The following is a 56,636-nucleotide window of genomic DNA, read 5'->3' as shown; positions in this document are numbered from 1 at the left end:
AATTGCATCTGCAGCGGGTGGTGACCATTTCCTGCGTGTTGCGGACCAGTGAAGGCCTCAGGGTCTGGTCTTTGTCCGAGCCGGATTTGAACGAGGGCGCCATCATCCAGCGCTTCTTCGACGGCATCGAGAAATTCACGCCGCAAATCGTGTCATGGAACGGCGGCGGTTTCGACCTGCCGGTGCTGCACTATCGCGGCATGTTGCACGGGGTGTCGGCACCGCGTTATTGGGACATGGGCGACGGCGATTATGCCGATTCCCGCGATTTCAAGTGGAACAACTACATCAGCCGCTACCACACCCGTCACCTCGATCTGATGGACCTGCTGGCGCTGTACAACGGCCGCGCCAACGCGCCGCTCGACGATTTGGCCAAGCTGTTCGGCTTCCCCGGCAAGCTCGGCATGGATGGCGGCAAGGTATGGGAGGCTTGGCAAGGTGGCCAGATCGCCGATATTCGTGATTACTGCGAAACCGATGTGATCAATACCTATCTGGTCTACAACCGTTTCCGTCGCCTGCGCGGCGAATTCACGGCCGAGGAAGAGATCGCCGAGGGCGAATTCGTCAAGGCCCAGCTGGCCCGCATCGGCGCGCCGCACTGGCAGGAGTTTCTCGCCGCCTGGGGCTGATGTCGGCCCGGGGCGGCGTTATAATCGCAAGTTCTCAAAACCTGAACGCAGAGAGATAAAACATGGCACTTAACAACGTTCCTTCCGGCAAATCCCTCCCCGACGATTTCAATGTCATTATCGAGATCTCCGCTCATTCCGAGCCGGTCAAGTACGAAGTTGACAAGGAAAGCGGTGCGATCTTCGTCGATCGCTTCATGTCCACCGCCATGCACTATCCGTGCAACTACGGCTACATTCCGCACACCATCGCCGGCGACGGTGACCCGGTTGACGTACTGGTCGTCGCTCCGTTCTCCCTGCCGCCGGGCGTTGTCGTGCGTTGCCGCCCCTTGGGCCAACTGTCGATGACCGATGAAGGCGGCAACGATGCCAAGCTGCTGGCCGTACCGGTCGACAAGCTGACCCCGCTGTACAAGGATGTAAAGACCGTCGAAGACATGCCGGAACTGCTGCGCAAGCAGATCGCCCATTTCTTTGAGCGTTACAAGGATCTGGAGCCGGGCAAGTGGGTCAAGGTCAACGGCTGGGAAGGCATTGATGCCGCCCGCAAGGAAATCCAGGAAGGTGTCCAGCGTTACAACGACGCCAAGGACAAGCCGGCTTACTGACTCTCATGCTGCGTATCGCCGTTGCCCAGTTCAACGCCACCGTCGGTGATCTGACGGGCAACGTCGAACGCATCATCCAGTGCGCCGCCGAGGCCAAGGCCTGCGGCGCTCATGTGCTGCTGACGCCGGAGCTGGCGTTGTGCGGCTATCCGCCGGAAGACCTGTTGTTGCGCCCGGATTTCTACCGGGCCTGCAACCGGGCTCTCGACGACCTGGCTTCCCGAGTCGACGGCATTGCCGTGATCGTCGGGTATCCGGAAGAGCACGACGGTGCCTGCCACAACTCGGCTACTGTCATCGAAAACGGCCAGCGCACCGCGACCTATCGCAAGATGCGCCTGCCAAACTACGAAGTCTTCGACGAGAAGCGCTACTTCGAGCAAGGCACCGAAGCCTGCGTCGTCACGCTGAATGGCGTGCGCTGCGGTATCAATATCTGTGCCGATATTTGGGAAGAAGGCGCTGCCGAACTTTCCCGCCAGGCTGGCGCCGAATTGCTGCTCGTTCTCAACGCCTCGCCCTGCCACCTCGACAAGACGCGCGAGCGGGTTCAGGTTCTGGCCGACCGGGTTGAGGCGACCGGCATTCCGGCCATCTACTGCAACCTCGTCGGTGGTCAGGATGAGCTCGTATTTGATGGCGACTCCTTTGCACTCAATCCCGACAAGACTGTCTGCATGCGCTTGCCGCAGTTCGAGGAAGCGCTCGGCATCGTCGATTTTGCGGCTGGCCGCCTGAAATCGGATGACCTGTGTGCCGAACTGCCGCTCGAGGCAGAAGCCTACAACGCGCTGGTCCTCGGTGTTCGCGACTACATAGGCAAAACCGGCTTCAAGGGAGCCATCATCGGTCTCTCCGGCGGCATCGATTCGGCCTTGACCCTGTGCATTGCCGTCGATGCGCTGGGGGCGGACAAGGTCCATGCCGTCATGATGCCGTCGCCCTATACGGCGCAGATGAGCCTCGATGATTCGCGCGAGATGATCCGCCAGTTGGGCTGTTCTTACGATGAAATCGCCATCGCGCCGGCGATGGAAACCTATGCGGCCATGCTCGACCCGCTATTTGCCGGGCTGCCTGCCGATACGACCGAAGAGAATATCCAGGCCCGCATTCGCGGCAACATCCTGATGGCGCTGTCGAACAAGACCGGCAAGCTGGTGCTGACCACTGGCAACAAGTCCGAGATGGCGGTCGGCTATTGCACGCTCTATGGTGACATGGCCGGTGGATTCGCAGTCATCAAGGATGTCTACAAGACCCTGGTCTACCGCCTGTCGCGCTACCGCAATACCTTGTGCCAAGGCGATCCGGTGATTCCGGAAAACATCATCGTCCGGCCGCCGTCGGCCGAGTTGAAGCCGGACCAGAAGGATCAGGATTCGCTGCCTGAATACGAGGTGCTGGATGCCATCGTCCGCGCCTACATGGAAGAGGATCGCAGTCCGCGCGAGATCATCGCCGCCGGGCTGCCTGAGGCCGATGTACGGCGTGTCGTGCGCCTGTTGCGCATCGCCGAATACAAACGCCGTCAGGCGCCGGTCGGCATCCGCATTACGCCGCGTGGATTTGGCAAGGATTGGCGGTATCCTATTACCAATCGCTACATTGACGAATTTTGAGAAGAGAGAGGGATCAATCCATGAAGAAGATCGAAGCCGTCATTAAGCCGTTCAAGCTGGACGAAGTGCGCGAGGCGTTGTCGGAAATCGGCATCAGCGGCCTGACCGTGACCGAGGTCAAGGGCTTTGGCCGCCAAAAGGGGCATACCGAGCTGTATCGCGGTGCCGAGTATGTTGTCGACTTCCTGCCCAAGATCAAGATCGAGATCGTCGTCAATTCCGACCATGTCGATTCCGCCATCGAAGCCATCATCAAGGCAGCGCGCACGGGCAAGATCGGCGACGGCAAGATTTTCGTGATGCCGGTAGAGCAGGTCGTGCGTATTCGCACCGGCGAAACCGACGAATCGGCTATCTGAACGAATTCGGATAGCAGCAGCCCGCTAAGGGGCCGTGCAGAGGGGCGACTTCCGTCGCCCTTTTTTATTTTCTGGCGGCGCGCAGCAGGACGATCAATGCGCCTTCGCCGCCATCGTGCGGTCGGGCCTGGCAATAGGCCAGGATTTCCTGGCGCTGGGCCAGCCAGCCGCGCACAAGCTGACGCAGGATGGAGAGCTTTTGTGGCGAACCATGGCCCTTGCCGTGGATGATCCGCACACAGCGCTGGCCGTGGTGCAGGCATTCCGCTAGAAAGCCGGAAAGGCTGTGCCGGGCTTCGTCCCGATTCATACCGTGCAGATCGAGTTCGGCCTGCACGACCCAGCGACCACGCCGTAGGTCGCGGAGAACACTGATCGCCAGACCGTGGCGCAAATGGTTCGCCTCGTCGCCGCCTTCCAGTCGATCCTGCAGGCCGATCTGACCGTGCAGGCTTTCGTGCAGCGCGGCGCGTTCGTCGGAGATCGATTGTTGCGGTCGCGGTGGCGGGAGTGGGCTACCCAGATGGACTCGATTCGGGGCGGTAATAGGTTCCACCCCCAGCATGGCAGCATGAAAGGCCCGTTGGTCGGGGTCGGTATGCTCCATATGGATCTGGGGCGCAGCATGCCAATGTGCGGGCAGTGCCGGCTCGGGTCGCTTGTTCCGTGGGCGGTTCGTAAGGTCCGTATCGCTTGTGCGCCGGGGTCTTTCGGGCGGCGTCCGCGGTTTGTTCAACTGGACGCGATTGCCGGGCGGCAGCGGCTCTACATCGGCCACTGCCGCCCGGAAAGCGGCAAGGTCATCCGCGTCACTCAACCCGATCAGGCGTGGCCGAGGTTGTCCAGGTAACGCTCGGCGTCGAGTGCAGCCATGCAGCCCGAGCCGGCCGAGGTACAGGCCTGCTTGTAGATCTGGTCTTGCACGTCGCCCGCGGCGAAAACGCCGGGAATGCTGGTTTGCGTAGCGTTGCCGTTACGCCCCGACTCGGTAATGATGTAGCCGTTATCCATCTCCAGCTGGCCGGCGAAAATGTCGGTGTTCGGTTTGTGACCGATGGCGATGAAAACGCCATGAACGTCGACCTTCTGCAGTGCACCGGTCTGGGTATTCTTGACATTCAGGCCGGTTACGCCGGAGTCGTCACCGAGTACTTCATCGAGCACGCTGTTCCACAGGATGGTGACCTTGCCTTCCTTTTCGCGCTGGAACAGCTTGTCCTGCATGATCTTCTCGGCCTTGAACTTCTCACGGCGATGAATGACGGTGACGTGGCTGGCAATATTGGCCAGGTAAAGTGCTTCCTCGACGGCGGTGTTACCGCCGCCAACCACGGCCACCGGCTTGTTGCGGTAGAAGAAACCGTCGCAGGTGGCGCAGGCGGAGACCCCCTTGCCCTGGAACTTGTCTTCGGAAGGCAGGCCCAGGTACATGGCCGAGGCGCCGGTGGCGATGATCAGGGCGTCGCACGTGTAGGTGCCGGCATCGCCAATCAGCGTGAAGGGCTTCTGCTGCAACTGGGTGGTGTGGATATGGTCGAAGATGATTTCGGTTTCGAAGCGGCGGGCATGGGCTTCGAAATTGGCCATCAGTTCCGGGCCCTGAATGCCGTCGGCGGCTGCCGGCCAGTTATCGACTTCGGTTGTCGTCATCAGCTGGCCACCCTGAGCCATGCCGGTGATCAGCACGGGCTTGAGGTTGGCGCGGGCGGCATAGACGGCGGCGGTGTAGCCGGCCGGGCCGGAACCGAGGATGATGAGCGGGGTATGGCGGGCATTCTGGGACATGATGATCCTCTTGGGTGGCTGATCGGAAAATTATAGCGTTGTCTGAGCTTCCAATTTTCCCGAAGTTCCTATGTAATTTGGGAATCAGGTTTATAATCGTCGCGTAACTCTATGAACGGAAACTGAATTATGGCAACTGCTCCTGTCGGTTTTAGTCTGGTTGTGTTGCGTAATGTCGCCTTGTTTTCGGGGCTGGACGATGGGGAGCTCGAGAAGCTTTCCAAGGTCTCCGGGCGGAAACGCGTCGAGCGCGGCGCATTCGTTGTCCGGGCCGGTGAAAGCACTGATTCGCTTTATGTATTGCTGGCCGGAAGGGCCAAGGTAACCAATACCGACGAGGAGGGGCGCGAGATCATTCTTGCCTGGCTCGGTCCGGGCGAGTTTTTTGGCGAGATGGGCCTGATCGATGGTAGTCCACGTTCGGCGAATGTCGTTGCCGCAGAGCCTTGCGAACTCCTGTTCCTGGGCAAGGATGCCTTCCAGCGCTGCCTGCAGGACAATTTCCAGGTGGCTCAGAAGCTGATGAAAACCTTGGTATTGCGCCTGCGCGAGGCAGATCGCAAGATTGAAAGCCTGGCCTTGCTGGATGTTTATGGCCGTGTCGCACGCCTGCTGCTGGACATGTCGGAAGTGATCGAGGGGCGGCGTTTGGTCAAGAAAAAGATGTCGAAACAGGATATGGCGAAAATGATTGGTGCGTCGCGCGAAATGGTCAGCAAGGTCATGCGAGATCTGGAATTGAGCGGTTATATCCGCTATGAGGATGACGTGCTGGTCATCCCGGGGGCTTGAGCATGGCGAGAATGGCGCGGGCGGCCTCGGCACCGAGTCCGCTCCCCGAAAAGATCGGTAATTTGTTGCAGGAGTCGCGCTGGCTGGGTGTCGGCGCCGTTGCCCTGTTTTTGACCATGGCCTTGTGGGGCTTTCATAAGGAAGATCCGGGCTGGTCGCATTCGGTCGTGTCGACGACCCTGCATAATCCGACCGGCCGCGCCGGAGCGTGGATAGCCGACCTAATGCTTTACCTGTTCGGACTCTCCGCGTGGTGGTGGATTGTTCTGCTCGGCATGTTCGTCTGGTGGGGCGTGCGCAAGTTCAATGCGCCCGAGGCGCACCGGCAGCATCCCCTGTTCATTGCGCTGGGAGGGTTCTTTTTTCTCCTGTTGGGCAGTTCGTCGCTCGAAGCCTTGCGCTTCTACTCGATGCATGCCCAGTTGCCGCTGGCGCCGGGGGGAATGCTGGGGATCGAGCTGGGGCGGGTGCTGTCCACCCAACTGGGCTACACCGGCTCGACGTTGTTCCTGCTGGCGACGATGGCTGCGGGGTGGAGCATCTTTTCCGGCATGTCCTGGTTGTGGGCCTTCGAGAAGCTGGGCTTGTTGCTGGAAGCCTTCGTCGGCTTCTTCTACGGGCGTGTCGATGCCTGGCGTGACCGCCAGATCGGCAAGGAGGTCGCCCAGAAGCGCGAGGTCGTGGTCGAGGAAGAAAAGCGCCGCGTCGAGCTGCACGAGCCGATCATCATCGAAACGCCGGCACCGCCGGCCGTGCCTGTGTCGAAGAAGGCCGAGGCGCGCGTCGAGCGCGAGAAACAGGCCATGCTCTTCCCGGAGGCCATCGTCGGCGGCCAGTTGCCGCCGCTGCACCTGCTCGATCCGGCGCCCCCAGCCACCGAGACGGTTAGCCCGGAAACCCTCGAATACACCTCGCGGCTGATCGAGCGCAAGCTGGCCGACTTCGGTGTGCAGGTCAAGGTGCTGGCAGCCATGCCGGGGCCAGTCATCACGCGCTACGAAATCGAGCCGGCGGTCGGCGTCAAGGGTGCGCAGATCGTCAATCTGGCGCGCGACCTGGCGCGGGCACTGGCCATGGTTTCCATCCGCGTGGTCGAGACGGTGCCCGGCAAGTCGTGCATGGCGCTCGAACTGCCGAACCCCAAGCGGCAGACAGTCAAGCTGTCGGAGATCATCTCCAGCAAGCCGTACAACGACATGCATAGCCCGTTGACCGTGTGCCTGGGCAAGGATATCGGCGGCCAGCCGATCGTCGCCGATCTGGCCAAGACGCCGCACCTGCTGGTGGCGGGTACGACCGGCTCCGGCAAGTCGGTCGGGGTCAATGCGATGATCCTTTCCATGCTCTACAAGTCCGAGCCGGATCAGGTGCGCCTGATCATGGTCGATCCGAAGATGCTGGAACTGTCCATCTACGAAGGCATCCCGCACCTGCTGGCGCCGGTGGTCACCGACATGAAGCAGGCAGCCAATGCGCTGCACTGGTGCGTGACGGAGATGGAAAAACGCTACAAGCTGATGTCGGCGATGGGGGTGCGTAACATCGCCGGCCTTAATACCAAGATCAAGGATGCCGAGAAGAAAGGGGAGAACATCCCCAATCCGCTGACCCTGACGCCGGAAACGCCGGAGCCGCTGAAGACCATGCCTTACATCGTGGTCATCATCGACGAGCTGGCCGACCTGATGATGGTGGTCGGCAAGAAGGTCGAGGAGCAGATCGCCCGCTTGGCGCAGAAGGCGCGAGCGGCCGGCATCCATCTGGTGCTCGCCACGCAGCGTCCGTCGGTCGATGTCATCACCGGCCTGATCAAGGCGAACATCCCGACCCGCATCGCCTTCCAGGTTTCCAGCAAGATCGATTCGCGCACCATCCTCGACCAGATGGGGGCCGAAGCGCTGCTCGGCATGGGCGACATGCTCTATCTGGCGCCCGGTACGGGTTATCCGACGCGGGTGCATGGTGCTTTTGTGTCCGATGATGAAGTGCATCGCGTCGTCGAACATCTCAAGGCCAGCGGTGCGCCGGAGTATGTCGAGGACATCCTTTCCGGCGCTGCCGGTGATGACGAGGAAGGTAGCGGTGAGGCCGGCGAGGGTGGGGATGCCGAAAGCGACCCGCTTTACGATCAGGCCGTCGATATTGTGCTCAAGAACCAGCGTGCCTCGATCTCGCTCGTCCAGCGTCACCTGCGCATCGGCTACAACCGCTCGGCACGTCTCATCGAAGCCATGGAGAAGGCTGGGCTGGTTTCTGCCATGGACGGCCGAGGCGGTCGCGAAGTCCTGATGAAGAAACCGGCCGAATAAACGGCTTGCAAACCGTTACACACTGAAACAGTGCGCCGGAAAACGGCGCGCTATGCTAGCCTATGAACAATTTCCAAAGAATCCTGTCGGCCGCCATCGTGGCCCTTGCTCCCGGTCTGGCTGCGGCCGGCGCGGTCGATCAGTTGCACGATTTTCTCAGGAACACGAAAACCCTGAGGGCCGAATTTGCACAAGCGGTGATCGCCAAGAGCGGCCGCAAGCCGCAGCAATCATCCGGCGTTGTCGCCATTTCGCGACCGGGGAAACTGCGCTGGGAAATCCAGAAGCCCTATCCGCAACTGGTGGTTGGTGATGGTGAGAAGGTCTGGATACACGATCCCGAGTTACAGCAAGTCACTGTGCGCAAAGCCGGGCAGGCGATTGGCGGTTCCCCGGCGGCCCTGCTGTCGGGTAGCAATGAGCTGGAAAAGAACTTCACCCTCAAGGAAGCCGGGGAAGCCGAAGGAATGGCCTGGGTCGAGGCAACCCCCAAGGCGAACGACAGCGGTTTTGAGCGCGTGCGACTCGGGTTTTCCGGTAACGATCTCAAGGCGATGGAATTGCTCGACAGCTTTGGCCAGACGACTCTGATCCGCTTCTCGCGAATCGAGAAGAACCTCGCGTTGCCGGCTTCAACCTTCCGGTTTACGCCACCGGCCGGTGCAGATGTCGTCGGCGAATAAGGCCGGATGCGCTGATTCGATAATAACGAGCCCTTGCCGTAGTCTATTCGGCAGCCATTGACGGTACGGCATGCGCTGCTGAGAATCTGACCATATAGCATGGCTGGCCGGGGTAGGTGCTCAGATTGGCAATTTGCCCAGGCTCCGCCATGCGCACCTCGCTGAAACCCTGCCGGGTCCAGAATTCTCGCGCATCCTGTACGCACACAAGTGCCGAAGCTCCCCATCGTGAGGCAGCGAGTGCGTGGCGTACCAGCGCTGCGCCGAGTCCCTTGCCATTGGCTGATGGACGAACCGCCAGATCGTGGATGTATAGGCAGTCCGGGGCGTCGGGAATGCGAAACTCCCCACCAAGCGGGGTAATCTTGCCAAGTTCAGATGGGTAGGTCATCAGGTAAGCGGCCGGTTCTCCTCGCAGCATGGCAATCCAGGCGTATTCCGGGGCCTCTGCCAGGCGTTCCAGGATTGTTGTTGCTGCTTCGTTCATGGAGGGCGGGTAACAGGCCTGCTGAATGCCTAACACGAATGCCAGATCGTCTGGGGTCATTGCCCGGAGGAGGGATTCTCCGCAGTCTGTCGAGGCAGGAACTCTCGGCGGCGAAAGGTGGGTCATCTCAAGTTTGGGCTAGTGCTGCGTTGCGGAATCTTCCTCGAGAGGGTGGTCAGGCTGCAATTGTATTTTCAGCTTCGCTCTTTGACGAAGTTCCTGAGGTTGAAGCATTTGAGCTGCCGGCACTGCCCGCATGCTCACGAACCAGCTTCGTCAGGGCCATGCAGTCGATCGGCTTGGCGAGATGGCCGACCATGCCGGCGGCCAGACATTTTTCCCGTTCCTCGTTGAAGGCATGGGCGGTCTGCGCAATGACCGGGAGATCGGGGGCGATGGCCCTGATCCGGCGCGTTGCCTCGTAACCATCCATGTCGGGCATCTGAACATCCATGAGTACGACATCGTAGGCAGAAGGACCATCCTGCTGCACACGTTCGACGGCTTCGCGACCGCTGCTCACCATGACGATCTGCGCACCGCTTGGTTGCAGGTGCTCTTGAAGTACGGCCTGATTGATTGCGTCATCCTCGGCGACGAGGATACGGGTTCCACGGAGCGGCTGCTCCCCACCGTGTAGGGGCGCGGTAGAGGTGGGCTCCTCGATTGCCATGCCTTTGCAAGGAATGCAGGGCAGGTCGATGCGAACAGTCGTTCCGATACCTTTCTGGCTCTCCACGCGAATGTCCCCATGCATCAATTCGGCGATTCTCTTGCTGATGGCCAGGCCTAGCCCGGTGCCGCCGAAGCGACGGGTGGCTGCGGCATCGGCTTGGTGGAAGGGCGAGAAAAGCTCGCTGAGCTGGCTTTCGTTCATGCCGATACCGGTATCGGTGACGGTAATCGACAAGCGGTCTCCGATGCGTTCGGCATGAAGCGCCACGCGGCCGCTTTCGGTGAATTTGACCGCGTTGGAAAGAATGTTGAGCAGTATCTGGTTGAGGCGCAGGGGGTCGCTCTGGCAGCGCTCCGGCAGATTGCCGGCGATTTGGACATCGAGTGCCAACTGCTTGGCCTTGGCGCGCTCGCGGATCAGTTCGACGGCATGATCGATGATTTCGGCGATGACGATGTCCGTTTGCTCGATGCGCATTTTCCCGGCTTCGATCTTGGAAAAATCGAGGACATCGTTGATCACGCCAAGCAGCCGGGTGCCGGACAGCTTGATCTTGGTAAAGGCATCGAGTGCCTTGGCGCTGTTCTGGTAATTCCTGAAACCGATTTCTGCAAAGCCCAGCACACCGTTCAGCGGGGTTCGAATTTCGTGACTCATGTTGGCCAGGAATTCGCTGCGCACCCTTGCCAGGTGCTCGGCTGCGGCGAGCGCCCTCTCCCTGGCCTCGGCTGCCGCGCGTTGCTGGCTGATATCGACAAAACTGGTCACCGCGCCTACGGTTCGGCCATCCTGGATCATGGGGTGTGTTGAATACATGACCGGGATGGGGTGGCCGTCGGCATGCCAGTAAACCTCGGTGTCTACGCGCGTCGTTTCACCTGACTGCATGGCCTGCATGCTGGGGCATTCGCAGAGGGGGTAGGGGCTGCCATCCACATGACTGTGGTGGAAGGTTTCGTGGCAATTCTTGCCGATCACCTGTTCGGCCGAGTAGCCCAGCAGGTCGCAGGCAGCCGGATTAATGAATATTATCCGCCCATCGTTATCGATGCCGTAGAGGCCGTCGGCGCTGGACTGGATGACGTGGCTGGCGCGGGCTTCGGTTTCAAGTAGCGCCGTCGTGCGTTTCTCCACCAGTTCCTCAAGGTGGCGGCGATGCATCTCCAGCTCTGCCTCGGCACGCTTGCGTTCGGAAATGTCCCGGGTTACCGCGAGAATGCCGGAAATTGTGCCGTCGTTATCGCGCATGGGAACAGCATGGGTTTCCATCCAGCGATGGGATCCCTTCAAGCCGATGATCTCGTAGGTCAGAGAGCACGATTCGCCTGCACTCACCCGGGTGTTGAGTTGCCTGAAGGCGTCCCGGTCGGCAGGGACAATCAGTTCATGGACATCACAGCCGTCAACCTGGGCAAAGGAGTCTGCTTCGATCATGCTGAGGCCCGCACGATTCATTTGCTGCAGCCTTCCGTCCAGTGCCATAACCTTGACACATTCCGGTTCGGTTTCGATGATGCTTTGCAAGTGACGGGTGCTGGCAGCGAGATCCTGCTGTGCCTTGTCTCGCTCGATGGCCGAACCCATCCAGCGAGCAAGGAGGCCCATGAATTCGCGGTCAGTGTCGTCGAACTGACGGTTGTAGGGGTTCGGAGAGCTGAAATTGACTGTTCCGAAGACTTCGCCATCCACGATTACTGTAGTGCCGATGTAGGCTTCCAGCTTGAAGGCTCTGTAGCAGGGGTGGCTTGCATATGGAGAGTCAGCCATCTTGGTGATGGCTACCACCTCCCTCCCTCGGAGGGTAATGTTGCAGTAGGTGACGCCGATATCGAATTCCTGCCCATCCTCCAGCATCCCTGGGGATACCTGGCTGACAACACGGTAAACATTGCCATTGACATGGCTGGCGATGCCGATTTCCAGTTCAAACAGCTTGCTTCCAACCGTCAGCGCTTGTTTCAGTTGTTGATCCAGGGGCAGGTGTGACAAGGCCGCAATTTCGTTCAGCCGTCTCAGGCTTTCGTGCTGACGCGCTTGGCGGTTGATGCTGTCGCTGAGTTTTGCTTCCCGAGTTTCTGCTTCCCGGAGTTGCCTGGAGAGGAAGACTCCAGCCACGACGGAGAGAAGCAGCATGACAGCCATGACGGACAAAGTTTGTGCTGCTTCGTCACGCCAACCAGCCAGATAGTCCTCGCTGGCGGTACCGGCAATCAGGAAGATGGATGCATTCTGGAGTCTACGGAAGGTTACGATGCGTTGGTAGCCGTCTGCGCTATGCGGGGTGAAATAGGTGGCCGAGAGGACTCCGGAATCCATGATGTTCTGGAGTTCGAGAGAGGCAACCTTGCTTCCCACTTGGCCGGATGGTTGGTCGGGGTAAGTAGGGTAGCGGGAAATCAAACCATGATTGGCATGACGCAAAGCGACCGTTCCATGCTGGCCGAGGTCGTAGTGCGAGGCGATATCGTTAAAGTGTGCGACCGAGACAGGTGCCGAGACGACACCGGCGAAACGTCCGTCAGGGTAGTTGTAGCGGCGTGAAATGCCGACGATGTACTGCTTTGCAACCTTTCCCATCCTTGCTTCGGCGACATGGAGCCTGGATGCGGCACTGTCGCGGTGGAAGGTGAAGTAATCGCGATCAGCCCACGAGACCCGATCCGCTATTACCAATCCCCTGCCAAAAATGACGAGTCCGTCAGCATTGGCAATCCGAATACCTTCGACTTCAGGCAAACGCTGCTGGTGCCTTTCCAGCATGCTTGTTACAACATGTTCGTCGAGGCCCTTGGTGGCAAGTTGCTGTTCCAACTCGTCGATAATTGCGCGCAGACTGAGATCGATCTTGTCGATGAGGCTGGAGATATTCTGGTCGAGGCCGTTGGCGACATTCTGGGTCAGCGATTCGGCTCGCTTGATGTATTGTTCCCTGCTTTGTTGCAGGGAAATGGCAACGAAAATGATGGCCAGCAAGTTGATGCTGGCGAGGATGGCTATCAGCCAAGTGCGGAGTTTCCGTTGCGGGGTTGTCGGCATTTCAGGGGCAGTTGTGCTTATGCGCAGTTACCTTGCTGTGGCTATCAGTATATGCAGATTTGTTGATTTATATTCTACGCCATTAGTCATACAAGAATTGTCGTTGGTAACAAAAAACCCGGCGTTCTGCCGGGTTTTGTTACTCATCCAACCGTTGATCAGGCTGCGTTGAGCGCTTGATCCAGATCGGCTATCAGGTCGTCGATGTGCTCGATACCAACCGACAGGCGGATCATGTCTTCGGAAACGCCGGCCTTGGCCAGTTCTTCCGGCGACAGTTGGCGGTGCGTAGTCGAGGCCGGGTGGCAGGCCAGGGTCTTGCAGTCGCCGATATTGACCAGGCGGGTGACCAGCTTGAGTGCGTCCTGGAACTTGCCGCCGCCTTCGCGGCCGCCCTTGACGCCGAAGTTGAGAATACCGGAGGCACGGCCGCCCATGTACTTCTGGACCAGCGCGTGATCCTTGTGGTCGGGGAGGCCGGCGTAATTGACCCAGCTGCATTTCGGGTGGTTTTGCAGGAACTGGGCGATCTTCAGCGCGTTGTCGCAGATACGGTCCATGCGCAGGGCCAGGGTTTCGACGCCCTGCAGGATCAGGAAGGCGTTGAACGGCGAGATGGCGGCCCCCATGTTGCGCAGCGGCACGACGCGGGCACGGCCGATGTAGGCGGCGGGGCCGAGGGCTTCGGTATAGACGACACCGTGGTAGGAAACGTCCGGTTCGTTCAGGCGCTTGAACTTCTGCTTGTGCTCGGCCCATGGGAACTTGCCGCTATCGACGATGATGCCGCCGATGGAATTGCCGTGGCCGCCGAGGTACTTGGTCAGCGCATGAACAACGATGTCGGCACCGTGCTCGAAGGGGCGGCACAGGTAGGGCGACGGCACGGTGTTGTCGACGATGACCGGCACGCCGTGCTTGTGGGCGACTTCAGCCAGCTTTTCGAAGTCGGTGATGTTGCCCAGCGGGTTGCCGACGGACTCACAGAAGACGGCCTTGGTCTTGCCGTCGATCAGCTTCTCGAAGGCAGCCGGGTCGCGGTAGTCGGCGAAGCGGACCTCGATGCCGTACTGCGGCAGGGTGTGGGCGAACAGGTTGTAGGTGCCGCCGTACAGGGTGCTGGAGGTGACGATGTTGTCGCCGGCTTCGGCGATGGTCTGGATCGCGGCAGTGATGGCGGCCATGCCGGAGGCCATGCACAGCGCGGCGATGCCGCCTTCCATCTCGGCGACGCGTTTTTCCAGCACGTCCTGGGTCGGGTTCATGATGCGGGTGTAGATGTTGCCCGCGACTTTCAGGTCGAACAGGTCGGCGCCGTGCTGGGTGCTGTCGAAAGCGTAGGAAGTCGTCTGGTAGATCGGGACGGCGACCGCCTTGGTGGTCGGGTCCGGCGAGTAGCCGCCGTGGACGGCAATGGTTTCGATCTTCATGCGTGCGCCTCTCTCTCTTTTATTGGATGAAGTGAAAACGCAAAGTGTATCAGGGCCACCTCCTTGTGGGCGGTGGCCCTGATGTTCGATCGTTGGACGAGATGGAGGGGTCAGACAGGCAGCAGGTTGCCGTTGCTCAGGCGGATGCGTTCGCCGCCTCGCCAGCGCGGCGCCGTTTCCTGGGTGTAGGTTCGGGTCGTCCCATCGTCCAGGCGTACGGTGATCTCGTAGCGCTTTTCGGCACGGTATTGCCTTTCCGCCTGGTTGCCCGCGTAGGCGCCACCCAGAGCACCGACGATGGCGGCGACGTTGCTGCCGTTGCCCTTGCCGACCTGTTTGCCGAGCAGGCCGCCGACGACACCCCCGGCGATGGCGCCCAGACCGCTGCCCTCGGCCGGCGTGCTGACTTCGCGGACCGATTCGACGATACCGCAATCGTTGCATACAGGAATCGTCGGGCGGGCGGGGATGACATCGATGCCGACCTCGTTGGCAGCAGGGTAGGAAGGGGGCGTGGTCCGCTCGCTGACGCGGCGCCAGTCGCCGCTATTTCGTGAGGCGGGGGCTGAGTCGTCAGCGCGCGGGTGCGGCCTGGGTGCCACGACCGGCCGTGGGTGGGGTGCCGGCTTCGTTTCGGGCGCTGCCACCGTGGTTGGTGCGATGACCTGGGCTGGCGCAGCAACCAGCGCCGATGGTGTTACCGGTTCGACCGCGGCTTTGGGCAACAGTCCTGCGTAATGGGCTGTAGCGGCAAGGCTGGCGATAGTGGCGGCGGTTGCCGCTACGATGATCATCGGGTGGGTGGTCTGGGTGGCGTGTTTCATCGGTTGTTCTCCTCGTGGGGCATGAACCGAATAACGCTGCGCGGCCGCGGGCGACGACCTCCGAAACAAAGCCTTACAAGTGATTACGAATTGTCGCCGGAGGCCAGGGGCGGCGCCGAGGGGCAAGAATGAAACGGCCGGGGTCGACGGCATCCACGAGGTCGTTCTCCAGCGGTAGCGGTTCGCCTTCGAGGCGGGAAACGAGCAGGTCGGCCATCAGCGCCGACCAGACGATGCCGCGCGCGCCATAGCCCTGTACGCACCATAGCCCCGGCTGGCGCGGCAGGCTGTGCAGGCGGGTATTCGGGCCTGTCGCCGAAGGATCGGGAACCGGGCCGACGATGGGCAGGCGGTCAGGCGACATCGGGCGGAAGCCGACGCGGCCGCCCAGGGTGGAGGGATCTATCCCCTGCGCAAAGCCGGGCAGGCTGAGGTTGAGCCGGGCCAGGTTTTCCTGATGATCGATGGTACGCAGGCTGCTGTCGGGGTCGCCGGACTGCAAGGTGGCACCGATCAGGCGCTGGCCGTCGATGGCCGGCATGGCGTAGCCCAGTTTGCAGACCACGTGCGGCAGATCGGGCGTGGCGTCGGCCGCCAGATGGCTGACCTGGCCGCGCGCGGCGCGCTGCGGCAGCCAGGCAAACTGGGCGAAACGTGGTGCCGCATGGCCGCTGGCCATGACCAGCACCGGTGCTTCGGCCATTACGCTGCCATCGGCCGCCAGGGCCTGCCAGTTGTCGGGCGTCCGGTTCAGGTGGTCGACGGCGCTGTCGTAGCGCACCGCAATGCGTTCGGGAAAGGCGGCCAAGGCGGCTTGGCACAGGCTCGAAGGGCGTACCCAGCCACCGTTGGGGAACCACCAGCCACCGGTATCGACCGGCCAGGCGAGGCGGCGGCTTGCCGCGTCGCGCTCGATGAACTGCAGCACCTCGGGCGGCCAGCCGAGTTGCTCGACGGCGCGCCGTTGCTGCGCCTCGTGGATCGGCTCGCGGCCGAGATGCATGACGCCGCAGGCGTTCCAGCGCACGCCCGGAAGACGCTGCAGCAGGCTGCGAGTCGCCAGGTAGCCGGCCCGGGTCAGACGCGACAGGCGGTTATCGTCGGCGGAAGGCAGCGGGCGCAGCACGCCGGCCAGGTTGGACGATGCGCCGGTGGCTGGCGCCCCGGCTTGCTCCAGTACCGTGACCTGCCAGCCGGCACTGGCCAGCGCATGGGCGGCAGTACTGCCGGCGATACCGGCGCCGATGACGATGGCGCAGCGGGTGGCGGGGGGCGCGTGGCGGTTCGGCCGTCGGGAACGGAAGCGGCCGGTCAGTATTGGTGTCTGATCGCCGATGCCCGCTTGCGCCTCGGTGTCGAACTCGGCTGCGCTCAACGCCGCGCGCAACTGCGTATCAGTATTGCCGCAGGCCAGGGTGGCACCGGGCGCCGCCAGGCGGGCGAGGGCGTGGCACAGCGCCGGGGCCCATGGTTCAGGGGCGCAGACAGGCGAGGGGGCGTCGAGGTAGAAGGCGTCCACGGCCGTGTCGATGGCGCGCAGTTGCGTGGCGATATCGCCAAAAACCATTGTCAGGGTGACTTGGCCGGCGTCGAGATGCAGGCGGTGGACGCCGGGCGTGAGCGGCGGCCAGTGGGCTTGCAGTTCGCCGGAGAGTGGCGCGAACTCGGGCCAGGCCGTGTGGGCTGTGGCGAGATCGGCCGCGCTGAAGGGATGTTTTTCGATGGCGACGAAATGCAGGCGCCGGCAGCGTAGCGGGTCGTCGCGCCAGGCTTGCCAGGTGCTCAGGAAATTGAGTCCAAGACCAAAGCCGGTTGCGAGAATGACGAAGCGCTCGCGGTTTTGCCAGCGTTGGGGCAGGTCGTTGCCGCTCAGGAGTGCGTGGCTTGCCTGCGCGGGCTGGTGAGCGGAATTGCCGTCGGTGGCAGAGAAGGGGATGCCGTCCGGGGTGAATGCGAGACGGGCGGGCTGCAGCTTGTCCACTTAGTGAAGGTGGGCGGCGACCTTGCCGATGGCGGCAGGTGCTTGATCGGCCGAGGCATACGCCAGGTCGAGGCCCCATTGGGCCTGTTCGGCAGCTGCCCGCAGCATGGCGCACAAGGCCTGCAGCAGATCGGGCGTCAGGCCGAGATCGAAGCTGCGCTCGCGGCCTTCACGGAAAGTCAGGTGAAAACTGCCGTCGGCCAGCGTATCGACCTTGATTTCACTGGTCAACAAAGGGTTCGAGCCGAGTGGGTAGGTCGCCTTGTCATCCTGGAAAGCCTGCTCGAAGCTGGGCGGAGCCTGAATGGCATCAACCCCGGCGATCAGTGGAGCGCTGTTGCTCGCATGCGTCAGCAACGTGGCCAGATGCGGCCACAGTTCGCGCAGGAAGCGCCGGGTCAGCCAGACCCGGAACTCCTCGTCAGCCTGCGTCGCAACGCGCAGGACCAGGCGGTCCTGCAAGGCGTCGTGGGCGATTTGCACTTGGCGAACCTGCATTGAAATTACCGAAAGCCAATCAATTACCGAAACCCAATGGCCGAGCGAGCGCCGGCGAGACAAGGCGCGCGGGGCCGCCGCATAGCAGCGCTACGGGGTGGCCCGTAGAGGCCATGCAAGGTGCCGCGCAACGCCGTATCGCCAAGCACAGCCGGCCATTCATTACTCGGGGCGCATGGAGGGGAACAGGATCACGTCGCGGATGGCCGGGCTATCCGTCAGCAACATGATCAGGCGGTCGATGCCGATGCCGCAGCCGCCGGTCGGCGGCAGGCCATATTCGAGCGCGCGGATGAAATCGGCGTCGTAATACATCGCTTCTTCGTCGCCGGCATCCTTGGCCTTGGCCTGTTCCTGGAAGCGGGCGGCCTGGTCCTCGGCGTCGTTGAGCTCCGAGAAGCCGTTGGCGATTTCGCGGCCGACGATGAACAGTTCGAAGCGCTCGGTGATTTCCGGGTTGCTGTCGGAGGCACGGGCCAGCGGCGACACTTCGACCGGGTAGTCGATGATGAAGGTGGGTTCCCAGCACTGGGCTTCGGCACAGGCTTCGAACAGTTGCAGTTGCAGGCTGCCGAGGCCGCCCGGCTTGACCGGCTCGCCGAAGTGCTTGATCTTGGCCTTCAGGAAGTCGGCATCAGCCAGTTCGGCATCCGAGAATTCCGGGTGCTGGCGTTGAATGGCCTGGTTGATGGTCAGTCGATGGAAAGGCTTGGAGAGATCAAGATCGCGTCCTTGGTAGACGAAGACTTCCTTGCCCAGTGCCTCGCGGGCGGCGTGGCGGAGCAGGCCTTCGGTGAAATCCATCAGCGTGTGGTAGTTCGCGTACGCCTCGTAGAACTCCATCATCGTGAATTCAGGGTTGTGGCGCGGCGAGAGGCCTTCGTTGCGGAAGTTGCGGTTGATTTCGAAGACCTTCTCGAAGCCGCCGACGACCAGACGCTTGAGATAGAGCTCGGGCGCGATGCGCAGGAACTGCTGCATGTCGAGCGCGTTGTGGTGCGTGACGAAGGGCTTGGCCGAGGCGCCGCCGGGAATCGGGTGCATCATCGGCGTTTCCACTTCCATGAAGCCGTGGCCGGTCATGTAGTTGCGGATCGACTGGACGATGGCCGAACGGGCTCGGAAGGTGAAGCGCGTTTCCTCGTTCATGATCAGGTCGACGTAGCGCTGGCGGTACTTCAGTTCCTGGTCGGACAGACCATGGAACTTGTCAGGCAGCGGGCGAATGGATTTGGTCAGCAGGCGGATTTCCGTGACCTGGATGGTCAGTTCGTTGGTGCGGGTCTTCATCAGCGTGCCGACGACGCCGAGGATGTCGCCGAGATCCCAGCCCTTGAAGGCGGCGTACACGTCTTCGCCGACCTTGTCGCGGGCGACATAGATCTGGATGCGGTCGGAGACATCCTGCAGCGTCGCGAAGGAAGCCTTGCCCATGACACGCTTGAGCATCATGCGGCCGGCGACCTTGACTTCGATCGGCAGTCCTTCCAGTTCCTCGGCGGATTTCTCGTCGTAGCCCTCGTGCAACTTGGCAGCGGTGTTTTCACGCTGGAAGTCGTTCGGGAAGGCCTGGCCCGTCTTGCGCCACTCGGCGAGCTTGGCACGGCGCTCGGCGATGATGTGGTTCTCGTCCTGCTGGACGGGCTGTTCGGCGTTGTCGTTTTGGGACATGGGAAATCCTTGAAAATTGGGTTTGCTGCGGGCTACCGCTAAAACCCTGAATTTTCGCCGATTTCACCCCCTTACGACAAGGCCGGTGGCACTGGGTATTGCGTTTTCGAGGACTCTCCCGGCGCTTGAGGGGAGGCGCTGCAAGAGCGGGTGCGCTCTCTCCAAAACGCGGTTTTGAAAAACCGGCATTCGGTTAGCATGAAACACTGTCATTAATTGTGGCAAGTGGTATTATTCTTGTTGTTATTGCCACAATAGGTGTTTTCGTGCGAGTCCTCATCGTCGAGAGTTCCCCGCTGTATCGGGAGATTCTTCAGCAGAGCTTCAACCGGTTTCGTGGCGTGGACTTCGTCCTGTCGGCCACGCGGATGGAGGCGCTTGCAGAGGCGGCGGCACAAACGGTGGATTTCGTGGTGATTTCCGGTCAATTGAGCGATTGCGACGGGCTGTCGCTTGGCCGGCAGTTGCGATGCGATGGCTTGGTGCCGATCGCACCGATCGTTCTGCTGACCAGCAGCCCCAGCGCCGAAATGGCCATGGATGCCGAGCGCGCGGGCATTACGGAGATTTTTCGCAAGCAGGATCTGGAGGAACTGGTGGTTTTTGCTCGCCATTTTCTCGATGCCCAGCAGCCGTTGCGTTGCCGGATTCTTTATGTCGAGGATGCGCCGGAGCAGCGTTTGGCGCTTACGGCGCAGTTGCGCGAATGGGGCGCGGAGGTGGATGCCTTTGCTTCCGCCGATGAAGCCTGGCCGGTATTCCTGGGTGGTGATCACGATCTGGTGGTGACCGATATCGTGCTTGGCGGGCACATGACCGGCTCGCGACTGATCAACCGGATAAGGCGACAGGTCGCGCCCAAAGGGGAAATTCCGATTGTCGCGCTGACAGCTTTCGACTCGCCGCAACGGCGCGTTGAATTGTTTCATCTGGGTATCGACGATTACGTGGCGAAGCCGGTTTTTCCGGTGGAGTTACGCGCCCGGATTCGCAATCTTGTTGCCAGGGAGCGCGCCGAGGAGCGTAGCCACAAGCTTCTGGAAGCCACCGAGCTTGGTGTGACGGTGGTCGACGAGGAGGGCTTCGTATTGTCCATGGATCACAATGCCAAGCGCATGTTCGGCATTGTCGGTGATACCGTATGCCGGAATTTTGCCCACTTCCTCGTGAATGAACAGGATGGCGGCAAATGCATGGAGTCCCTGTGTTGGCTGATCGGTGAGCAGGATATTCAGCGTTTGCGTTTTACTGGGCGGCAAGTAGACGGACATGTTTTCCCGCTGCAATTGTCGTCTCTCGAAATCGAGCCGGCTGATGGCGGACGCCGCTTTGCGCTGCTGACGCGGGATGTCAGCGACGAGCAGGCATTGGCCGATCAACTGGAGGCGGTAAGGGACTCGGCCGCCCGGCTTGGTCGAATGAAATCTGAATTCCTCTCCAATGTCAGCCATGAAATCCTGACCCCGCTCAACGCGATCGTCGGGATGTCCTTCTTGCTCAAGCAGAGGGGGCTGCCCGGCGATGCGCGCGAACAGGTCGAGCATATCGATGCGGCGGGACACAGGTTGCTTGGATTGATCGACGAAATCCTGGATTTTTCGCAGCTCGAATCCGGCAAACTGGAACTGGAATCGGTGCCCGTTTCCATCGACGGCATTCTGGCCGGGGTTGCCGAAGCGGTCGAGCTCCGTGCTGCTAGCAAAGGTATCGGCTTCGAGATCAAGGCAGCTTTCATGCCGTCCGATTTGCTCGGCGATTCGGTTCGTCTGAGCCAAGCCTTGCTCAATTACGCGTCGAATGCCGTGAAGTTTACCGAGCGCGGAAGCGTCACGCTGAGCGCTTCGGTGATCGAGGACTCCAATGCTCGCTGCAAGCTGCGCTTCGAGGTACGTGATACCGGGATCGGTATTGCTCCGGAGCATCTCGGCACCGTCTTTGACTCATTCTGCCAGGCCGATGGTTCGAGTACCCGCCGCTATGGCGGTACCGGACTTGGCTTGGCCATCACGCGCGAACTGGTCGAATTGATGGGGGGCGAGGTCGGCGTGACCAGCGTTCCCGGTATGGGTAGCACCTTCTGGTTTGTTGTCGAACTGGCGAGGGCTGCCGCACCGTTGGCCGTACTCCAGGGGCAAGACGAATCGCCGCTGGATGATATCGCCCGGCACTATGCCGGCAAGCGGATACTGCTGGTCGATGATGATCTGGTCAATCGGGAGGTGGCTCTGGCGATGCTGTCGGTCACCGGCTTACAGGTCGACATGGCGGAGAATGGCCTCGAGGCTGTGCGGGCCGTTCGTGAGCATGACTACGCTGCCGTCCTGATGGATGTTCAGATGCCGTATATGGATGGCATGCAGGCTGCCCGCTTGATTCGGACCATGCCAGACCGGGCGGGGCTTCCCGTTATCGCCGTGACCGCCAATGCGTTCGAGGGTGACCGGCAACGTTGTTTCGACGCAGGCATGAACGACTTCATTCCGAAGCCGATTCAGGCTCCCTTGCTGTATTCGGTGCTCTTGCGGTGGCTACGGGGCGCTCGGGGAGCGACGGGTAATTCTGCGGCTCGGATTTTTCTTTCCGAGGCCTGACAGCATCGACTGGGCTGCCGCTTTCCTGAGCTCAGGGGGCGAAATGAATGGCGAGCCAGACAGTCGCCTGGCCCGGATGGGTCCATTCCACCCGATGTCGCCGATGCGGTGCGATCTCCAGGAAATCGCCGGGCGTCAATGCAAGTGGCTCCGGTGCGTCCTCGAAACGGATTCCTGCCTCGCCCTGCAGTAGCAGCACCCATTCCCCCTCCGGCTGGTCGTACCAGAATCCAGGCGGGCTGGCCTGGCCGGTGGAAACGATCCGTTCGATGCGTACTCCGGGGCGCTTGAGCAGTTCCGAAAACAGCTCGTCCGGCAGGGGCGAGGCGGGAAGGTCGGCGAAAAGGTTGTCGGTCATGGTTGCTGCGGCTCGTAGAGAGGCATGCTGTCAAGGCGCCGCTCGATCTCGGCGGTCAGTTGGCGATAGGCGGGGCTCGCGGTGCTTCCGAAGTGGCGCTGGAATTCGGTCGCACCGATGGATTCCGGCAGGTCGCCCAATGGTGGTACCAGGTCGCGGTCGTGGATATTCCGGTTCAAAACGGTATCCAGCCGCCGGTCTTCACGGTTGAGCAGTTCTCCGAAGCGTGTTCCGGCGCGGTCGGCTGCCAGGTCGGCAAAGGAAAAACCGCTACCGTGGCGGGCATCGGCCAGTTCCTTGTAGAGGCCGATGGCATCGGCGACGGGTTCGCCGGCCCAGGCGGCCAGCATGGCGGAAACCGCGAAATGCTGCGCACTGTCGTTGCGCCCGGAGAGCATCATCGTGACCGGGCGCAGTTGTGACCAACCGCGAGCTTCCGGTATCAACGACGCAATATTTTTTCCACCAAGATAGACGCCGAGGACGAGCATGGCAGCCCGTCGGTTTTTCCGCTGGTCGCTGCCCTCTACATCCAGCGTGGCCTGCAGGACGTTGGCGAGCGGTATGCGCCGTTCCGGCGCATGGTGATCGAGCAAGGCCGCCAGCGACTCCTGGGCCGAGCGAATGCGTACCAGATCGTCGGGTGAGAAGGCGATTGTGCGCGCCCGATCAAGCAGGGCGGGTTCCCAGGTATAGCCGACGATGACCAGCCGGCGCCGTGGATCGAACGCCAGTTCATGGATGGCCTGGCGGGCCAGTTGCCATTCAGTGCCGTAACCGCCGGCGCGGCTGGCGATAGCGAGGAATGCTTCCAGAATGAAGGGGGGAATCGGGATTGGACCGATGGCGGCGGTGCTGATCTTCGGCCCGCCGTCGCCCTGGCGAATGCGGGCTTGCAGATTGAGAAAGGCGGCGCCGGAAATCAGCGGGACGCGGCGGGTGAGCCGAATTTCGGCCGCATCCTCGGTCAGGATGAAGGCGCCGCGCGCTTTCAGGGCACGGCCGGCCAGGGCGTTGATACCCTCGTCGATCAGCGTGGCGGGGATGACCGTGCGGCGTGATTCCCCTTCCCGCAGGCGCCGGGGATCGTTGGCGTGGAACAGCCGACGCGCCTGATTGATGGTGGCCGGCGAGATGCTTTCGCTGCGCTCTACCAGCGGCTTGCTTTCCAGTGCCGCAGCCATCAGGCCGCCGGCGGCCAGCACGAGCAGGAGCAGCGCGCCGGCCAGCCAGGCGAAGAGGCGAGTCACGGCTGACTCACCTCCGGCCTCAGACGCCCTGTTTCAGGCTGGCCTCGATGAAGGGATCGAGATCGCCGTCGAGCACGGCCTGCGTGTTGCCAGTTTCGTGATTGGTGCGCAGATCCTTGATGCGTGATTGGTCGAGCACGTAGGAGCGGATCTGGTGGCCCCAGCCGATGTCGGACTTGGCGTCTTCCAGCTTCTGCTGTTCGGCCTGCTGCTTGCGCAGTTCGAACTCGTAGAGGCGGGCGCGCAGCATTTGCCAGGCTTCGTCGCGGTTGCGGTGCTGAGAACGGTCGTTCTGGCACTGCACGACAATGCCGGTCGGCACGTGGGTCAGACGGACGGCGGAGTCGGTCTTGTTGATGTGCTGGCCGCCGGCGCCGGAGGCGCGGTAGGTGTCGGTACGCACGTCGGCCGGATTGATGGCGATTTCGATCGACTCATCCACCTCCGGGAAGACGAAGACCGAGGTGAAACTGGTGTGGCGGCGGGCGTTGGAGTCGAACGGCGACTTGCGAACCAGGCGGTGGATGCCGGTCTCGGTGCGCAGCGTGCCGTAGGCGTAGTCGCCGGAGAACTTGACGGTGGCGCTCTTGATGCCGGCGACGTCGCCTTCGGACTCTTCCATGACCTCGACCGAGAAGCCCTTCTTTTCGCCGTATTTCAGGTACATGCGCAGCAGCATCGACGCCCAGTCCTGGGCTTCCGTGCCGCCGGCGCCGGCCTGGATTTCCAGGAAGCAGGGCATCGGGTCGGACGGATTGTTGAACATGCGGCGGAATTCGAGGGCGGCGAGCTTGGTTTCCAACTCTGCGTTGTCGGCCTCGACGGCGAGCAGCGTGTCGTCGTCGTTGTCTTCCTTGCCCATGGCGAACAGCTCGCGACCGTCGGCGACGCCGCTATCGACGGCTTCGAGGACGAGCACGATGTCTTCCAGCGATTTCTTTTCCTTGCCCAGTTCCTGGGCGCGCTTCGGATCGTCCCAGATCTTGGGATCTTCCATCTCCTTGTTCAGGAGGGTCAGGCGTTCGCGCTTGTGATCGTAGTCAAAGATACCTCCGCAGCTCGGCGGCGCGCTGCGCCAGATCGTCGAGCTTGTTGGAGATGCTGTTGAGCTGTTCTGCTTCCATGATGTTCTTCTCGTTGCGTGGCAAAACCACCATTATAGCTGCTGGCGAAGGTGGCATCCGGAAGCACTTTTCGCATGCGTTACCGTTTCATGGCCGGTTGTAACTGCCGTCGGATGTTGTACGGCCGCGGCAAGCAACGTCCCCCCCCACCCTTTTTTTTCATGGTTGCCGCTGGCAGCCGTGCAGCGACGGCCGGTCAGCGTGTTCTGGCGGGCTTCAGGCCGCGCTCGACGGAGTGCCAGACTTGTTCAAGCAAGGCCTGCATTGCCGGCGTATGCGCCTGTGGATAGCTGGCAAAGCTGGCGATGACGAGTCGCTTGTCGAAATCCAGATAGAGGCTGGTGCCGTGCGTGCCGATGAGGGCGACGCGATTGGGCGTGCCACCGAGATGCACGAAGCCGTAGCGCAGCTCGCTGCCCTTGGCCAGTCCCTTGATGTCGCCCGCACGAATCCCGGACGAGGCAAGCAGGGTCTCGATGAACCAGGTGGGAATCCGGGTTCGCTTGCGGTTGCCGCGTGCCTCCACGAGCAGTTGCCCGAGCTTGGCGAAATCGCGTGGCGAGAGGGCGAGGCCGTTAGCCAGCTCGACGCCCTCGGCGTCGCTCAGCCACAGTGCCTCGTGTTCCGGCCGCGCCGGGAGCAGCAGTTGCTCGCAGAAGAGCCGGGCCAGCGGCCGGCCGTTGCTTTCGGTCAGGACCCAGGCCAGCAGGTCGTCTTCGGGTGTTGCCTCGGCGCCGGTATCTGGCCCGGCCAGCGGCTTGTCCCAGCGATTCGGCTGGGCGATCCAGGTCCGGACGCCCTTGTCGCCCCACCCCTCGGTCCAGCCGCCGGCTTGGCGCCAGGTGGCGATCTCTTCCGGACTCCAGGCGCGGTGTTCATTGTCGTCGAGCAGGCGCTGGATGGATATCTTGCGCAGGCTGGCCGACGCGGCGAAGGTGGGGATGTAGCGGGAAACTGATTTGTCTGCGGCAAGCTTCCCCTGGCTGATGCTTATCGCCCCGAGCAGGTTGAGCAGCGGACGCGTGGCCTCGAACAGCGGTCGCGGACGGTCGTGCAGCAGCCCGTTGCGGTAGCGTTCGGCGACGATTTGACCATTGCGCAGGACGACGATACCGTCGGCGGCCAGTCGACTGTCGAGCAGGAAACCCAGATTTCGTGCTTTGCCGTCGAGCGGATCGACTGCCGGCAGGTCTTCCAGTGATCGGCTAGCCAGTGGTGCACTCGTCCGGTCGGTGGCTGGCGCGATGCGCCAGGCCGGCATGAAGGTGGTGGCGGACTGTAGCGTCAGACGCTGGTTTTCGATGTCCAGCCAGTTGCGTTTGTCGATCCAGGGGCCGAGTTTCTGCTCGCCAACCGGCAGTTTGTCTAACTGACAGCTTGGCGCGACTGCTGGCGCTGCCGGCGGCAGCAATAGCAGGAACAGGGAAACTGGCCAGCGGCGATTCATTTTCATTCTCCATTTTGGGTTGTTCAGCGCATCAGCCGTTCGCTGGCTTCGCGTACCACATCGTTCAGGTTGCCATGCTGGCGAAATCGCTCGCGCAGCCAGGCAGCATCGCCGGCCCCTTCTGCCAGCAGGTTCTTTAGCGGATTCAGCCAGTGCAGGCAGCCGAGTTCGCGGGCGTCTTCGGAAATCGTGTCGAGCAGCAGCGCCAGGGTCTGCCGCAGCGGTTGCCGACAGAGGCCGGCCGGATCTGAAATTTCAGCTTCCAGGCCGTAGCGGCAAGCTTGAAACTTGTTGAAGCGGGCGACATGGGCCTGCTTTTCGGTTTGTAGCGGTGGCCGGGTACGTAACAGCCAGCGTGACAGCGTCTGGGCGAAGGCGGCCAAGGCAATCGCTTGCTCGATACTGAGCGGGGTGTCGCAGACGCGAATCTCGACCGTGCCGAATTCCGGCTTGGGGCGCACATCCCAGTACAAGTCCTTGATCCCTTGCGCAATGCCGCAGACCTGCAGGAATTCGAAATGCTGGCAAAAATCCGGCCAGTCGTTCAGTGGCGGGCACTGTCCGCTGAGCGGGAAGGCCGATACCGCGTTGAGCCGGGCCGACTGGTAGAGGCTGTCCACCCCGTCGACAAAGGGCGACGAGGCCGACAGGGCGATGAAGGCCGGCACGTGGACGCCGAGTGCCTGGGTCAGCCAGATGGCCTCGTCGGCGGAAGTGCAGCCGACATGGATGTGCTGGCCGAAGACGGTGAATTGCTTGGCCAGGTAGCCGTAGCGCTGATACAGCCCGTTGAAGCGCTCGCCCGGGCAAATGCGCCGTTCCGGCCAGCGATGGAAGGGGTGGGTGCCGCCGCCGCAGATGCCGATGTTGTTACGTTCGCCATGCCGGCGCAGTGTGTCGCGCAGGCCGGCGAGGTCAGCCGCGATGCCGTCGACGGTCGATTGTGCCTGGGTGCTGATCTCGATCATGCTTTCGGTGATTTCCAGCTTGATCTCGCCGAAGCGCCCATCGTATTCGAGGCTGCCGAGCAGGTCGGTGGCACCGCGCGTCAGGTCGAAATCGCGCCGGGAAACCAGCTGCAGTTCGAGTTCGACGCCGAGCGATAGCGGCGCGCTCTCCTTGAAGTTTTCCAGTCCTTCGCCGCTCATGCGATACCTCCCTTGTTCCCGGCCTCGCACTCGCCGGAGCGGCTCAATGCCAGGCGGCAGAGTGCTGGTCCGAGCAATTCCATCATCGCTGCAGCGAACAGCGACAGGGCCAGCGCGGATCGCCCGACCTCAGGATAAAGCCCGGCGATTTCATAAGCCATGAAAACCGCCGTGGCCGATAGCGGCTGGATGCCGAGGCCGACCAGCAGCCGTTTGTGCAGTGGCTGGCTGCCGCCCGACCAGGCGAGGGCGGCGGTCTTGGCAGCGGCGCGTACGAGCAGCAGGCCGAGTGCCTGCAGGCCGGCCAGCCAGGTGAATTCCTGCCATGGCAAGGATGCGCCCACGATGACGAAAAGCACGATGGCGAGCAACCAGTGACCCTCAGGCAAGTCGGTGTAGCGCAGTGTCTGCCGCTTGTCGCATGCAGCGAGGAATACACCCATCAGGAACAAGGTCAGGAAGACCGGTACGGCCAGCATGCGAGCAATACCGACGGCGAGCAGGGCGCAGGCGACGAGTACGAAGACCTGGGCCAATGAACGCTTGGGCAGGGCGCTGGCGATGCGCAGCGCCAGCCAGGCGCCGAGGCCGCCGACGAGCAGCGCGCCGGCGACTACCCAGAGCGGATGCAGGATGGCGTTCAGCCAGTCCTCGCTCAATTCGGCATGCACGACACCGAGTACGATGGCAAAGGCAACAAAGGATGCGGCGGAACCGATTGCAGTATGCAGGATGATGCGCTCGGTTACCTGCCCCTGGGCGCGCGACTCCTCGATGGTCAGGAGGACGACGGCGGGCGCCGAGGCCATGGTGACGGCCGCGGTGGCTGCAGCCCAGGCAGGCGACAGGCCGACCAGCCAAAATGCGAAGGCAAAGATCAGCGCGAAAGAGAGCGAAATGTCGGCCAGCGTGCCGCGCAGCAAGATCGGGTTGCTGCGCAACCATTTCAGTTCGAGGCGCCGGCCGACCTCCAGCATCAATAGGCCGAGCGCCGCATCGGCAATCGGCCGTGCCTGGGCTAGCGCCTCGATGCTGATCCAGCCCAGGGCCGACGGTCCGAACAGGGTGCCGGCCAGCACGTAGCCGGTGACCTTCGGCCAGCGGGCATGGGCATGCAGCCACTCGCCGATCAGCAGGCCGACAACCAACAGCAGGCTGAACAGGGCCAGCGAGTCGATGCTTTCCGGAAAAGGCGGCAGGAAGATCAGGCGTTCGATCAGGCTTTCCCAGATACTGCGCAGCGGAGCAAGGATGCGTTCGATCATGCCCGGCTCCCGTCCACGCTCCGTACCATGGGTAATCCTGACCTTACCATCGCCGGCCCCGTGCCGCGTTGAGGAATTCGTCGAGGATGGGTGTGCAGTTCAACAGGTCCGGGTTGCCCGGCGGATGAAATTCCGGGTGCCACTGCAGGCCGAGTACATAGGATTTTCCTTCAAGGCGAACAGCCTCGATCAGCCCGTCCTCGTCGCTGCGTGCTTCGATCCGCAAGCCCTTGCCCACGCTCTTGATCGCCTGGTGGTGGATGGAAACCACGTGTCCGCCAGCTTGTTCCGGGTAGAGTTTGCCCAGGCTGCCGCCCGCTTCCCAGGTAACGGCATGGGTGTGCTTGTCGTAATCGTCATGAACATGGATGTCTGGCCGTTCGTACTGGGTGGCGATATCCTGGTACAGTGTGCCGCCGAGCGCGACGTTGATCAGTTGGGCACCGCGGCAGATACCGAGTACCGGCTTGCCGGCTTCCATGAACTCGTGCAGCAATTCCATCTCGTAGGTGTCGCGCAGGCGGTCGCCAGCCCATTCAGGCTGCACGGGTTCCTCGCCATAGGATTGCGGGCTGATGTCGGCGCCACCCTGCAGGACGAGGCCGTCGAGATGCTGCGGATAGTCGGAAAGACGGATGCTGCTCCGGTGAACCAGGCCATCGCCGCTTACCGAGGGAATCATGAAGACCATGACTTCGCGCGACATGACCCAATGGGCGACCGACTGTTCGAGGTAGTGCAGCGACTTGGACTGCAAGCCAGTCGCGCCGGGCTGCGGGTGGTAGATACGGGCCGAAAGCCCGATGCGTAGCGGACGTCTTGCCATCATGAGACTCCTTGTCGATGGGTTGCCGGCAGTTCGACCGGGGGCTGCAACCGTGTCGCCTCCCCGAAGCCGAGGATGGCCGTCTGGGTGGCCAGTGGGCCGAGCAGTTGCATGAGCAGGATGGTCGCCATCAGCATGCCGACCAGGTCCGGACTCATCTGGTTGTACAGCGTCTGCATGTTGACCAGCAATACCAGCGCGACACTCGACATCGGCTGCAGGCCGAGGCTGAACAGCAGGCATTCGCGCGGACCCAGGGCGATGTTTTTGCGGCATAACCCGAGAGCAGCCAGTTGCCCGACAAAGCGCAGCAACACGATCAGCAGTGCTTCGCGCCAATAGGAAAGCAGGTGGCCGATGTCGAGCGCCGCCCCGGCGAGTACAAAGGTGATGACCATGAAGACGCGGGCATCGCTGGCGATGCGGATGGCGACTACCTTGCGGTCGTGATCGATCGCCCTGACCATGGCGCCGAAGACGAGCATGGGCAAAAAGACCGAGATATCGAGATAGATGGCGGTGCCGATGCCGAGCACGATGGTGCCGAGAATCAGCAGGTGCTGGTGCTCGGCCTGGCGCTCAAGGCGCTCGGCTCCGAACAGGACGATTCCGGCGCATGCCCCGCCGAGCAGGAAAGAGCCGACGATGCCGCCGAATGCCGTGGTCAGGCGCCCAAAAGTGCTGAGGGTCTGGTTCTCGTCGAGAAAAGGCAGGGTCAGCATGACGATGGCGAATGCAATCACGCCGTTGATGGCGACGAGGGTGTAGAGCAGGCCCGTGCGCTCGCCCTTGGCCCCGACATCGCTGCAGGTGGCGATGGTGATGGCCGGTGAGGTGGCCAAGCAGAGCGCTGCCGCGAAAAGCGCCACGCCGATTGGTACTGTGTTGATGACGAAACCTGCGAAGACCAGTCCTCCTGAAGCGAGGGCGACGATCGCACCGGTCCGCAGGCGGGACAGGCGTTCCGTGCGGCTCACGGCGGGCACCAGGTAGCCGAGCTCGAACAGGATCAGGCCGAGGGCCAGGTCGATGAACAGCTGGGCCGACTCGACATGCAGTGGCGTCACCCAGTTGCTGCCGCTTTGTCCGACCAGCAGACCGAACAGCACATACCCGGTCGTCCTCGGCAACCTGACCAGCCGGCGCGCGGTTTCACCGGCGAGCAGGCCGCCAAGCAGAACGAAACCGAAAAGCTGGATGGAATTCAACATGAGGGTAAAAGCCGCTCGCAGCGGGAAACCTAAATTGAGTAAGGCAATCGATGCTTGTAAACTACATTGGTTATAAATATAATTCCCCCACTCGTTTCGTGCAATTTTTATGAAAACTCCGCCATCCGCTCTGCCGCTCGAAGTGCTGCAGCAATTTCGTATCATTTACGGCACCATGCGCCAGTACTTCCGCCTCATCGAGCAGTGTTGCGGGCTGCCGGGCAGCCAGATGTGGATTCTCCAGGAGGTCGAGCGCGCCCCAAGCATCGGTGTCACAGAACTTGCACAGCGCCTGGGAATACATCAGTCGACCTGCAGTCAACTGGTCGAAAGGCTGGTCGGTCAGGGTTACCTGGAAAAGCAGAAGGCGGCAACCGACAGGCGTCGGGTCGGCCTGATCCTGGCTCCATCCGGCCGGGCAGTCATCGCGCGTTTGCCTGGCCCGGCCGAAGGGGTGCTGCCTGCGGCGCTTGCCGGCTTGCCTGAGGTGGCCCTCAAAACGTTGAATATCAATCTAGCAGAGCTGATCGTCCATCTGCAGGACAGGGATGAGCAGTTTGCACGAATTCCGTTGTCAGACATGGTACGCGATGCGGAGTAAGGGGGTGGTTCTGCGCGTAGCCACGCTGCTTCTGGTTACGCTACTCGCCGCTTGTGCGGTTAGTCCTCGACCGGAAGCACCGGCCGCCACACGCAGCTCATCCGGAGCGACAGCACCTCAGGTTGAGGCTCCGGCCGTCTCCGGAGGACTGGGCAAGCCGCCAATGGCGGAAAAAAGCGAAAGCTTGCCGGCCAATATGGAGGAGAGCATTTTCTTTTCCCCGGGCTCCAGCGCCCTTGTTCCATCCGAACGAAACAAGCTCAAGCTATTGGCCACTCGTTTGTTGACCGATCGGCGCCAGTCCGTGACCCTGATCGGGTACGCCGCCGATCAGGGGAGTCGTTCCTTCAATCTGGCGATTGTCGATGCGCGTATCGGTGCTGTTGCCAAGGCACTGAAAAAACAGGGCGTGAATGCTTTCCAGATCAGGAAGCGGGTTGGCGGCAGTGAGGTAAGGCCAGCCAATTGCCGCTCGCCGGAATGCTGGCGCTTGATGCGCCGCGTCGATTTCGTGTTTCCCGAATCCGTCGCCGACGACTGATCTGGCGAGCAGCGATCGGGGTTGCGCAACCGAGGGTGGGGCAACCTCCCGGCTGGCTTTATTCCAGGTATTCAACCATCAGCTGCGGGCTTTCCACGCCCATGTATTCGTTGATCGCCAAGCGGTAGGCGGCGCGGGTACGGCCACCTGGCTGGGTGCTGAAATTGAACTGAATGGCGTCGATGCGGCTGTTACCCTTGCGCAGGCGTAGCTTGAGGTGTTTTTCCTTGAGCACGCGTTGCTGCTCGACGTCGAATTCGTCGACGAATAACGGCGCCGGAAAGCCCTGGCCCCAGATTTCGTTTTCCAGCAGGCGGGCGGCTTCCAGCGACAGGTAGCCGCCTTCGAGGTTGCCGTCGGTTTCCAGCGTGCGGGTCAGGTCGGCCGGGTCGAGCAGTTCCTTGGCGACGGTGGCGAAGGTTTGGCTAAAGCGTTCGAAATCGCCTTCGCGCAGGGTGGCACCAGCAGCCATGGCGTGGCCGCCGAAGCGTACCAGCAGGCCGGGTTGGCGCTTGGCGACGAGGTCCAGCGCATCGCGCAGGTGCAGGCCGGGAATGGAGCGGCCTGAACCCTTGATGATGCCGCCTTCACCGGGTGCGAAGGCGAATACCGGGCGGTGTAGCTTGTCCTTGATGCGCGAGGCGAGGATGCCGACGACACCTTCGTGCCACTCCGGGTCGAAGAGTGCGATGCCGGCGGCGGCGTCGTCGACGACCATCGATTTGAGCAGTTCCAGAGCTTGCTCCTGCATGCCGGCCTCGATTTCGCGTCGTTCGCGATTGAAGTTGTCGAGTTGCTGGGCGATGGTCAGGGCGCGAGCCGGGTCGTCGGTGAGCAGGCATTCGACGCCGAGGCGCATGTCGGCCAGGCGGCCGGCGGCGTTGAGGCGCGGGCCGAGCAGGAAGCCGAGGTCGAAGGCGGTGGCGCGCTTCGGATCGCGGCCGGCAGCCTTGAACAGCGCGGCGATGCCGGCCTGCATCTGGCCGGCGCGCATGCGCTTCAGGCCCTGGCTGACCAGGATGCGGTTGTTGCGGTCGAGCTTGACGACGTCGGCGACGGTGCCCAGCGCGACGAGGTCGAGCAGGTTGGCGAAATTGGGCTCCGGGCGTTCGGAAAAGTAGCCGCGGTCGCGCAGTTCGGCGCGTAGGGCGAGCATGACGTAGAACATGACGCCGACGCCGGCGATGCACTTGGACGGGAAGTCGCAGCCGGGCTGGTTTGGGTTCACGATGCACTCGGCATCGGGCAGCGTCTCGCCGGGCAGGTGGTGGTCGGTGATCAGCGTGGCGATGCCATGCTGCTGGGCGCGGGCGACGCCTTCAAGGCTGGCGATGCCGTTGTCGACGGTGATGATCAGGTCGGGCGACTGTTGGGCGGCGACGTCGACGATTTCCGGCGACAGGCCGTAGCCGAGCTTGAAGCGGTCGGGGAGCAGAAAGTCGACATCGGCGCCGAGCGCTTTCAGGGCGCGCATGCCGACGGCGGTGGCGGTGGCGCCATCGCAGTCGTAGTCGCCGATGATCAGCAATTTGGCATCGGCCTCGATGGCGTCGGCCAGCAATTGCGCGGCGTCGCTGGCGTGGGTCAGGGCGGTAGGCGGAATCAGCGATTTCAGTTCGTAGTCGAGCTCGGCCTTGTCCTTGATGCCGCGCGAAGCGTAGAGGCGGGCGAGCAACGGGTGCAATCCCTGCTGTTCGAGTTGCCAAACGGTGTGGGGCGAGGCGCTGCGGGTGGTGATTCGGGTCACGATGCGTTTCCTTCGGCCAGTTCCTTGGCGAGGGCGGCGAGCGGGCGGTTCTGGCGCCAGAATTTCCAGCGGTCCTTGCCGTGTACGGTCCAGGTCAGCAGGCCGTAGATGGTCGGGGCAACGATAGTCAGCGCTTCGATGCGGCGGCCGGCGGTACCCTGCAGCGGTGCAAACCAGTCGCGATCCAGATTCTGCCAGGCGTTTTTCCAGCCTTCGCTATCCTCGTACAGTACGGGGGGGAGCAGGGCGTCGAGAACGACCAATTGGCGGTCGCCCTTGGCATGCTCAAGCAGTTCTGCCAGGTTGGCCGGCAGCGGTTCGGCCGGAATGCCAGAGGCCAGAGCCAGCCCTGCGGCCAGCGGATTGTCGGTGGATACGGCTGACCAGGCAGCCGGTTGCAAGGCGGGCAGGGCGCCGCCGCCCCACAGCCACAGGCTGTTGATGACCGGCTTGCCTTGGGCCTGGCGTTTTTCGTTGATGGGATGGCCGTGCAGGAACATCTGCACTTCGTTGAGCCAGCGGGTCAGGCGGCTTTCCTTGCCGGACAGTTCGCCATCCATGCGCCGGCCGGCGATGGTCGACAGCGGCTCGACCGCATGGTCGACGGCTTCATTGAGGCGCAGATACCAGCGGCGGGCTGTGGCGACATGAAAGTGGCCGACATCGCCAAAGGTGGCATTCAGGGCGGCGGCAAGGGCGTGCGCTTCATCGTCGTCCACGTCGAAGGCGCCGGCGTCGGCAAGCACGATGCGCTCATGGTGGAAGCGCAGGTGCACCGGGTCGGCGCACAGCCAGTGGCCACTGCGGGCCTCGTCGCCCAGCGCTTCGCCGAGCAGGCGCAGGGCGCCGAAAGGGGCGTCAGCAATGCCGAACTGCCGGGCGAGCGCGTTCTCGAAAGCCTGACGCGACCGGCGTTCCAGTGTGGCGCGGGCGGCCAGCCATTCGAAACCGGGGGCCGAAAGCTTGCCCAGGGTCAGTTGGTCGTTCGGTTCGGGCCAGATCAGTTCGGGAACAAGCAGGGTGAGGCGCACGGCAAGGCAGTCACGGTGGAATGAAGGGGAAAAGTGTACCATGGCGACTTTCCTCGTCTGCCCGGTAAGCGAATGGCATTGCCTTACGAATTGCTGATTGGTTTGCGCTATACGCGTGCCAAACGGCGTAACCATTTCATTTCATTCATTTCGTTGATTTCGATGCTCGGCATCGGCCTCGGTGTCGCCGCCCTGATCGTCGTCCTCTCGGTGATGAATGGTTTTCAGAAGGAGTTGCGCACGCGCATTCTCGGCGTCGCTTCGCATATCCAGATCACCGGAATCAACGGCGAACTGACCGGCTGGCCGGCGATTGCCGAGCAGGCCATGAAGCATCCGGAGGTCCGTGCCACGGCGCCCTTCGTGCAATCGCAAGGCATGTTCAGTGTCGATGGCGGGGTCAAAGGCACCATCGTGCGCGGCATCCTGCCCGACCAGGAAGACAAGGTCGCCGACTTCCGCAAGACCATCCAGAGCGGCAGCCTCGACGACCTGCGGCCGGGTGAGTTCGGGGTCGTGCTCGGCGCCGATCTGGCGCGCTCGCTGCGTGTCTTCACCGGCGACAAGGTGACGCTTATCGCGCCTCAGGGGACGGTGACGCCGGCCGGCGTGGTGCCGCGCCTCAAGTCCTTCCGGGTGGTTGGTATTTTCGAGGTCGGCATGTATGAATACGACTCCGGGCTGGCGCTGATCAACCTGGAGGATGCGCAGAAGCTGTACCAGATGGACGACCGGGTAACCGGCGTGCGGCTCAAGGTTGACGACCTCTTCCAGGCGCCGCGCATCGCCCGCGAACTGGTCCGCTACATCGACGCCGATGCCTACCTGCATGACTGGACTAAGAGCCACGCCAATTTCTTCCGTGCCGTGCAGATCGAGAAGAACATGATGTTCATCATCCTGTCGCTGATCGTCGCCGTTGCCGCTTTCAATCTGGTGTCCACACTGGTCATGGCGGTGACCGACAAGCAGGCCGATATCGCCATCCTGCGCACGCTGGGCGCGCGACCCTTGTCGATCATGGCGGTGTTCGTCATCCAGGGGGCGCTCGTCGGCTTCATCGGATTGGGCCTTGGGATCGCCGGTGGCGTGGCGCTGGCGCTGAATATCGACGTGGTGGTGCCCTTCATCGAGCGCCTGCTCGGTGTGCATTTCCTGTCCAAGGAGGTTTATTACATTTCCGACTTGCCGTCCGACTTGCAGTGGGGCGATGTCTGGGGTGTCACGCTGATCGCTTTCGTACTCGCCCTGCTGGCGACTTTGTACCCCAGCTGGCGGGCTTCCCGTGTTAACCCGGCGGAGGCGCTACGCTATGAGTGAGCCGATTCTGATCGCCCGTGGCGTTACCAAGGTGTTTCGCGGCGGCGGACTGGAAGTGCCCGTTCTCTCCGCCATCGACCTGAGCGTGATGCCGGGTGAAACCATCGCCATCGTAGGCGCTTCCGGGTCTGGCAAGAGCACCTTGCTACATTTGTTGGGCGGCCTGGACAGGCCGACGGCGGGCGAAGTTTCCTTGATGGGCCGGGAATTTTCTTCGCTCAACGAGGTGCAGCGCGGCGACTGGCGCAACCGGCACCTTGGTTTCGTCTATCAATTTCATCACCTGTTGCCGGAGTTCTCCGCACTGGAGAACGTCGCCATGCCGCTACTGATTCGTCGCGAAAAGCGAGCGGACGCGCTGGCACAAGCTGCTGAAACCCTTGCTGCCGTTGGGCTCGGACATCGCCTGGAGCACCGGCCGGGTGAGCTCTCCGGCGGCGAACGCCAGCGGGCGGCAATCGCCCGAGCGCTGGTCAGCCAACCTTCCTGCCTGCTGGCCGATGAACCGACGGGCAACCTGGATAGTCATACGGCATCAGTAGTATTCGGTTTATTGATTGAGCGGGTGCGTTCGCAAAAGGCAAGCCTGATTCTGGTGACTCATGATCAGCAGCTTGCGACACGAGCCGATCGGGTTGTCAGGTTGGATGACGGCGTACTGATCAGTTAGTTGTTTTGTTGCAAAGTTGTTTCAATGTGGGATAATTGTCTCATCTGGCAAAATCACCGGCTGGGCCGCGGTTTGGAGTAAATATATGCAAACATTGTTTTCACCGGCGATTAGCTTGATGAACAATCTTCGGTACCGCAGCAAATTCATGCTGCTTGGTGCGGCAGTGGGTATCGTTGTTTCGGTGTTGCTGTTCTCGGTGTTCTCCACACTCAATCGGGATATCGTCACGGCTAATCACGAACTTGAGGGTTTGAGCATGATCAAGCCCTTGAACCGGATGACGCAGGTCATGCAGCAGCACAGGGGTTTGTCGTCGGGCGTTCTTAGCGGTAACGAGGCGATGAAGGAAAAGCGGGCAGCCAAGGAGAAGGAGGTTGCCGAAGCGGTGTCCGCTGTCGAGACGGTGCTCTCCGCGACGCTGCGCGAGAGTCAGGGATGGAAATCCATACGGCAGGATTGGGATGAAATCCGTTCGCAAGGCTTGACCTGGTCTGCTCCCGATAACATCAAGCGCCATTCGCAAATGGTCGCCAAGGTTCTGCGCTTCATGAGCGATGTCGCCGACGAAACGGAACTGACGCTTGATCCTGTCATGGATACGTATTACTTCATGGATACCATCGTCTCCAAGATGCCTGCAGTCCTGGAGCAACTCGGTATCACGCGGGCGCGCGGCACGGGCGTGCTGAGCAAGAAGGAGCTGTCGCCGCAGATGCGTATCGATCTGTCTTCGCAGGTCGCGCAGATGACCGGAACGCTGCATGCGCAAAATATCAATGTGGAAAAGGTGTTGCGCTTTGCACCGACGTTGCAGGGCGCGCTGGCAGCGCCTGCCAAGGAATTCTCCGATGGCGCGGAGCGGATTTTCACGCTGGTGCGCAACGATATCGTTGGTGAGAAATTCGAAACGCCCCCGCAGGTCTACTACGATCAGGTGACTCAGGTTCTCGATCTCGGTTACAAGGTGATGTACGACACCTTGATTCCTCAATTCGAACAGCAACTCCAGAAACGTATCGAAGAAGCCAAGCGGGTAATCGCCTTCAACTTCGCCATTGCCATCGTGGTGGTGGTGATCGTCGGCTATCTGGCCGTCGGCACCTACTATTCCGTTATCAATAGCGTCCACAACTTCTCGCAGGGTGCGCGCCGTTTGGCGGATGGCGATCTGACGGTCGATTTCGACAACCACGGGACCGACGAATTGCATGCTGCCGGCAAGGATTTCAATGACATGGCCGCTTCGTTCCGGGCCTTGTTGGGCGGTGTGCAAGGCGATGTTCGGCGCATCAACGACGCCTCGGAGCAAGTCGCAGCGTCAAGCCAGCAAATTTCCGCGAGCAGTTCGGCGCAGAGCGATTCGGCGTCGAGCATGGCTGCCGCTGTCGAGGAAACGACAGTGGGTATCGACCATATCGCCAAGAATGCCTTGGATGCTCAGGAATACTCGCGTCGTTCAGATGAGGTGGCGGCGGATGGCGGTCGGATCGTGCATGCCGTGGTCGCCGAAATCCAGGCCATCGCTCACACCGTCAACCAGTCGGCGGCGGCGGTCGAGGCGCTCGGGCAGCAGTCGGGGCAGATTTCTGCCATTGTCGATACCATCAAGGACATCGCCGATCAGACCAACCTGTTGGCGCTCAATGCGGCCATCGAAGCAGCCCGCGCCGGTGAGTCCGGTCGCGGTTTCGCAGTCGTCGCCGACGAAGTGCGCAAGCTGGCCGAGCGGACAGCCAAGTCCACGCAAGAAATTTCGGGCATGATCGGTGCGATCCAGTCCGGTACGGCAACGGCTGTATCGAGCATGAAGGAAGGCGTGGGACGTGTTGCCGCAGGTGTGCATCAGGCGCAGCTGGCAGGAGATGCGATCAGCCAGGTGCAGCAGCAGTCGCGCCAGGTGCTGGAGGCTGTCTCGGAAATTTCAGTCGCCCTGCGCGAACAGACCTCGGCGAGTACCGAAATTGCCCAGAGCGTCGAACGGATTGCCCAGATGGCCGAGGAAAACAATGTTGCGGTTGCCGGTAACGCTCAGACAGCCGAGACGCTGCGCAACCTGGCTCATGCGCTGACCAGCGCAATCGCCCGCTTCAAGACCTGATCGATTTGCGCCGCCGCCAGGCGGCGATCAGCCATACCCGCCACGCTGCCTGCGTGGCGAAGTAGCCTATCAAGGCCAGTCCGCTGGCCAGCAGGAGCAGGCCAATGCCGAGCGGCTTGGCTGCGGCCAGCATCCACTGCTGCATGGCTTCAGTCCAGCCGACGAAATTCGTTGCGTCGAAATGGGGCGGAGCGATGAAACCGTTGCTTTCTCCGATGCTCATCCGGCCGATCTGGTAGGCCGCAAGGTAAAGCGGCACGATGGTGAATGGATTGGTGTACAGCGTGACCAGCAGGGCGAGCGGCAAGTTAACCCGAAAGACCAGGGCGCATACCGCCGCGCCGATCATCTGCAGCGGCCCGGGAATCAGGCCGCAGAACAACCCGGCGGCGACTGCGCCGGCCGCCGAATGGCGATTCAGGTGCCACAGTCGCGGATGCAGCAGCGACGAAGCGAAAGGCCGCAACCATGGGTTGTTGCGGATTGTTTCGTGGTCCGGGAGGTATTTTTTCAGATAGCGGCGCATGGCTTCATTATCCCGGATAAGCCGGCCTGACAGTATCGGCTGCTGCGCTCCATCGGTTGGTGCTCGGGGTATGACTGGCGAATAATCCGGGTTTCCCTGAATATTCCGCCATGCGCCTGAACATTCTCGCCTTTGCCGCCGGTATTCTCTGCCTCCAGTTGCAGCCGACGCTGCCGGCATGGGCGCCGTGGCTGGCGCTCGGGCTACTGTTGGTGCTGCCCGGTCTGTTCTGGCGAAACCGACCCTTGCGGATACTGGCTATCGCCGGTTGCATTGCCATCGGCTTTTCCTGGGCGGCTTGGCGGGCCGAAACGCGTCTCGCCGATCGGCTGGGGGCGGAATGGGAAGGGCGCGATATCGAACTGGTTGGCGTCGTTGCCGGATTGCCGCAGGAGTTCGCGGGCGGCACGCGCTTCGAGTTCGATGTTTCCCGCGTTCAGGGTGGCGCGATGGTTCCGGGAAGGATCATGTTGTCCTGGTATCAGGGGCGGCGCGAGGGTGAGGCGAGTGCGCCGCCGGCCTTGCGTGCCGGCGAACGCTGGCAGTTCACTGTGCGTCTCAAACGTCCGCACGGCAACGCCAATCCCGGCGTGTTCGACTATGAGGCCTGGCTGCTCGAACGAAATATTCGCGCCACCGGTTATGTCCGCGCCAATCCGCCGCAGCGCCTGGGTGACATGGTGTGGTTGCCCGGCTATGTCGTCGAGCGTTTTCGTCAGCGTGTGCGCGATTCGTTCGGGCGCATGCTTCCCGAGGCGGAATACCCCTTCGCAGGCGTTCTGGTCGCCTTGGCCGTCGGTGATCAGAAGGCCATCCAGGGCGATTTGTGGACGATGTTCAATCGGACGGGAACGACGCACCTGATGTCGATCTAGTAGCTATTAAAACGTAAATCTTCGTATACTGGCGGCACGCTATTTCAACAAGGCTGTGCCGCCATGCCCAAGGCTTACTCCTACATCCGGTTTTCAAGTGTCCGGCAGCAACGCGGCGATTCCGTAGCCCGTCAGACGAAGCTTTCCGTAGAGTACGCGGCAAAGCATGGCCTAGACCTCGATACCGACTTGGACCTGAGCGACCTCGGGATTTCCGCGTTTGACCGATCCAATCTCAATAAGGGTGCTTTAGGCCAATTCCTGCGGCTGGTCGAAGAGGACCGCATTCCTCACGGGTCGTACCTCCTTGTGGAGAGCTTGGACCGGTTGTCACGGGACAAAGTGATGGATGCCTTGCATATTTTCATGGGCATTCTCAAGGCTGGAATTACCGTCGTGACACTGGCTGACGAGCAGGTCTATAGCTACGAAAAGGTAAATGAAAACTGGTCGAGTCTGATCATGTCTATCGTGATCATGAGCCGGGCCAACGAAGAGTCCGCGATGAAAAGTCATCGCATCCGGTCTTCGTGGGATGCCAAGCGAAAAAACATCGAAAACAAACGGCTGACGAAGCGCTGTCCGTATTGGTTGAGGCCAACCGCTGATGAAAAGGGTTTTGAGTTCATCCCTGAGCGGGTGGAAGTTGTAAGGCGCATCTTCAAGATGTCGATGGAAGGCGTCGGCGGCGCAACCATCGTCAAGATGTTTAACAAGGAAGGTGTGCCGGTTTTTTCGCCCAAATCGAATGGCTGGCAGAACTCTTATATTGAGAAGGTGTTCAACAGCGTTTCCGTCTATGGCTCGTTGCAGTTGAAGCTACAGCGCGACGGGGAACTGACAGAACTCGAAGAAATACCGGATTACTACCCGGCAATCATGTCGAAAGAAGAATGGTTGCTGGCAGCGGCGGCAAGGAAATCGAGGCGTACCCCCGGTGGTGCAAGAAAAGGCAATCAACTGAGCAATCTGTTTTCCGGCTTGCTGCGCTGTGGATATTGCGGTGGGCCTATGAATATGGGTGGCTACGCGAAAAAGCGAGCCACTGGCCTCCCAAAATCTAGAAGATACGTGGCATGCAGTAACGCTCGAAGGGGGATCAAGTGCAACTATCTCCAGTGGGGATACCCCGATTTCGAGCAGTTGGTCTTGAAATTCTGTAAGGCCGTCGATCTTTCTCAAGTGCTTGGCGTAGATCGGCGCGGTGAGATTGAAATCAACGCTGAAATGCAGCGTCATGAGCGGATCAAGCAGGAAATCATTGATGTGAATAACCGCAATCAATCCCTGCTGGACGTATTGGAAAGTGCTTCTCTGGCTGAGCCTTCACAATTGATCCTCGACCGGATGAAAGCGAACGAAGCCAAGCTCAGCAGTTTGAAAGAGGAACAGAAGGAATCGGAAGAAAAAATCCTGCGCCTGACGAATTCCCGAGTGGATGCATCTGTCCAGCAAAACCTGATCGTGGCTTTGCTAGAGCAACTTGAAACCTTGAAGGGCGATGAGTTGCATCTGCTGCGCATTCGGTTGTCCGATGCCATCAAGCGAGTCATCAAGCGGATCGTGACCTATCCCGGTGGCCGCTGGTATTCCGAAGAAGAAATCGAGACCTATCGGCGAGACTTGATCGCCTCCGACGAGTTCGACGAAGAGACTATCGCGGCAATGTGCGCCAAGCTCGACGCGAAGCCCAACAAGGCGAACAAGATGTTCATGCTGGAATTCCACAACGGCGAGCATCGAACGGTCCTGTCGTCGGGTAAGGTCCTCGACCAGAAAACGTCTCCGCCCACCGAATGGGATATTCCCACGCTGTTCGAGAGCTTGGCCTTCAAGGTTTTCAAACCCTCAGAGGCCTTGGTGGGTTAAATCAGCCCAACCTCACGTAACTCCCTCAACATTCTGTAGCGGGTGCTTTTGGATAGTGGCACAAGGGTGTCGTCCGGTGTGCCGGATCGAATGCAGCGCAGCAGATCGGCAAGGCTCCGTGCTTTGCTGTAGCCGAATGTCTCGCGCAGTTTATCCAGTTCGGGGTACCGCTCGGCAAGCCGAGCGCGTTGCTCAGTTTCGTAGGCTTTCTGCGCGTCGATTTCCCTTTGCCGCTCGGCGTCGATAGCGAGAATATCGTCCAAGAAATGCACGATGTCGTATATCTCTCGGCCGCCAACGGTCTTGGATACATAGACCAAGGTATGACGTTGTTGCTTGTGTTTGCGTTGTCTGGACTCGATATGTGCGACGGCGGCATCGTAGTCTTTGAATGACAGCAGAGGCTTGCTCCCAAAGCGCAGACACAGACGACCACGGGCGTTGTCTCCGATTGCCCAACCGCTGTGCCACCATTCTTGGCTCCCTCGCTCCAAATCTTCGGCAGGCATCGCTTTGTCGGGTACCAAGTAGTGCTTGCCGTCTTGGGAAATGCCGTGCCAGAGATTCTTGTGGTACATCTTGTAGCCATCAACGTAGATGACCAAGTGGCCTACCAGCGGAGCGTCTTTTTGTTGTGTCATGGCAGTGAGTGCATATTGGGATGTCTGAATTATGCCGATTATTCCCAACGCTATCGAGAATTTGGGGATCACCTCCCTTTCATGGCAGGCCAAGAGTTTTTGCAAGGTCACGGGCATTTGCAAGGTGGCACCCATCCCCATTATCGCTACTGTCCCTCCTGTAATAATTACGGGCAACGGTTTTGGGGACCGGTAACTGTTGTTTTTTTAGGGTACCCAGAGTCCGAAATTGGCCCTATATCCTGCGTTGTCAAACTCCTACTGTTGCTAGATTATGGGGAGGCTGGAGAACCTGTCTGTGTCGATTAGCCCGGTGTAGGTCGGGTGATGGGGTATGAAGCACCCACGAGGCGCCGACCGATCTCAAAAATCCCTGCCATTGCCAAAGATCGGACAGGTTCGATGATTTCGCCGTTATCGACCCTGATCCAGTTTTCGCCGTCGCTATAGACGGCCATCAGCAAGTCCTTGGCGTTGAGCGATTCCGAAACCTGAAGGATTCCGCCGTGCGTCACGATTGCCACCATTGCAGTATGGTTTCCGTTGTCGATCCACGCTAACGGCCACGGTTGCCAAACGACGGCGTGTGTATTTTCGGTTTGACGCCATTTGCCATATTTGCCGGTGGGACCGAGGTTTTGAAACGCACGAGCCAATCGCCAGCGCTCCCACGGCTGCGGAATAATCGCTGAATGAGCTAAATCGAGCGACACCTCACCAGATTGTTGACGCTCGTTGAAAACTGACCAGAAAAGTGGGGGTGTGCGCGCTGAAAATTGACCAGGGTGATTAACTCGTCCGCTCATTTTTTGAGCAGGATTTTAGGAGATGATCACCATGAAGGATCTGGGAAGGATTCGGCGGTTGTTTTATCGGGATGGCCTATCGCTGTCCGAGATTTCGCGGAAGACGGGGTATAGCCGGAACACCGTCAAACGTTGGTTACGGACACCGGAAGGGGCGGAGCCGAAGTACGAACGGCAGAACCCGAACATCAAGATTGCCCCGTATGCGGCGCGCCTGATCAAGGCACTGGAGGCGGATGCCCGCCGTCCGAAACGGGATCGGCGCACAGCACTGAAACTGTTTGGCGAATTGCAGGCCGCCGGATTCACCGGTACCTACTGCCGGGTCACCGAATTCATCCGGCGCTGGCGGGCCGATGGCGGTGCAGCCGTCAGTAAAGCCTTCGTTCCGCTCCACTTCGAGTTGGGCGAAGCCTTCCAGTTCGACTGGAGCGAAGAGCATCTGGTCATTGGCGGGGTCTGGCGCAAGATTCTCGCCTCACATCTGAAACTCTGCGCCAGTCGGGCCTTTGTCGTTCAAGCCTATCCGACGCAAGGTCACGAGATGCTGTTCGATGCCCATACCCGCTCGTTTGCGGCGCTGGGTGGCATTCCCCGGCGCGGCATCTACGACAATATGAAGACGGCCGTGGATAAGGTGCAGAAAGGCAAATCCCGCATCGTCAATTCGCGCTTCTCGGCGATGGCCTCCCACTACCTGTTTGATCCGGATTTCTGCAATGTCGCCAGCGGCTGGGAGAAAGGCGTCGTCGAGAAGAACGTCCAGGATAGTCGGCTCCGTCTCTGGCAGGATGCCGGCAAGGAGCGATTCAGTTCATTCACCGAACTGAACGTCTGGCTGCTCGAGCGCTGCCGGGGGCTGTGGCAGGAATTGCGTCATCCCGAGTACGCTGACCTGACAGTGGCCGAGATGCTCGAACACGAACAACCGAGCCTGATGCCGATGGTCGCATCCTTCGATGGCTACGTCGAAACCTTGGGCAAGGTATCGAGCACCTGCCTGGTGACGCTGGATCGCAACCGCTACTCGGTACCGTGCGAACTGGTGGGCCAAGCCGTCAGCCTGCGTCTTTATCCGGAACGGATCGACATTGTGGCGCACGATACTCGGGTGGCCAGTCATCCCCGCAACTTCAGTCGGCAGCAAACCCTCTACGACTGGCAGCACTACATCCCGCTGATCGAACGCAAGCCAGGGGCCTTGAGAAATGGCGCGCCGTTTGCCGACATGCCGGAGCCATTGCAACGATTACGCAGCTTGCTCCTGCGCCGGGAAGGTGGTGATCGGGTGATGGCCAAAGTGCTATCGGCAATTTCGCAGTTTGATCTGGAAGCGGTGCTGGTTGCCGTCGATCTGGTGCTGGAGTCCGGCCTACCCAGTGCCGAGCACATCGAGAACATGCTCAACCGCCTGAAGTCGGGTCCCATGCCGCCACCGGTGGAAACGCCACTCACCCTCAGCGAAGTACCGATTGCCGATACCGGCCGCTATGACCGCTTGCGTACCGAGGTGACTGATCATGCGTGAGCTGATGAGCGAGTTCAAGGAACTGCGTTTGCACGGCATGGCCGGTGCCTGGGAGGAGCTGACAGCCAACGGTAGCAGCCGTGTCGAAGCCTCACGTTGGCTGATCGAACATCTACTGCAAGCCGAGCATACTGATCGAGTGATGCGTTCGATTGGCTATCAGATGCATGCGGCCCGCTTCCCGGTACATCGTGATCTGGCCGGATTCGACTTCGAACAATCGAAGGTGGATCAGAAGCTGATCCGGCAACTGGCCGACCTCTCCTTTGCCGAGGAAGCCCAGAACGTCGTGTTCATTGGTGGCACGGGCACTGGCAAGACCCACCTCGCGACGGCGCTGGGTGTCTCGGGCATTACCCATCACAGCAAGCGGGTGCGTTTCTTCTCGACGGTTGATCTGGTCAATGCGCTGGAACAGGAGAAGGCTGCTGGCAAAGCCGGGCGGATTGCCTTGGGGCTGCTGCGCATGGATCTGGTCATCCTCGATGAGTTGGGCTATTTGCCGTTCAGTCAGGCCGGTGGCGCCTTGCTGTTCCACTTGCTGTCGAAACTCTACGAGCACACCAGTGTGATGATCACGACCAATCTGACCTTCGCCGAATGGCCGAGCGTCTTTGGCGATGCCAAGATGACCACTGCCTTGCTCGACCGGCTGACGCATCACTGCCATATCGTCGAGACCGGGAATGAGTCGTTTCGCTTCCGGCACAGCACGGCAACGGCCAAGTCGAGGATCAAGGCGCGGGAGCAGAGCAAGCGGGGAAATCCACCCGAAGCAGATCCGTTCTGATCGAGGCCGCGTTGGGAAATCCGTTCCGGACTCCGTCCTCCACGGCTTTCCCAACGCATTCGTCGTGGCTCGGAAATCAGTTGTTCTGAGCTACACTTATCCACAAGCCCACCTATGTCAGGTGGCTATCACACCTGGTCAAAATTCAACGCGCACAGGTGGTCAAATTTAAACGCGCGCCGACATGACTGGCCCTTGAAATTGCCGCCGCCTTCATCATCTCCGCCGTCCTTGCGCAGGAAACTCTTGTGTCCCGCCCAAGCCTGGATGAGCGTGCCGTCGACACTGAAATGTTCGCCTGATAGCCAGTTCTGCTTCTCGGCAATGGCCAGTACCGCATTGAAGAGTTCGATCACGGCATCGTGGGCAATCAGGCGTTCGCGATTCTTGGTGAAGACGGTGGGCACCCAGACTGCATCGTCCATCGATAGGCCGATGAACCAGCGAAAGAGCAGGTTGTACTGGGTCTGCTCCATCAATTGCCGTTCCGAGCGAATGCTGTAGAAGATTTGCAGCAGCATGGCACGCAGGAGTTTCTCCGGGGCAATGCTGGGGCGACCGCCTTTGACGTCGGCGGCATACATGCCGCTGAGCAGGGGTTCGATATCCTTGAGCGCCCGATTCACCATCGCCCGGATCGGCCGCAACGGGTGCTGCGCCGGCACAAAGTCGTCCAGGCGACGCATCGTAAACAAACTCTCGGTGAAGGTGTCGGCTCCGCGCATGATCCGCTTTGTGCTCTCGGTAATCTCGGTGAATCTCTATAACGATCAAACCCGCTGTTTCGTCGACAGGATGGGGAAGTATTTCAGCAGCCTGTTAGGGGGTTCAAAGTATTTAATAAGAGCGGATTTTATAAACTTATCATATTCCGGCTGGGTGTTTGTTTTCAAGCCAAGCCATATAAAATGATTAGTATATCCGTTAGGGGGCATCACTGATGATGCCCCCCTCACGATTTGACCTGATCTTGCGAGATCAGGCGGGTTTGACGGCCTTCTTCGCCTTCCGACGGCAGTTGTACCAGTAGGTGACAGCACCTTTCTCGGTGAGCGTGGCTCCTTGGATGAAGGCGGCAATAACCACGTCCTTTTCCTCGTCCTTCAAGGCTTCGAAGATGACCATCGCGGCATCGGCCTTGCTCTTGCCTTCCTTGATCAAAGCTTTGCCCTTGGCGATAGCCTCCTTGATTGGCGGCTTGGTGAGGTCGATTTTCTTGGCCTCGACGGGTGCTTTCTGTTCGGCGGCGGTCGATTCGGCGGCGTTTTTAGTCATGGTATTGGCTCCAAAGTTGTTGAGTGAGTTTGCGGATCGCGTTTTGTGGTGCAGCTTCGAAGCCAGAGACATCCTCCAGCAAGCCGAGCAGGGCGTCTGTGAAGTCGTCGAACTCCATGCCGGTGCCGAATTCCTCGTTGATGATTTCCACCAGTTGCTGTTTTTGCTCGGTTGTTAGCGAATGCATTTCTGATCTCCTGTCGTAACCACAGGGCCACCATCCAACCGAACCGAGGGAAGGGGAACAGGGTTAGGCAGAAATATTTCGCTTGCTCCGGCAACAACGATCCACCGGAAGATGGCCGGCCATTCAGCCATCAATTTCGGAGAGAGAAATGCAATTTGAGTTGGGTCAGGTCGTTGCAACGCCGGGGGCGTTACGAGCCATGGAGGAAAACGGCGTTGATGTGTTTAACCTGCTGCGCCGACATGCGGACGGCGACTGGGGCGAAATTCCAAAGGAAGACCAGTTGGAAAATCAGCGTAGCGTTGAAAATGGCTACCGTGTGATGTCGAGCTATCGGCTCAACGCCCGAGGCGACAAGGTTTGGGTGATCACGGAAGCGGATCGGTCTTCGACCTGTCTGCTTCTGCCGGACGAATATTAGATTGGTCGCCGCCAGTAAGGGGGATGTCCGAAGATAACGGGTTTTTTTTTATAATATAAACCAGAAAGTTGTTATCTTCGCGGCGGGCGGGTACATTGGGTTTTCCCAACTTGGCCGTCTTAACCCCATGCTGCTGGCGATCAACAAGAAACTGGTAGGAAAGCCCGAACCCGATATCGTCCGGGTTTTCAACCACACATTCGCCCCTGTCGATCTGTCCGTAAGCGAACTGGCGGAGCAAATCAGCCTTGGCTACGCCTTCTGCCCGCAATTCAAGAATGGCAAGCGACAGAGCGCCAACTTCAAGACGGCTGGGTATCTTGCGGTCGATATTGACCACGGTCTAGATATTGAATCCGCTCAAGCCAGCGATTTCTATCAAAACTACGCCTCGTTGCTTTACACCACGGCGAGCCATACCGCTCAAACCCACCGATTTCGCGTGGTCTTTGAGCTGGAATCCCCGATTGATGATCCCGAGCGAATGAAGGCAGCGCTGACCGGGCTGATTGCAAAATTCGGCAGTGATCAATCATGTAATGACGCATGCCGGATTTTCTTCGGCTCCGTGGGCTGCGAGCTTCACCTCCACAACAAGAAGCTCCCGGCAGACGTTGTCGAAGAACTGATCATCCGTGGGCGGGAGTCGGTCGTTCGCACCGACAATCGAAACGACAAGCACGCACCACAAGTGACGGTGGCCTCACGGATTCAGTTGTCGGCCAAGACTCAGGTGCTGACCGAGGCGGGGAAATGGGCGTTATTAAAAGACCTGCCCCCGAAAACCCGCGTGCATTGCCCACAACACATCGACAATCGCCCGAGCGCCTTTACCCTCAGGAGCCAACGCGGGGTGCCGGGTGTCCATTGCAAAGCCTGCAATGCCACGTTTTTTATCAGCCAGCCGGGGAATCTGGAGCAGTACCCCTACGACTTCGATTATTCGTGGAAACGGATACTGGGTTTGTCCTACGACGAGTATTCGGCCTACAGCGATGACAACGGTCACGTTGATATTTCCGAGGTTCGTGGCGGTCGCATCCGCGTGTCGTCAGTCCAGTATTTACCGTTCGATGAAAACCCGATTTTTAAACCGACCGAGCTTCCGCCAATTCTCCAGTCGGGTCTGGATGCCTCGGCTGAGGATGACGGCACATCCCATTTGTGGGACATCACCTTCGTCAAAAGCCCCAAGGGGTCCGGCAAAACCGAATGGCTGAAGCATCTGGTTGAGATGCACAAGGCCGCTGGCAACCGTGTCTTGCTGATCGGCCATCGACGGACCTTGATTAACTCGACGGCACATCGCTTGGGTCTGACCTCCTATCTCAACACGCCAACACCTCTGCGGACCGGGAAGGCCACTTCATACGCCGATCTGGTCGAAATGGATGATGGGGTTACGCTGGCCGATTTGCTCCCCGAGCAAAAGGCCCTCGATGTGGCCGAGGCCATTGGGTCATACAACAAGCCAACTTCCCTGTACGCCATCTGTCTCGACAGCCTGCCGGCGCGGCTTGATCCAAAGCAGGACAAGTACGACCTGATCATCATCGATGAAGTCGAACAGGTGTTCGCCCATCTGCTCTCTCGGACGTTAAAACCGGCTCGTCGAGAAGTGTTGATTCACCTGAAGCACTATCTGAAAGCCGCAAAAGCCCTGTATTTGCTGGATGCCGACCTAAACCGCGTCACGGTTGAGGTGGTGGATGCGCTGCTGGATGATGACCGTGAGCGCCGCTGGCAGGCATTGATTAACTTGCCTGAACCGGAAGTTCGCGTGCTGCACTTCTACGAAACGGCACGGAAAGATGTCCTGACCGGCGAGTTGGCAGCGGCGCTATTGCGTGGAGAGCGCTGCTTCGTTGCCACCAATTCACGAAGCTGGACCGAAAATCTCGCACAACAACTGGAAAAAGCCTGTGGGCGGGCCATTAAATCGATAGTGGTTTCGTCGCATAACTCCCATACCCCCGAAATCCAACGTTTCATCCGCGACATCAAGACGGAAGCGCTGAACTACCAGTTGATCATCACTTCGCCCTCGATGGGAACGGGCATCGACATCACTTTCGATGGCGGTCAGCAGTTGATCGACACGGTATTTGGTTTCTTCGAGACTCGCATCAATACCCACTTCGACATCGATCAACAACTCTGCCGGGTCAGGAATCCGAAGCGGATCAACGTCTGGATTGCCCCGGAAACCTATTCCTTTGAATGCGATCCGGCGGTAATCGAGTCGGAAATCGCCATCATGCAGGACGAATTTGAGCAACTGATCGACATCAGCCCAGACGGTGAGAAGATTTACCGTAAGAAAGACGCGGTGGAGTCACTTTACGGGGCGATTTACGCCTCCGTTTCGGCCAGTCGTCGGGCTTCGATGAACGATTTGCGTCGGAATTTCGTGAAACTGCGCGAGAGTTCGGGATGGTCAATCATCACCGAAAAGGGGTCCGCTGAACTTGCCCGTGAGGGAGAGGCCATTCAACAGGCCAGAAAGGCAGTTGCTCAGGCCGCGCGGTATCAACGCATCCTCAACGCCAAGCATTTGAGCATGGATGACTTTGCTCGTCTGAAAGGCAAGAAGGACGAAAGTCTGTCTGAAGCTGAACGCGATGCCATCGAACGTTGGGACATCGAGTCCTTCTATTACCGCGACGTATCCCTGGAATTGCTGGCGGAAGATGACAACTGGACGCTCCGTCATGCCGTTTTGACGTATCAACTGCTGACCTCACCGGATGAGGTGCTGACGCAGCGCGATCAGGATGAAGATACCGACCTGTTTCTTGATCGTCACAAGCGATTGATGAAGAAAAACCTGTTGGTCGAGTTGTTTTCCGCAGCAGGGGTATTTACCGATGGCGTCTTTGATGCCGACGTTGAACTCTCTGGCACAAGCCTCCACCACTTTGCCGATGTATGCGTTGCGAACAAGTCTCGCATCGAGGAATTGCTCAAAATTGATGTCCGCGCCGATGTCCAAAAGAAATCGATGCAGCAACTGACGGCCTGCCTGAAATTGCTCGGGTTGTCGCTAGCACGGTCAAGAATTGAGCAAGCGAAGGGGAAGAAGCGCTATTTTTACCGCTTGGATGAAGGGGCGCTGGAACAAGTGAAGAACTGGGCAGCACACAACGCCGATCCTGAATTACGGGCTGCCTGGTACGAGAGCCGCCGAGATGAAGACGATATACCTGCACAGCTTGAGGTGCTGCGGCAACGAATGGCTGAGAAGAGGAAGAAGTCCTCAAACTAGACGATTTCAGAGTGGACTATTCAAGAGGCTTTGTTGCACAAACCAGCCCCATTGCACTGGTAACCTCGGCGCATGAATGAACCCCAAGGGCCTAAGACCCGCTACAAGACCACCAACTGGGCTGCGTACAACGCCGCACTCAAGGTCAGAGGGGCGCTGACGATCTGGCTGGACAAAGACATGCAGTGGTACGCACCTGCCAGTGGCAAACGGGGTCGCCAGCAGACGTTCACGGATGCGGCCATCCAGTTTTGCCTGAGCATCAAGTGCCTGTTTGGCTTGGCACTGCGCCAGAGCCTGGGACTGATTCAGAGCCTGCTGCGTCTGGCGGGGCTGAATTGGCGGGTTCCCGATTTCAGCACCATCAGTCGCCGTCAGAGGACGCTGCAGGTGCAGCTTCCTTTCCAGCGCAGCGCCACAGCGCTGGATTTGCTGGTGGACAGTACGGGCATCAAGTTCCTGGGTGAAGGGGAATGGAAACGCAAGAAGCACGGAGCCGAATATCGGCGGCAATGGCGCAAGGTGCACCTGGGCATTGATGCCCACACGCTGGAGATTCGGGCCATTGAAGTCACAGACAACAGCGTGGGCGATGCTCCCATGCTGCCCGAACTGTTGGCCCAGATACCGCTCGATGAGCCGGTGGCAAGTGTCGGTGGGGATGGAGCCTACGACACAAAGGGGTGCCACGCGGCGATAGCGCAAAGAGGTGCGCAGGCGGTGATTCCCCCGCGCAAGAATGCAAGGCCTTGGAGACAAACGCTGGAGGGAGCGGGCGGGCGCAACGAAGCCCTGCGAGCTTGCCAAAGGCTGGGGCGCCGTATCTGGAAGAAGTGGAGCGGTTATCACCGAAGAAGCCTGGTGGAAACCAAGATGCATTGCTTCAAGCGCTTGGGCGAGCGGGTGATGGCGCGAACGTTTGAGCGCCAGGTCACAGAACTGCATGTGCGGGTGGCTTTGCTCAACCGCTTCACACAACTTGGGCGCCCGGCAACGGTGCCTGTGCCTGCTGTGGCGTAGCTGCGTCTGGGGCTGGGGTTATCTCGGCTCGCTTCTGGTTTGTGCAACAAAGCCGTTACAACTTACCGATTGCTTGACTCGGTGTTTCGTATTGTAGATGCCCCGCGGATTGTGTCAACTAAAATATGCATAAAACGCATAGGACACGTTTTATATGCGGTTTTGCGATATTTCTTGTGTTGATATTGATGTTTGTGGGAGATAGTCTTTAAGATAACGTTTTAATAGACATCAGATCAGCATTTGTTATTTATTAAAACGTAAATTGTCCTGAAAAGACGTTTTAATACATAACAAAGCTCGATCAGCGGTTTGCACGTCACCATGGTGGCTGCCCTGTTCGGCTGGCTGGTGTCTTTCGGCTGGCGCCGCGTTCCCGCGCTGGCCCTGCGCTGGCCGGCGCAGAAGGCGGGGTTGCTGGCCGGTTGCCTGGCGGCCCTGATCTACGCCTTGCTGGCCGGTTTTGCGGTGCCCGCCCAGCGTACCCTCTACATGCTGCTGGTCGCCGGTCTGGCCATGCTTTCGGGGCGCATTGTCGCGGCGAGCCGCATACTCGCGCTGGCGCTGCTGGTCGTCGTGTTGATCGATCCGTGGGCGGTTCTGGCGGCCGGCTTCTGGCTTTCCTTCGGCGCCGTCGGCGCCTTGCTCTACGTCGGCTCGGCGCAAGTCGGAGAGGAAGCTGGCTGGCGGGGCCGGTTGCGCAACTGGGGTATCGTTCAGTGGGCGGCGACGCTGGCTTCCTTGCCGGTGCTGTTGTTGGTATTCCAGCAGTTCTCGCTGGTTTCGCCGCTGGCCAATGCGCTCGCCATTCCGGTCGTCAGCTTCGTGATCACGCCGCTGGCCTTGCTGGCTGCGGTGATGCCATGGTGGCCGATACTCGCGCTGGCGCACCAGGTGTTGGCGTGGCTGATGATCTTCCTGGCCTGGAGCGCCGCATGGCCGGTGTGGACGGCGCCGGCACCGCCTCTCTGGGCTGCCGCCGCAGCCGGCCTGGGCGTGGCGATCTGCCTGCTGCCGCGCGGATTGCCCGGGCGCTGGCTGGGGGGCGTATTGTTGGTGCCGGCGGCATTCTGGCCGGTGGACAAGCCGGCAAGTGGGGAGGCCTGGGTGAGCGTACTCGATGTCGGACAGGGGCTGGCCTGCGTGGTCAGGACGCGGGAGCATACCCTGATCTACGATCCGGGGCCGTTGTACAGCGCCGAGTCGGATGCCGGGCAGCGGGTCGTGGTGCCCTACCTGCGGGCGCAAGGGCTTTCCCGGGTCGATACCCTGATGGTGACGCACAGCGATAGCGATCATTCAGGCGGTGCTGCTTCGGTGCTGTCCGCGCTATCCGTGGAGCAGGTCAGTTCGTCGATTGCCGGCAGCCGGGGCGGGCGCTGCGTTGCCGGCCAGCGTTGGGAGTGGGACGGCGTCGGCTTCGAGGTCCTGCATCCGGCGGCGGATGCCTATGTTGCCGAGGCCAAGTCCAACCATCTGTCGTGCGTGCTGCGCATCGAGGCCGGCGGCCGGCGCATGCTGTTGACATCTGATATCGAAGCGCCCGACGAGGCTGCGCTACTGGCCCGCTATCCGGACGACCTGGCGGCAGATGTCGCGCTGGTCCCGCACCACGGCTCGAAGACCTCATCGACGCCGGCATTCATCAAGGCGGTAGGGGCCGGGCAGGTGATCGTCCCGGTCGGCTACCGCAACCGATTCGGGCATCCGAAGCCGGAAGTGCTGGGGCGCTACGTGGAGGGTGGGGCGCGTCTCTGGCGAACCGACCGGGACGGCGCCCTGCGCGTGGTGCTGAATCCGGATGGGGTATCGATCTCGGGGTGGCGGCAAGAACATCGGCGTTATTGGCACGGGCGGTGATACATTTCCGATGAAGGAGGTGTGGCTATGCAATTCACACAACGAACCGTGCAATGTATCGGGCCGTCGGGGCTGCACCGGATGGCCTATACGGAATGGGGCGCCCGCGACAATCCGCGCGTGCTGGTCTGCGTTCATGGGCTGACCCGCAACGGGCGCGATTTCGATGCGCTGGCCGAGGCGATGTCGGCGCACTACCGCGTGATCTGCCCCGATGTGGTCGGCCGTGGCCGTAGCGGCCGCTTGCGCGACCCGGCCGGCTACGCCATTCCGCAATACGTCGCCGACATGGTGACGCTGATCGCCCGGCTCAATGTCGACAGCGTGCATTGGGTCGGTACGTCGATGGGCGGCTTGATCGGCATGGCGCTTGCCGCGCAGGAAGGGACGCCGATCCACAAACTGGTCCTCAACGATGTCGGGCCGCTGATTACCATCGAGTCATTGCAGCGCATCGCTACCTACGTCGGTACCGATCCCGACTGGGCGACATTCGACGAGGCGCTGGCCTACGTCAGGTTCGTCAGCCAGCCTTTCGGCCAACTGACCGACGCGCAGTGGTATCACCTGACCGAAACCAGCGTGCTGCAACGTCCGGACGGTCGCTGGGCTTTTCGCTACGATCCGCGCATTGCCGAGCCTTTCCGGGCGGCCTTTGTGGACAAGGATATCGACCTGTGGCCGGTCTACGACCAGATCGCCTGCCCGACCATGGCGATTCGCGGAGCCGATTCGGATTTGCTGACGCGTGAAACCTGGCAACGCATGGAAACGCGCGGGCCCTGCGCGCGTCTGGCCGAAATTCCCGGGGTTGGCCATGCCCCGATGTTCCAGTCGGATGAGCAGATCAGCGTCGTCCGCGATTTTCTGTTGAGCGCATGAAGCATATAACCGTCAAAGGCCTGAAACTCGAATATCGTGATTACTCGGCCGCCCAGCCCGGCCTTCCCACCTTGCTGCTGCTGCATGAAGGCCTGGGCAGCGTCGGCATGTGGCGGCACTTTCCGGAGAAGCTGGCGGCGCGGACCGGTTGCCGCGTCATCGTCTGGTCGCGGGCCGGCTATGGCGGTTCGGAGCCGTATCCGGAGCCGCGCACCGTGCGCTACATGCATCGTGAGGGCGAAGAGATGTTGCCGGCGTTGCTGGCAGCCCTGGAAATCGAGCGCCCCATCCTGATCGGCCATAGCGATGGCGGCAGCATCGCGCTGATCTTCGCCGGCGCCTATCCGACGGTGCCGCTCGGCGTTGCCGTGATGGCGCCGCATGAATTCGTCGAAGAGGAAACGCTGGCCGGCATCCGCGCGGCGCGCAAAGTGTGGGAGGAAACCGACTGGCCGCACAAGCTCGGGCGCTATCACCGCGATGCGCAGCGCGTCTTCAGCGACTGGAACGACTGCTGGCTGTCGCCGGCGTTTCGCGACTGGAACATCGAGGCCTATCTGCCGCGCATCCGCTGTCCGGTGCTGGCCATCCAGGGTGAAGACGACGAATACGCGACGATGCGGCAGATCGAGGTCATTGCCGCCGCAGTGCCCGGCACGCAACTCCTGAAGCTGCCTGACTGCGGTCATTCGCCGCAGCGCGATCAGGAGTCGGCGGTGCTCGAGGCGCTCGACGCCTTCATCAGGCGGGCCAGCGGGTCCTGACGGTAGTAGCGCTTGAGAAGGGCGTAGAGGTCGGGATATTCGTCGGCGACGACATCCGGCAGCTCGAAGAAGCTTTCCGACAGCACCGCGAAGAACTCCTCAGGGCTGTCGCTGGCGTAAGGGTCGATGATCGTTTCCTCGCCGCTGTCCACGCGCCGGCAGAAATCGTCGTAGGCGGCCAGGAAGGTGGCGCGCCATTCGTCTTCATCCATGCCGCTGTGCAACGCCGGCATGCCGTCGGCGTCGCCGTTGAGCATGTCCAGCTTGTGGGCGAATTCGTGGATGACCACGTTGTAGCCGTCGCCGGCCATCTTCACATCGTGCCAGGAGACGATCAGCGGGCCGCCCTCCCAGGCTTCGCCGGCCAGCACGTCGTCGTACTCGTGAACGACGCCGTTTTCGTCCTCGATCTGGCGGCGAACGACGAATTCGTCGGGGTAGACGATGATGCCCACCCAGTCGCGGTAGGCGCTCAGGCCGAGTTTGAGGATGGGCAGGCAGCCCTGGGCGGCGATCGAGACGCAGATTTCGTCGCTCAGTTCCAGCCCGCCTGCCGTGCTGAACTCCTTGCTGGCGAGGAAAGCCTCGGACATCTCCTTCAATTGCGCCTGCTCGGCCAGGTCGAGGGTTTCGAGGAAAGGCATCGACGTGACGATGACCGCCCACAGGTTGTCGGGAATGGGGCATGGCTTTCGGCCACGCAGCTTGTCGAGCAGTCCGATCATCGTTTCATGGTCAGCCAGATTCCGCTGAAGATCAAGCCGATGCCCAGGTAGTGGAACCACAGCGGAATTTCGCCGAGAAACAGGAACGAGAGCAGGGTTCCGAAAACCGGCATCAGGTGGATGAACAGGCTGGCCTTGTTGGCGCCGACATCGGCAACGCCCTTGTTGTAGAAGATGTAGCCGACGAAGCTGGGGAAGACGCCGACGTAGGCCAGCGCCGACAACGATGTCAGGTTCACGTGGATCTGTCTGCCCTGCCACAGCTCCCATGCATAGGCCGGCCCGAGCGCGGTGAGGCCGATCGCGACTGTGCTGCCGAGCATCAGCATCGGATGCACGCCGGCCGGCCGCCAGGCGAGGGCGACGGTGTAGATGGCCCAGTCGAGGACTGCGACCAGCATCCATACGTCGCCGATATTGAGGTTGAGGTGGGCGAGCACCAGCGGGTCGCCGCGCGACACGATGGTCAGCGCGCCGAGCAGCGAAACGAGGACGCCGATGGCTTCCCTGCGGCGCAGGTGCTTGCCCAGAAAGGCCCATGAAATGGCGATGGTGGCGATCGGTACGAAGGA

Annotated in this window: 50 protein-coding genes and 1 pseudogene (2 of these 51 running past the window's edge); 24 read left to right on the top strand and 27 right to left on the bottom strand. The window is 60.7% G+C overall.

Features of this window, described 5'->3' with window-relative positions; all coding sequences use genetic code 11:
- The 4 genes from AB6Q56_RS09750 to AB6Q56_RS09735 form a co-directional block, all read left to right on the top strand.
- Positions 1 to 635, top strand: the 3' portion of a protein-coding gene (locus tag AB6Q56_RS09750; protein WP_434516849.1) for a 3'-5' exonuclease. 151 nt of this gene lie to the left of the window's left edge; 635 of the gene's 786 nt are visible here — the last part of the coding sequence; its start codon lies beyond the left edge, outside the window; its stop codon occupies positions 633 to 635.
- A 62-nt stretch (positions 636 to 697) separates the two neighbouring features.
- Positions 698 to 1,246: an inorganic diphosphatase gene (gene ppa, locus AB6Q56_RS09745; protein ID WP_434516848.1), complete on the top strand. Its 549-nt coding sequence runs from the start codon at positions 698 to 700 to the stop codon at positions 1,244 to 1,246.
- A gap of 5 nt (positions 1,247 to 1,251) precedes the next feature.
- Positions 1,252 to 2,868, top strand: coding sequence for an NAD+ synthase (locus tag AB6Q56_RS09740; protein WP_434516847.1), 1,617 nt, complete (start codon positions 1,252 to 1,254; stop codon positions 2,866 to 2,868).
- Positions 2,869 to 2,888: 20 nt separating this feature from the next.
- A complete protein-coding gene (locus AB6Q56_RS09735; protein ID WP_434516846.1) occupies positions 2,889 to 3,227 on the top strand; it encodes a P-II family nitrogen regulator in 339 nt (112 codons plus the stop codon).
- Positions 3,228 to 3,291: 64 nt separating this feature from the next.
- Here the strand turns inward: AB6Q56_RS09735 and AB6Q56_RS09730 are convergent, their stop codons facing one another.
- Both AB6Q56_RS09730 and trxB read right to left on the bottom strand, forming a co-directional pair.
- Positions 3,292 to 3,834 carry a Smr/MutS family protein gene (locus tag AB6Q56_RS09730; protein ID WP_434516845.1) on the bottom strand — a complete coding sequence of 181 codons (543 nt, stop codon included), beginning with the start codon at positions 3,832 to 3,834 and terminating at the stop codon, positions 3,292 to 3,294.
- Positions 3,835 to 4,049: 215 nt separating this feature from the next.
- A complete protein-coding gene (gene trxB, locus AB6Q56_RS09725; protein ID WP_150430148.1) occupies positions 4,050 to 5,012 on the bottom strand; it encodes a thioredoxin-disulfide reductase in 963 nt (320 codons plus the stop codon).
- Positions 5,013 to 5,141: 129 nt separating this feature from the next.
- Between trxB and AB6Q56_RS09720 the strand changes: the two genes are divergently transcribed.
- From AB6Q56_RS09720 to lolA, 3 genes are all read left to right on the top strand, one after another.
- Complete coding sequence (locus tag AB6Q56_RS09720) at positions 5,142 to 5,804, top strand: Crp/Fnr family transcriptional regulator (protein WP_434516844.1); 663 nt, start codon at positions 5,142 to 5,144, stop codon at positions 5,802 to 5,804.
- Between the two features lie 11 nt (positions 5,805 to 5,815).
- A complete protein-coding gene (locus tag AB6Q56_RS09715; protein WP_434517150.1) occupies positions 5,816 to 8,113 on the top strand; it encodes a DNA translocase FtsK in 2,298 nt (765 codons plus the stop codon).
- A 62-nt stretch (positions 8,114 to 8,175) separates the two neighbouring features.
- The gene (gene lolA, locus AB6Q56_RS09710; RefSeq protein WP_434516843.1) at positions 8,176 to 8,796 is read left to right on the top strand and encodes an outer membrane lipoprotein chaperone LolA; all 621 of its coding nucleotides are present in this window, start codon (positions 8,176 to 8,178) and stop codon (positions 8,794 to 8,796) included.
- A 43-nt stretch (positions 8,797 to 8,839) separates the two neighbouring features.
- On the opposite strand, the gene AB6Q56_RS09705 is transcribed toward lolA, so the two are convergent.
- Together AB6Q56_RS09705 and AB6Q56_RS09700 are read right to left on the bottom strand one after the other, a co-directional pair.
- The gene (locus AB6Q56_RS09705) at positions 8,840 to 9,283 is read right to left on the bottom strand and encodes a GNAT family N-acetyltransferase (protein ID WP_434516842.1); all 444 of its coding nucleotides are present in this window, start codon (positions 9,281 to 9,283) and stop codon (positions 8,840 to 8,842) included.
- A 175-nt stretch (positions 9,284 to 9,458) separates the two neighbouring features.
- Positions 9,459 to 12,536, bottom strand: coding sequence for a PAS domain S-box protein (locus AB6Q56_RS09700; RefSeq protein WP_434516841.1), 3,078 nt, complete (start codon positions 12,534 to 12,536; stop codon positions 9,459 to 9,461).
- Positions 12,537 to 12,551: 15 nt separating this feature from the next.
- Here AB6Q56_RS09700 and AB6Q56_RS09695 point away from each other — a divergent pair, with 15 nt between their 5' ends.
- Positions 12,552 to 13,061 (top strand): hypothetical protein, encoded by a 510-nt coding sequence (locus AB6Q56_RS09695; RefSeq protein WP_434516840.1) that lies wholly within the window; start codon positions 12,552 to 12,554, stop codon positions 13,059 to 13,061.
- A gap of 92 nt (positions 13,062 to 13,153) precedes the next feature.
- Here AB6Q56_RS09695 and AB6Q56_RS09690 read toward each other — a convergent pair whose 3' ends face one another.
- The 5 genes from AB6Q56_RS09690 to lysS form a co-directional block, all read right to left on the bottom strand.
- Positions 13,154 to 14,425 carry a bifunctional O-acetylhomoserine aminocarboxypropyltransferase/cysteine synthase gene (locus AB6Q56_RS09690; RefSeq protein WP_434516839.1) on the bottom strand — a complete coding sequence of 424 codons (1,272 nt, stop codon included), beginning with the start codon at positions 14,423 to 14,425 and terminating at the stop codon, positions 13,154 to 13,156.
- Between the two features lie 110 nt (positions 14,426 to 14,535).
- The gene (locus tag AB6Q56_RS09685; RefSeq protein ID WP_434516838.1) at positions 14,536 to 15,249 is read right to left on the bottom strand and encodes a glycine zipper 2TM domain-containing protein; all 714 of its coding nucleotides are present in this window, start codon (positions 15,247 to 15,249) and stop codon (positions 14,536 to 14,538) included.
- 73 nt (positions 15,250 to 15,322) lie between these two features.
- Positions 15,323 to 17,230, bottom strand: coding sequence for a bifunctional tRNA (5-methylaminomethyl-2-thiouridine)(34)-methyltransferase MnmD/FAD-dependent 5-carboxymethylaminomethyl-2-thiouridine(34) oxidoreductase MnmC (gene mnmC, locus AB6Q56_RS09680; protein WP_434516837.1), 1,908 nt, complete (start codon positions 17,228 to 17,230; stop codon positions 15,323 to 15,325).
- Positions 17,231 to 17,728, bottom strand: coding sequence for a hypothetical protein (locus AB6Q56_RS09675; protein ID WP_434516836.1), 498 nt, complete (start codon positions 17,726 to 17,728; stop codon positions 17,231 to 17,233). It abuts the gene before it with no gap.
- Positions 17,729 to 17,890: 162 nt separating this feature from the next.
- Positions 17,891 to 19,399 (bottom strand): lysine--tRNA ligase, encoded by a 1,509-nt coding sequence (lysS, locus tag AB6Q56_RS09670; RefSeq protein ID WP_434516835.1) that lies wholly within the window; start codon positions 19,397 to 19,399, stop codon positions 17,891 to 17,893.
- A 266-nt stretch (positions 19,400 to 19,665) separates the two neighbouring features.
- Here lysS and AB6Q56_RS09665 point away from each other — a divergent pair, with 266 nt between their 5' ends.
- The gene (locus AB6Q56_RS09665; protein WP_434516834.1) at positions 19,666 to 21,990 is read left to right on the top strand and encodes a response regulator; all 2,325 of its coding nucleotides are present in this window, start codon (positions 19,666 to 19,668) and stop codon (positions 21,988 to 21,990) included.
- Positions 21,991 to 22,021: 31 nt separating this feature from the next.
- Here AB6Q56_RS09665 and AB6Q56_RS09660 read toward each other — a convergent pair whose 3' ends face one another.
- From AB6Q56_RS09660 to AB6Q56_RS09625, 8 genes are all read right to left on the bottom strand, one after another.
- Positions 22,022 to 22,348, bottom strand: a complete 327-nt coding sequence (locus AB6Q56_RS09660; protein ID WP_434516833.1) for a cupin — start codon at positions 22,346 to 22,348, stop codon at positions 22,022 to 22,024.
- On the bottom strand, positions 22,345 to 23,598 hold the full coding sequence (locus AB6Q56_RS09655; RefSeq protein ID WP_434516832.1) for a hypothetical protein: 1,254 nt from the start codon (positions 23,596 to 23,598) through the stop codon (positions 22,345 to 22,347). The genes AB6Q56_RS09660 and AB6Q56_RS09655 overlap by 4 nt, the downstream gene beginning before the upstream one ends.
- 19 nt (positions 23,599 to 23,617) lie before the next feature.
- A protein-coding gene (prfB, locus tag AB6Q56_RS09650; protein ID WP_434516831.1) for a peptide chain release factor 2 occupies positions 23,618 to 24,722 on the bottom strand; the annotation gives its coding sequence in 2 pieces (ribosomal slippage) (positions 23,618 to 24,640 and positions 24,642 to 24,722; 1,104 coding nt in all).
- Between the two features lie 196 nt (positions 24,723 to 24,918).
- Positions 24,919 to 26,169 (bottom strand): hypothetical protein, encoded by a 1,251-nt coding sequence (locus AB6Q56_RS09645; RefSeq protein WP_434516830.1) that lies wholly within the window; start codon positions 26,167 to 26,169, stop codon positions 24,919 to 24,921.
- A 23-nt stretch (positions 26,170 to 26,192) separates the two neighbouring features.
- Positions 26,193 to 27,317, bottom strand: a complete 1,125-nt coding sequence (locus AB6Q56_RS09640) for a YbdK family carboxylate-amine ligase (RefSeq protein WP_434516829.1) — start codon at positions 27,315 to 27,317, stop codon at positions 26,193 to 26,195.
- Positions 27,314 to 28,582 (bottom strand): cation:proton antiporter, encoded by a 1,269-nt coding sequence (locus tag AB6Q56_RS09635; protein ID WP_434516828.1) that lies wholly within the window; start codon positions 28,580 to 28,582, stop codon positions 27,314 to 27,316. The genes AB6Q56_RS09640 and AB6Q56_RS09635 overlap by 4 nt, the downstream gene beginning before the upstream one ends.
- A 43-nt stretch (positions 28,583 to 28,625) precedes the next feature.
- Entirely contained in the window at positions 28,626 to 29,411 is a 786-nt protein-coding gene (locus tag AB6Q56_RS09630) for a gamma-glutamyl-gamma-aminobutyrate hydrolase family protein (protein ID WP_434516827.1), read from the bottom strand.
- Positions 29,408 to 30,619, bottom strand: coding sequence for a cation:proton antiporter (locus tag AB6Q56_RS09625; RefSeq protein ID WP_434516826.1), 1,212 nt, complete (start codon positions 30,617 to 30,619; stop codon positions 29,408 to 29,410). Before AB6Q56_RS09625 ends, AB6Q56_RS09630 begins: the two co-directional genes overlap by 4 nt.
- Positions 30,620 to 30,728: 109 nt before the next feature.
- Here AB6Q56_RS09625 and AB6Q56_RS09620 point away from each other — a divergent pair, with 109 nt between their 5' ends.
- Positions 30,729 to 31,220 (top strand): MarR family winged helix-turn-helix transcriptional regulator, encoded by a 492-nt coding sequence (locus AB6Q56_RS09620; RefSeq protein WP_434516825.1) that lies wholly within the window; start codon positions 30,729 to 30,731, stop codon positions 31,218 to 31,220.
- Positions 31,221 to 31,224: 4 nt separating this feature from the next.
- On the top strand, positions 31,225 to 31,761 hold the full coding sequence (locus AB6Q56_RS09615) for an OmpA family protein (protein ID WP_434516824.1): 537 nt from the start codon (positions 31,225 to 31,227) through the stop codon (positions 31,759 to 31,761).
- A gap of 58 nt (positions 31,762 to 31,819) precedes the next feature.
- Here AB6Q56_RS09615 and recJ read toward each other — a convergent pair whose 3' ends face one another.
- Both recJ and AB6Q56_RS09605 read right to left on the bottom strand, forming a co-directional pair.
- The gene (gene recJ / locus AB6Q56_RS09610; protein ID WP_434516823.1) at positions 31,820 to 33,508 is read right to left on the bottom strand and encodes a single-stranded-DNA-specific exonuclease RecJ; all 1,689 of its coding nucleotides are present in this window, start codon (positions 33,506 to 33,508) and stop codon (positions 31,820 to 31,822) included.
- Entirely contained in the window at positions 33,505 to 34,581 is a 1,077-nt protein-coding gene (locus tag AB6Q56_RS09605; protein ID WP_434516822.1) for a hypothetical protein, read from the bottom strand. Before AB6Q56_RS09605 ends, recJ begins: the two co-directional genes overlap by 4 nt.
- Positions 34,582 to 34,611: 30 nt before the next feature.
- On the opposite strand from AB6Q56_RS09605, the gene AB6Q56_RS09600 reads away from it, so the two are divergent.
- The 3 genes from AB6Q56_RS09600 to AB6Q56_RS09590 all read left to right on the top strand — a co-directional run bounded on the left by AB6Q56_RS09600 (position 34,612) and on the right by AB6Q56_RS09590 (position 38,630).
- Positions 34,612 to 35,859, top strand: coding sequence for a lipoprotein-releasing ABC transporter permease subunit (locus AB6Q56_RS09600; RefSeq protein ID WP_434516821.1), 1,248 nt, complete (start codon positions 34,612 to 34,614; stop codon positions 35,857 to 35,859).
- On the top strand, positions 35,852 to 36,529 hold the full coding sequence (gene lolD / locus AB6Q56_RS09595; RefSeq protein WP_434516820.1) for a lipoprotein-releasing ABC transporter ATP-binding protein LolD: 678 nt from the start codon (positions 35,852 to 35,854) through the stop codon (positions 36,527 to 36,529). Before AB6Q56_RS09600 ends, lolD begins: the two co-directional genes overlap by 8 nt.
- A 118-nt stretch (positions 36,530 to 36,647) precedes the next feature.
- The gene (locus tag AB6Q56_RS09590) at positions 36,648 to 38,630 is read left to right on the top strand and encodes a methyl-accepting chemotaxis protein (protein WP_434516819.1); all 1,983 of its coding nucleotides are present in this window, start codon (positions 36,648 to 36,650) and stop codon (positions 38,628 to 38,630) included.
- Here the strand turns inward: AB6Q56_RS09590 and AB6Q56_RS09585 are convergent.
- Positions 38,620 to 39,156 (bottom strand): DUF2062 domain-containing protein, encoded by a 537-nt coding sequence (locus AB6Q56_RS09585; RefSeq protein ID WP_434516818.1) that lies wholly within the window; start codon positions 39,154 to 39,156, stop codon positions 38,620 to 38,622. The two genes, AB6Q56_RS09590 and AB6Q56_RS09585, sit on opposite strands and share 11 nt — an antisense overlap.
- A 110-nt stretch (positions 39,157 to 39,266) precedes the next feature.
- Here AB6Q56_RS09585 and AB6Q56_RS09580 point away from each other — a divergent pair, with 110 nt between their 5' ends.
- Complete coding sequence (locus AB6Q56_RS09580) at positions 39,267 to 40,031, top strand: ComEC/Rec2 family competence protein (protein WP_434516817.1); 765 nt, start codon at positions 39,267 to 39,269, stop codon at positions 40,029 to 40,031.
- 63 nt (positions 40,032 to 40,094) lie between these two features.
- A complete protein-coding gene (locus tag AB6Q56_RS09575) occupies positions 40,095 to 41,900 on the top strand; it encodes a recombinase family protein (RefSeq protein ID WP_434516816.1) in 1,806 nt (601 codons plus the stop codon).
- Here the strand turns inward: AB6Q56_RS09575 and AB6Q56_RS09570 are convergent.
- The gene (locus AB6Q56_RS09570; protein WP_434516815.1) at positions 41,897 to 42,676 is read right to left on the bottom strand and encodes a hypothetical protein; all 780 of its coding nucleotides are present in this window, start codon (positions 42,674 to 42,676) and stop codon (positions 41,897 to 41,899) included. The genes AB6Q56_RS09575 and AB6Q56_RS09570 overlap by 4 nt on opposite strands.
- A gap of 170 nt (positions 42,677 to 42,846) precedes the next feature.
- Entirely contained in the window at positions 42,847 to 43,347 is a 501-nt protein-coding gene (locus AB6Q56_RS09565; RefSeq protein WP_434516814.1) for a DUF6710 family protein, read from the bottom strand.
- Between the two features lie 31 nt (positions 43,348 to 43,378).
- Between AB6Q56_RS09565 and istA the strand changes: the two genes are divergently transcribed.
- Both istA and istB read left to right on the top strand, forming a co-directional pair.
- On the top strand, positions 43,379 to 44,875 hold the full coding sequence (istA, locus tag AB6Q56_RS09560; RefSeq protein ID WP_434517118.1) for an IS21 family transposase: 1,497 nt from the start codon (positions 43,379 to 43,381) through the stop codon (positions 44,873 to 44,875).
- Positions 44,865 to 45,665: an IS21-like element helper ATPase IstB gene (gene istB, locus AB6Q56_RS09555; RefSeq protein ID WP_434517117.1), complete on the top strand. Its 801-nt coding sequence runs from the start codon at positions 44,865 to 44,867 to the stop codon at positions 45,663 to 45,665. Before istA ends, istB begins: the two co-directional genes overlap by 11 nt.
- Positions 45,666 to 45,853: 188 nt before the next feature.
- Here istB and AB6Q56_RS09550 read toward each other — a convergent pair.
- The 3 genes and pseudogenes from AB6Q56_RS09550 to AB6Q56_RS09540 all read right to left on the bottom strand — a co-directional run.
- A pseudogene (locus AB6Q56_RS09550) lies at positions 45,854 to 46,390 on the bottom strand (IS5 family transposase); the annotation flags it as partial.
- Between the two features lie 253 nt (positions 46,391 to 46,643).
- Entirely contained in the window at positions 46,644 to 46,940 is a 297-nt protein-coding gene (locus AB6Q56_RS09545; RefSeq protein ID WP_434516813.1) for a hypothetical protein, read from the bottom strand.
- Entirely contained in the window at positions 46,933 to 47,127 is a 195-nt protein-coding gene (locus tag AB6Q56_RS09540) for a hypothetical protein (RefSeq protein WP_434516812.1), read from the bottom strand. The genes AB6Q56_RS09545 and AB6Q56_RS09540 overlap by 8 nt, the downstream gene beginning before the upstream one ends.
- A 148-nt stretch (positions 47,128 to 47,275) precedes the next feature.
- On the opposite strand from AB6Q56_RS09540, the gene AB6Q56_RS09535 reads away from it, so the two are divergent.
- The 6 genes from AB6Q56_RS09535 (at position 47,276) to AB6Q56_RS09510 (ending at position 55,339) form a co-directional block, all read left to right on the top strand.
- A complete protein-coding gene (locus AB6Q56_RS09535) occupies positions 47,276 to 47,548 on the top strand; it encodes a hypothetical protein (protein WP_434516811.1) in 273 nt (90 codons plus the stop codon).
- Positions 47,549 to 47,675: 127 nt separating this feature from the next.
- Positions 47,676 to 50,813 (top strand): plasmid replication protein, CyRepA1 family, encoded by a 3,138-nt coding sequence (locus AB6Q56_RS09530; RefSeq protein ID WP_434516810.1) that lies wholly within the window; start codon positions 47,676 to 47,678, stop codon positions 50,811 to 50,813.
- A gap of 72 nt (positions 50,814 to 50,885) precedes the next feature.
- Positions 50,886 to 51,833 carry an IS5-like element ISAte1 family transposase gene (locus AB6Q56_RS09525; protein ID WP_434516809.1) on the top strand — a complete coding sequence of 316 codons (948 nt, stop codon included), beginning with the start codon at positions 50,886 to 50,888 and terminating at the stop codon, positions 51,831 to 51,833.
- Positions 51,834 to 52,145: 312 nt separating this feature from the next.
- Positions 52,146 to 53,693: a DNA internalization-related competence protein ComEC/Rec2 gene (locus tag AB6Q56_RS09520; protein WP_434516808.1), complete on the top strand. Its 1,548-nt coding sequence runs from the start codon at positions 52,146 to 52,148 to the stop codon at positions 53,691 to 53,693.
- A gap of 27 nt (positions 53,694 to 53,720) precedes the next feature.
- Entirely contained in the window at positions 53,721 to 54,575 is an 855-nt protein-coding gene (locus AB6Q56_RS09515; protein WP_434516807.1) for an alpha/beta fold hydrolase, read from the top strand.
- The gene (locus AB6Q56_RS09510; RefSeq protein WP_434516806.1) at positions 54,572 to 55,339 is read left to right on the top strand and encodes an alpha/beta fold hydrolase; all 768 of its coding nucleotides are present in this window, start codon (positions 54,572 to 54,574) and stop codon (positions 55,337 to 55,339) included. Before AB6Q56_RS09515 ends, AB6Q56_RS09510 begins: the two co-directional genes overlap by 4 nt.
- Here AB6Q56_RS09510 and AB6Q56_RS09505 read toward each other — a convergent pair.
- Entirely contained in the window at positions 55,279 to 56,064 is a 786-nt protein-coding gene (locus AB6Q56_RS09505; RefSeq protein ID WP_434516805.1) for a zinc-dependent peptidase, read from the bottom strand. The genes AB6Q56_RS09510 and AB6Q56_RS09505 overlap by 61 nt on opposite strands.
- A protein-coding gene (locus tag AB6Q56_RS09500; RefSeq protein WP_434517149.1) for a DMT family transporter crosses the window boundary here: on the bottom strand, positions 56,061 to 56,636 show its 3' portion. Its footprint extends 309 nt past the window's final position; 576 of the gene's 885 nt are visible here — the last part of the coding sequence; its start codon lies beyond the right edge, outside the window; the stop codon is at positions 56,061 to 56,063. Before AB6Q56_RS09500 ends, AB6Q56_RS09505 begins: the two co-directional genes overlap by 4 nt.

The sequence above is a fragment of the Dechloromonas sp. ARDL1 genome, from assembly GCF_051122455.1.
In the GTDB taxonomy this organism is placed as follows: domain Bacteria; phylum Pseudomonadota; class Gammaproteobacteria; order Burkholderiales; family Rhodocyclaceae; genus Azonexus.
Note: the sequence above shows the minus strand (reverse complement) of the source record. Positions and strands in the feature narration are given on the sequence as shown.

Coding starts and splice junctions, on each gene's coding strand:
- ppa (WP_434516848.1), top strand. CDS start 698: ATGGCACTTAACAACGTTCCTTCCGGCAAATCCCTCCCCGACGATTTC.
- AB6Q56_RS09740 (WP_434516847.1), top strand. CDS start 1,252: ATGCTGCGTATCGCCGTTGCCCAGTTCAACGCCACCGTCGGTGATCTG.
- AB6Q56_RS09735 (WP_434516846.1), top strand. CDS start 2,889: ATGAAGAAGATCGAAGCCGTCATTAAGCCGTTCAAGCTGGACGAAGTG.
- AB6Q56_RS09730 (WP_434516845.1), bottom strand. CDS start 3,834: ATGGAGCATACCGACCCCGACCAACGGGCCTTTCATGCTGCCATGCTG.
- trxB (WP_150430148.1), bottom strand. CDS start 5,012: ATGTCCCAGAATGCCCGCCATACCCCGCTCATCATCCTCGGTTCCGGC.
- AB6Q56_RS09720 (WP_434516844.1), top strand. CDS start 5,142: ATGGCAACTGCTCCTGTCGGTTTTAGTCTGGTTGTGTTGCGTAATGTC.
- AB6Q56_RS09715 (WP_434517150.1), top strand. CDS start 5,816: ATGGCGCGGGCGGCCTCGGCACCGAGTCCGCTCCCCGAAAAGATCGGT.
- lolA (WP_434516843.1), top strand. CDS start 8,176: ATGAACAATTTCCAAAGAATCCTGTCGGCCGCCATCGTGGCCCTTGCT.
- AB6Q56_RS09705 (WP_434516842.1), bottom strand. CDS start 9,283: ATGAACGAAGCAGCAACAACAATCCTGGAACGCCTGGCAGAGGCCCCG.
- AB6Q56_RS09700 (WP_434516841.1), bottom strand. CDS start 12,536: ATGGGAAAGGTTGCAAAGCAGTACATCGTCGGCATTTCACGCCGCTAC.
- AB6Q56_RS09695 (WP_434516840.1), top strand. CDS start 12,552: ATGGAGCCTGGATGCGGCACTGTCGCGGTGGAAGGTGAAGTAATCGCG.
- AB6Q56_RS09690 (WP_434516839.1), bottom strand. CDS start 14,425: ATGAAGATCGAAACCATTGCCGTCCACGGCGGCTACTCGCCGGACCCG.
- AB6Q56_RS09685 (WP_434516838.1), bottom strand. CDS start 15,249: ATGAAACACGCCACCCAGACCACCCACCCGATGATCATCGTAGCGGCA.
- AB6Q56_RS09675 (WP_434516836.1), bottom strand. CDS start 17,728: ATGCAGGTTCGCCAAGTGCAAATCGCCCACGACGCCTTGCAGGACCGC.
- lysS (WP_434516835.1), bottom strand. CDS start 19,399: ATGTCCCAAAACGACAACGCCGAACAGCCCGTCCAGCAGGACGAGAAC.
- AB6Q56_RS09660 (WP_434516833.1), bottom strand. CDS start 22,348: ATGACCGACAACCTTTTCGCCGACCTTCCCGCCTCGCCCCTGCCGGAC.
- AB6Q56_RS09645 (WP_434516830.1), bottom strand. CDS start 26,169: ATGAATCGCCGCTGGCCAGTTTCCCTGTTCCTGCTATTGCTGCCGCCG.
- AB6Q56_RS09640 (WP_434516829.1), bottom strand. CDS start 27,317: ATGAGCGGCGAAGGACTGGAAAACTTCAAGGAGAGCGCGCCGCTATCG.
- AB6Q56_RS09635 (WP_434516828.1), bottom strand. CDS start 28,582: ATGATCGAACGCATCCTTGCTCCGCTGCGCAGTATCTGGGAAAGCCTG.
- AB6Q56_RS09630 (WP_434516827.1), bottom strand. CDS start 29,411: ATGATGGCAAGACGTCCGCTACGCATCGGGCTTTCGGCCCGTATCTAC.
- AB6Q56_RS09625 (WP_434516826.1), bottom strand. CDS start 30,619: ATGTTGAATTCCATCCAGCTTTTCGGTTTCGTTCTGCTTGGCGGCCTG.
- AB6Q56_RS09620 (WP_434516825.1), top strand. CDS start 30,729: ATGAAAACTCCGCCATCCGCTCTGCCGCTCGAAGTGCTGCAGCAATTT.
- AB6Q56_RS09605 (WP_434516822.1), bottom strand. CDS start 34,581: ATGGTACACTTTTCCCCTTCATTCCACCGTGACTGCCTTGCCGTGCGC.
- AB6Q56_RS09600 (WP_434516821.1), top strand. CDS start 34,612: ATGGCATTGCCTTACGAATTGCTGATTGGTTTGCGCTATACGCGTGCC.
- lolD (WP_434516820.1), top strand. CDS start 35,852: ATGAGTGAGCCGATTCTGATCGCCCGTGGCGTTACCAAGGTGTTTCGC.
- AB6Q56_RS09590 (WP_434516819.1), top strand. CDS start 36,648: ATGAACAATCTTCGGTACCGCAGCAAATTCATGCTGCTTGGTGCGGCA.
- AB6Q56_RS09585 (WP_434516818.1), bottom strand. CDS start 39,156: ATGCGCCGCTATCTGAAAAAATACCTCCCGGACCACGAAACAATCCGC.
- AB6Q56_RS09580 (WP_434516817.1), top strand. CDS start 39,267: ATGCGCCTGAACATTCTCGCCTTTGCCGCCGGTATTCTCTGCCTCCAG.
- AB6Q56_RS09575 (WP_434516816.1), top strand. CDS start 40,095: ATGCCCAAGGCTTACTCCTACATCCGGTTTTCAAGTGTCCGGCAGCAA.
- AB6Q56_RS09570 (WP_434516815.1), bottom strand. CDS start 42,676: ATGGGTGCCACCTTGCAAATGCCCGTGACCTTGCAAAAACTCTTGGCC.
- AB6Q56_RS09565 (WP_434516814.1), bottom strand. CDS start 43,347: ATGAGCGGACGAGTTAATCACCCTGGTCAATTTTCAGCGCGCACACCC.
- istA (WP_434517118.1), top strand. CDS start 43,379: ATGAAGGATCTGGGAAGGATTCGGCGGTTGTTTTATCGGGATGGCCTA.
- AB6Q56_RS09545 (WP_434516813.1), bottom strand. CDS start 46,940: ATGACTAAAAACGCCGCCGAATCGACCGCCGCCGAACAGAAAGCACCC.
- AB6Q56_RS09540 (WP_434516812.1), bottom strand. CDS start 47,127: ATGCATTCGCTAACAACCGAGCAAAAACAGCAACTGGTGGAAATCATC.
- AB6Q56_RS09535 (WP_434516811.1), top strand. CDS start 47,276: ATGCAATTTGAGTTGGGTCAGGTCGTTGCAACGCCGGGGGCGTTACGA.
- AB6Q56_RS09530 (WP_434516810.1), top strand. CDS start 47,676: ATGCTGCTGGCGATCAACAAGAAACTGGTAGGAAAGCCCGAACCCGAT.
- AB6Q56_RS09525 (WP_434516809.1), top strand. CDS start 50,886: ATGAATGAACCCCAAGGGCCTAAGACCCGCTACAAGACCACCAACTGG.
- AB6Q56_RS09515 (WP_434516807.1), top strand. CDS start 53,721: ATGCAATTCACACAACGAACCGTGCAATGTATCGGGCCGTCGGGGCTG.
- AB6Q56_RS09510 (WP_434516806.1), top strand. CDS start 54,572: ATGAAGCATATAACCGTCAAAGGCCTGAAACTCGAATATCGTGATTAC.
- AB6Q56_RS09505 (WP_434516805.1), bottom strand. CDS start 56,064: ATGATCGGACTGCTCGACAAGCTGCGTGGCCGAAAGCCATGCCCCATT.